Source organism: Mesorhizobium sp. WSM4989, from assembly GCF_029625795.1.
Lineage (GTDB): Bacteria > Pseudomonadota > Alphaproteobacteria > Rhizobiales > Rhizobiaceae > Mesorhizobium.
The window spans coordinates 353,810-410,112 of sequence record NZ_JARTVN010000002.1 but is presented as its reverse complement, the minus strand read 5'-3'; the positions used below and the strand labels follow the sequence as shown (position 1 = coordinate 410,112).

At 64.4% G+C, this 56,303-nt stretch carries 57 protein-coding genes and 1 tRNA gene (2 of these 58 running past the window's edge); 34 read left to right on the top strand and 24 right to left on the bottom strand.

Annotated elements, in window-relative coordinates; all coding sequences use genetic code 11:
* From fliP to P9217_RS14620, 18 genes are all read left to right on the top strand, one after another.
* Positions 1 to 390: the 3' portion of a flagellar type III secretion system pore protein FliP gene (gene fliP / locus P9217_RS14705; protein ID WP_095777164.1), read on the top strand. It extends 342 nt beyond the left edge of the window; only the last 390 of its 732 coding nucleotides appear in the window; its start codon lies off the left edge, out of view; the stop codon is at positions 388 to 390.
* A 228-nt stretch (positions 391 to 618) separates the two neighbouring features.
* A complete protein-coding gene (locus P9217_RS14700; protein ID WP_067002410.1) occupies positions 619 to 1,503 on the top strand; it encodes a flagellin in 885 nt (294 codons plus the stop codon).
* A 281-nt stretch (positions 1,504 to 1,784) separates the two neighbouring features.
* Entirely contained in the window at positions 1,785 to 2,669 is an 885-nt protein-coding gene (locus tag P9217_RS14695; protein ID WP_067002412.1) for a flagellin, read from the top strand.
* 187 nt (positions 2,670 to 2,856) lie between these two features.
* Positions 2,857 to 4,515 (top strand): flagellar basal-body MS-ring/collar protein FliF, encoded by a 1,659-nt coding sequence (gene fliF / locus P9217_RS14690; RefSeq protein WP_095823391.1) that lies wholly within the window; start codon positions 2,857 to 2,859, stop codon positions 4,513 to 4,515.
* 3 nt (positions 4,516 to 4,518) lie between these two features.
* Positions 4,519 to 5,145 carry a hypothetical protein gene (locus tag P9217_RS14685; protein ID WP_127241319.1) on the top strand — a complete coding sequence of 209 codons (627 nt, stop codon included), beginning with the start codon at positions 4,519 to 4,521 and terminating at the stop codon, positions 5,143 to 5,145.
* On the top strand, positions 5,142 to 6,587 hold the full coding sequence (locus tag P9217_RS14680; RefSeq protein ID WP_278087132.1) for a MotB family protein: 1,446 nt from the start codon (positions 5,142 to 5,144) through the stop codon (positions 6,585 to 6,587). Before P9217_RS14685 ends, P9217_RS14680 begins: the two co-directional genes overlap by 4 nt.
* Complete coding sequence (locus P9217_RS14675) at positions 6,584 to 8,014, top strand: chemotaxis protein MotC (RefSeq protein ID WP_278087131.1); 1,431 nt, start codon at positions 6,584 to 6,586, stop codon at positions 8,012 to 8,014. Before P9217_RS14680 ends, P9217_RS14675 begins: the two co-directional genes overlap by 4 nt.
* A complete protein-coding gene (locus tag P9217_RS14670; RefSeq protein WP_278087130.1) occupies positions 8,011 to 9,408 on the top strand; it encodes a flagellar hook-length control protein FliK in 1,398 nt (465 codons plus the stop codon). Before P9217_RS14675 ends, P9217_RS14670 begins: the two co-directional genes overlap by 4 nt.
* Complete coding sequence (locus P9217_RS14665) at positions 9,338 to 9,928, top strand: transglycosylase SLT domain-containing protein (protein WP_278087129.1); 591 nt, start codon at positions 9,338 to 9,340, stop codon at positions 9,926 to 9,928. Before P9217_RS14670 ends, P9217_RS14665 begins: the two co-directional genes overlap by 71 nt.
* A gap of 221 nt (positions 9,929 to 10,149) precedes the next feature.
* Entirely contained in the window at positions 10,150 to 10,818 is a 669-nt protein-coding gene (locus tag P9217_RS14660; protein ID WP_067002421.1) for a response regulator transcription factor, read from the top strand.
* Between the two features lie 91 nt (positions 10,819 to 10,909).
* Positions 10,910 to 12,166, top strand: a complete 1,257-nt coding sequence (locus P9217_RS14655) for a flagellar hook protein FlgE (protein ID WP_067002423.1) — start codon at positions 10,910 to 10,912, stop codon at positions 12,164 to 12,166.
* Positions 12,167 to 12,198: 32 nt separating this feature from the next.
* Complete coding sequence (gene flgK / locus P9217_RS14650; RefSeq protein WP_095823398.1) at positions 12,199 to 13,653, top strand: flagellar hook-associated protein FlgK; 1,455 nt, start codon at positions 12,199 to 12,201, stop codon at positions 13,651 to 13,653.
* Positions 13,654 to 13,656: 3 nt separating this feature from the next.
* The gene (locus tag P9217_RS14645; RefSeq protein ID WP_278087128.1) at positions 13,657 to 14,706 is read left to right on the top strand and encodes a flagellar hook-associated family protein; all 1,050 of its coding nucleotides are present in this window, start codon (positions 13,657 to 13,659) and stop codon (positions 14,704 to 14,706) included.
* A 30-nt stretch (positions 14,707 to 14,736) separates the two neighbouring features.
* Positions 14,737 to 15,084, top strand: a complete 348-nt coding sequence (flaF, locus tag P9217_RS14640; protein ID WP_067002429.1) for a flagellar biosynthesis regulator FlaF — start codon at positions 14,737 to 14,739, stop codon at positions 15,082 to 15,084.
* The gene (gene flbT / locus P9217_RS14635) at positions 15,081 to 15,518 is read left to right on the top strand and encodes a flagellar biosynthesis repressor FlbT (RefSeq protein WP_095800447.1); all 438 of its coding nucleotides are present in this window, start codon (positions 15,081 to 15,083) and stop codon (positions 15,516 to 15,518) included. Before flaF ends, flbT begins: the two co-directional genes overlap by 4 nt.
* A 2-nt stretch (positions 15,519 to 15,520) precedes the next feature.
* Positions 15,521 to 15,931: a flagellar hook assembly protein FlgD gene (flgD, locus tag P9217_RS14630; RefSeq protein ID WP_067326039.1), complete on the top strand. Its 411-nt coding sequence runs from the start codon at positions 15,521 to 15,523 to the stop codon at positions 15,929 to 15,931.
* 21 nt (positions 15,932 to 15,952) lie between these two features.
* Positions 15,953 to 16,219 carry a flagellar biosynthesis protein FliQ gene (gene fliQ, locus P9217_RS14625; protein ID WP_027165133.1) on the top strand — a complete coding sequence of 89 codons (267 nt, stop codon included), beginning with the start codon at positions 15,953 to 15,955 and terminating at the stop codon, positions 16,217 to 16,219.
* 197 nt (positions 16,220 to 16,416) lie between these two features.
* Positions 16,417 to 18,060 (top strand): MFS transporter, encoded by a 1,644-nt coding sequence (locus P9217_RS14620; protein ID WP_278087127.1) that lies wholly within the window; start codon positions 16,417 to 16,419, stop codon positions 18,058 to 18,060.
* A gap of 34 nt (positions 18,061 to 18,094) precedes the next feature.
* Here P9217_RS14620 and P9217_RS14615 read toward each other — a convergent pair whose 3' ends face one another.
* From P9217_RS14615 to P9217_RS14585, 7 genes are all read right to left on the bottom strand, one after another.
* Positions 18,095 to 18,451, bottom strand: a complete 357-nt coding sequence (locus tag P9217_RS14615) for a cupin domain-containing protein (RefSeq protein ID WP_067326033.1) — start codon at positions 18,449 to 18,451, stop codon at positions 18,095 to 18,097.
* A gap of 107 nt (positions 18,452 to 18,558) precedes the next feature.
* Positions 18,559 to 19,944 carry an FAD-binding oxidoreductase gene (locus P9217_RS14610; protein ID WP_278087126.1) on the bottom strand — a complete coding sequence of 462 codons (1,386 nt, stop codon included), beginning with the start codon at positions 19,942 to 19,944 and terminating at the stop codon, positions 18,559 to 18,561.
* Between the two features lie 31 nt (positions 19,945 to 19,975).
* Complete coding sequence (locus P9217_RS14605; protein WP_095800450.1) at positions 19,976 to 21,085, bottom strand: ABC transporter ATP-binding protein; 1,110 nt, start codon at positions 21,083 to 21,085, stop codon at positions 19,976 to 19,978.
* The gene (locus tag P9217_RS14600; RefSeq protein ID WP_095800451.1) at positions 21,082 to 21,879 is read right to left on the bottom strand and encodes an ABC transporter permease; all 798 of its coding nucleotides are present in this window, start codon (positions 21,877 to 21,879) and stop codon (positions 21,082 to 21,084) included. The genes P9217_RS14605 and P9217_RS14600 overlap by 4 nt, the downstream gene beginning before the upstream one ends.
* The gene (locus P9217_RS14595; RefSeq protein ID WP_095800452.1) at positions 21,879 to 22,748 is read right to left on the bottom strand and encodes an ABC transporter permease; all 870 of its coding nucleotides are present in this window, start codon (positions 22,746 to 22,748) and stop codon (positions 21,879 to 21,881) included. Before P9217_RS14595 ends, P9217_RS14600 begins: the two co-directional genes overlap by 1 nt.
* A 19-nt stretch (positions 22,749 to 22,767) precedes the next feature.
* On the bottom strand, positions 22,768 to 23,844 hold the full coding sequence (locus P9217_RS14590) for an extracellular solute-binding protein (protein WP_095781142.1): 1,077 nt from the start codon (positions 23,842 to 23,844) through the stop codon (positions 22,768 to 22,770).
* A 37-nt stretch (positions 23,845 to 23,881) separates the two neighbouring features.
* Positions 23,882 to 24,547 carry an XRE family transcriptional regulator gene (locus P9217_RS14585; protein ID WP_095777362.1) on the bottom strand — a complete coding sequence of 222 codons (666 nt, stop codon included), beginning with the start codon at positions 24,545 to 24,547 and terminating at the stop codon, positions 23,882 to 23,884.
* Between the two features lie 231 nt (positions 24,548 to 24,778).
* Between P9217_RS14585 and P9217_RS14580 the strand changes: the two genes are divergently transcribed.
* Together P9217_RS14580 and P9217_RS14575 are read left to right on the top strand one after the other, a co-directional pair.
* On the top strand, positions 24,779 to 25,279 hold the full coding sequence (locus tag P9217_RS14580; RefSeq protein ID WP_164750432.1) for a molybdopterin-dependent oxidoreductase: 501 nt from the start codon (positions 24,779 to 24,781) through the stop codon (positions 25,277 to 25,279).
* Positions 25,280 to 25,296: 17 nt separating this feature from the next.
* A complete protein-coding gene (locus tag P9217_RS14575) occupies positions 25,297 to 27,321 on the top strand; it encodes a bifunctional diguanylate cyclase/phosphodiesterase (RefSeq protein ID WP_278087125.1) in 2,025 nt (674 codons plus the stop codon).
* Between the two features lie 8 nt (positions 27,322 to 27,329).
* Here P9217_RS14575 and P9217_RS14570 read toward each other — a convergent pair whose 3' ends face one another.
* Both P9217_RS14570 and P9217_RS14565 read right to left on the bottom strand, forming a co-directional pair.
* The gene (locus tag P9217_RS14570) at positions 27,330 to 29,111 is read right to left on the bottom strand and encodes a chloride channel protein (protein WP_067326009.1); all 1,782 of its coding nucleotides are present in this window, start codon (positions 29,109 to 29,111) and stop codon (positions 27,330 to 27,332) included.
* 321 nt (positions 29,112 to 29,432) lie between these two features.
* Positions 29,433 to 30,158 carry an NAD(P)-dependent oxidoreductase gene (locus P9217_RS14565; RefSeq protein WP_127215265.1) on the bottom strand — a complete coding sequence of 242 codons (726 nt, stop codon included), beginning with the start codon at positions 30,156 to 30,158 and terminating at the stop codon, positions 29,433 to 29,435.
* Positions 30,159 to 30,220: 62 nt separating this feature from the next.
* Between P9217_RS14565 and P9217_RS14560 the strand changes: the two genes are divergently transcribed.
* Positions 30,221 to 30,691, top strand: coding sequence for a MarR family transcriptional regulator (locus P9217_RS14560; protein ID WP_095823405.1), 471 nt, complete (start codon positions 30,221 to 30,223; stop codon positions 30,689 to 30,691).
* Here P9217_RS14560 and P9217_RS14555 read toward each other — a convergent pair.
* Positions 30,688 to 30,987 (bottom strand): putative quinol monooxygenase, encoded by a 300-nt coding sequence (locus tag P9217_RS14555; protein WP_067002458.1) that lies wholly within the window; start codon positions 30,985 to 30,987, stop codon positions 30,688 to 30,690. The two genes, P9217_RS14560 and P9217_RS14555, sit on opposite strands and share 4 nt — an antisense overlap.
* Before the next feature lie 122 nt (positions 30,988 to 31,109).
* On the opposite strand from P9217_RS14555, the gene flhA reads away from it, so the two are divergent.
* The 3 genes from flhA to P9217_RS14540 are packed head-to-tail and all read left to right on the top strand — an operon-like array spanning position 31,110 to position 34,335.
* Positions 31,110 to 33,197, top strand: coding sequence for a flagellar biosynthesis protein FlhA (gene flhA, locus P9217_RS14550; protein ID WP_278087124.1), 2,088 nt, complete (start codon positions 31,110 to 31,112; stop codon positions 33,195 to 33,197).
* On the top strand, positions 33,194 to 33,946 hold the full coding sequence (gene fliR / locus P9217_RS14545; protein ID WP_278087123.1) for a flagellar biosynthetic protein FliR: 753 nt from the start codon (positions 33,194 to 33,196) through the stop codon (positions 33,944 to 33,946). Before flhA ends, fliR begins: the two co-directional genes overlap by 4 nt.
* A 5-nt stretch (positions 33,947 to 33,951) precedes the next feature.
* A complete protein-coding gene (locus tag P9217_RS14540; protein WP_127246068.1) occupies positions 33,952 to 34,335 on the top strand; it encodes a hypothetical protein in 384 nt (127 codons plus the stop codon).
* 119 nt (positions 34,336 to 34,454) lie between these two features.
* On the opposite strand, the gene P9217_RS14535 is transcribed toward P9217_RS14540, so the two are convergent.
* Positions 34,455 to 35,042, bottom strand: a complete 588-nt coding sequence (locus P9217_RS14535) for a transglutaminase-like cysteine peptidase (RefSeq protein ID WP_067327052.1) — start codon at positions 35,040 to 35,042, stop codon at positions 34,455 to 34,457.
* Between the two features lie 352 nt (positions 35,043 to 35,394).
* Here P9217_RS14535 and P9217_RS14530 point away from each other — a divergent pair, with 352 nt between their 5' ends.
* The 4 genes from P9217_RS14530 to P9217_RS14515 all read left to right on the top strand — a co-directional run bounded on the left by P9217_RS14530 (position 35,395) and on the right by P9217_RS14515 (position 37,433).
* On the top strand, positions 35,395 to 35,964 hold the full coding sequence (locus P9217_RS14530; RefSeq protein ID WP_278087122.1) for a rod-binding protein: 570 nt from the start codon (positions 35,395 to 35,397) through the stop codon (positions 35,962 to 35,964).
* Positions 35,965 to 35,972: 8 nt separating this feature from the next.
* Complete coding sequence (locus tag P9217_RS14525; protein WP_095800460.1) at positions 35,973 to 36,395, top strand: hypothetical protein; 423 nt, start codon at positions 35,973 to 35,975, stop codon at positions 36,393 to 36,395.
* A gap of 31 nt (positions 36,396 to 36,426) precedes the next feature.
* Positions 36,427 to 36,951, top strand: a complete 525-nt coding sequence (locus P9217_RS14520; RefSeq protein ID WP_067002470.1) for a hypothetical protein — start codon at positions 36,427 to 36,429, stop codon at positions 36,949 to 36,951.
* A gap of 197 nt (positions 36,952 to 37,148) precedes the next feature.
* Entirely contained in the window at positions 37,149 to 37,433 is a 285-nt protein-coding gene (locus P9217_RS14515) for an SCP2 sterol-binding domain-containing protein (RefSeq protein ID WP_067002744.1), read from the top strand.
* 81 nt (positions 37,434 to 37,514) lie between these two features.
* Here P9217_RS14515 and P9217_RS14510 read toward each other — a convergent pair whose 3' ends face one another.
* Together P9217_RS14510 and odc2 are read right to left on the bottom strand one after the other, a co-directional pair.
* Positions 37,515 to 38,009, bottom strand: coding sequence for an N-acetyltransferase (locus P9217_RS14510; RefSeq protein ID WP_127324524.1), 495 nt, complete (start codon positions 38,007 to 38,009; stop codon positions 37,515 to 37,517).
* A 331-nt stretch (positions 38,010 to 38,340) separates the two neighbouring features.
* A complete protein-coding gene (gene odc2 / locus P9217_RS14505) occupies positions 38,341 to 39,474 on the bottom strand; it encodes an ornithine/lysine decarboxylase (RefSeq protein WP_278087121.1) in 1,134 nt (377 codons plus the stop codon).
* A gap of 539 nt (positions 39,475 to 40,013) precedes the next feature.
* Between odc2 and P9217_RS14500 the strand changes: the two genes are divergently transcribed.
* From P9217_RS14500 to P9217_RS14485, 4 genes are all read left to right on the top strand, one after another.
* Complete coding sequence (locus P9217_RS14500; RefSeq protein WP_095830751.1) at positions 40,014 to 41,213, top strand: amidase; 1,200 nt, start codon at positions 40,014 to 40,016, stop codon at positions 41,211 to 41,213.
* Between the two features lie 2 nt (positions 41,214 to 41,215).
* Positions 41,216 to 42,115 (top strand): LysR family transcriptional regulator, encoded by a 900-nt coding sequence (locus tag P9217_RS14495; protein ID WP_067002475.1) that lies wholly within the window; start codon positions 41,216 to 41,218, stop codon positions 42,113 to 42,115.
* Between the two features lie 180 nt (positions 42,116 to 42,295).
* Entirely contained in the window at positions 42,296 to 42,964 is a 669-nt protein-coding gene (locus P9217_RS14490; RefSeq protein ID WP_278087120.1) for a DUF1007 family protein, read from the top strand.
* Between the two features lie 6 nt (positions 42,965 to 42,970).
* Positions 42,971 to 44,188 carry a nickel/cobalt transporter gene (locus P9217_RS14485; protein ID WP_278087119.1) on the top strand — a complete coding sequence of 406 codons (1,218 nt, stop codon included), beginning with the start codon at positions 42,971 to 42,973 and terminating at the stop codon, positions 44,186 to 44,188.
* A gap of 15 nt (positions 44,189 to 44,203) precedes the next feature.
* Here the strand turns inward: P9217_RS14485 and denD are convergent, their stop codons facing one another.
* The 4 genes from denD to P9217_RS14465 are packed head-to-tail and all read right to left on the bottom strand — an operon-like array spanning position 44,204 to position 47,103.
* The gene (gene denD, locus P9217_RS14480) at positions 44,204 to 45,178 is read right to left on the bottom strand and encodes a D-erythronate dehydrogenase (protein ID WP_278087118.1); all 975 of its coding nucleotides are present in this window, start codon (positions 45,176 to 45,178) and stop codon (positions 44,204 to 44,206) included.
* Position 45,179: 1 nt separating this feature from the next.
* Positions 45,180 to 45,386 carry a hypothetical protein gene (locus P9217_RS14475; protein ID WP_067325974.1) on the bottom strand — a complete coding sequence of 69 codons (207 nt, stop codon included), beginning with the start codon at positions 45,384 to 45,386 and terminating at the stop codon, positions 45,180 to 45,182.
* 36 nt (positions 45,387 to 45,422) lie between these two features.
* On the bottom strand, positions 45,423 to 46,403 hold the full coding sequence (locus tag P9217_RS14470; RefSeq protein WP_278087117.1) for a cation diffusion facilitator family transporter: 981 nt from the start codon (positions 46,401 to 46,403) through the stop codon (positions 45,423 to 45,425).
* 13 nt (positions 46,404 to 46,416) lie between these two features.
* The gene (locus P9217_RS14465) at positions 46,417 to 47,103 is read right to left on the bottom strand and encodes a GNAT family protein (protein WP_095800642.1); all 687 of its coding nucleotides are present in this window, start codon (positions 47,101 to 47,103) and stop codon (positions 46,417 to 46,419) included.
* An 83-nt stretch (positions 47,104 to 47,186) separates the two neighbouring features.
* Here P9217_RS14465 and P9217_RS14460 point away from each other — a divergent pair, with 83 nt between their 5' ends.
* Complete coding sequence (locus P9217_RS14460; protein WP_278053853.1) at positions 47,187 to 48,371, top strand: pyridoxal phosphate-dependent aminotransferase; 1,185 nt, start codon at positions 47,187 to 47,189, stop codon at positions 48,369 to 48,371.
* 13 nt (positions 48,372 to 48,384) lie between these two features.
* Here P9217_RS14460 and P9217_RS14455 read toward each other — a convergent pair whose 3' ends face one another.
* The 3 genes from P9217_RS14455 to P9217_RS14445 form a co-directional block, all read right to left on the bottom strand.
* Positions 48,385 to 49,137: an SDR family oxidoreductase gene (locus P9217_RS14455; protein ID WP_082953977.1), complete on the bottom strand. Its 753-nt coding sequence runs from the start codon at positions 49,135 to 49,137 to the stop codon at positions 48,385 to 48,387.
* A gap of 279 nt (positions 49,138 to 49,416) precedes the next feature.
* Positions 49,417 to 50,124 (bottom strand): tellurite resistance TerB family protein, encoded by a 708-nt coding sequence (locus P9217_RS14450; RefSeq protein WP_067002750.1) that lies wholly within the window; start codon positions 50,122 to 50,124, stop codon positions 49,417 to 49,419.
* Positions 50,125 to 50,245: 121 nt separating this feature from the next.
* Positions 50,246 to 51,175 (bottom strand): rhodanese-related sulfurtransferase, encoded by a 930-nt coding sequence (locus P9217_RS14445; protein WP_278087396.1) that lies wholly within the window; start codon positions 51,173 to 51,175, stop codon positions 50,246 to 50,248.
* Positions 51,176 to 51,317: 142 nt separating this feature from the next.
* Between P9217_RS14445 and P9217_RS14440 the strand changes: the two genes are divergently transcribed.
* Positions 51,318 to 51,953 carry a 2-dehydro-3-deoxy-phosphogluconate aldolase gene (locus P9217_RS14440; RefSeq protein WP_278087116.1) on the top strand — a complete coding sequence of 212 codons (636 nt, stop codon included), beginning with the start codon at positions 51,318 to 51,320 and terminating at the stop codon, positions 51,951 to 51,953.
* A gap of 112 nt (positions 51,954 to 52,065) precedes the next feature.
* Here the strand turns inward: P9217_RS14440 and P9217_RS14435 are convergent, their stop codons facing one another.
* The 4 genes from P9217_RS14435 to P9217_RS14420 all read right to left on the bottom strand — a co-directional run.
* Entirely contained in the window at positions 52,066 to 52,242 is a 177-nt protein-coding gene (locus P9217_RS14435; protein WP_082980697.1) for a hypothetical protein, read from the bottom strand.
* A 121-nt stretch (positions 52,243 to 52,363) separates the two neighbouring features.
* Positions 52,364 to 52,437 (bottom strand) — tRNA-Gln (locus P9217_RS14430).
* Between the two features lie 103 nt (positions 52,438 to 52,540).
* Positions 52,541 to 54,385 carry a DUF882 domain-containing protein gene (locus tag P9217_RS14425; protein WP_095777134.1) on the bottom strand — a complete coding sequence of 615 codons (1,845 nt, stop codon included), beginning with the start codon at positions 54,383 to 54,385 and terminating at the stop codon, positions 52,541 to 52,543.
* 378 nt (positions 54,386 to 54,763) lie between these two features.
* Positions 54,764 to 56,303 carry the 3' portion of a sigma-54 dependent transcriptional regulator gene (locus tag P9217_RS14420; RefSeq protein ID WP_278087115.1) on the bottom strand. The gene runs 2 nt beyond the window's last position, so 1,540 of the gene's 1,542 nt are visible here — the last part of the coding sequence; only part of the start codon is in view: it crosses the right edge, with 1 base visible at position 56,303; its stop codon occupies positions 54,764 to 54,766.

The following is a 56,303-nucleotide window of genomic DNA, read 5'->3' as shown; positions in this document are numbered from 1 at the left end:
ATGGACAACCAGATCACCCAGGCCGAGGCCTTCGAGAAGATCTCGGATCCGTTCCGCAGCTTCATGCTGCACAATGTGCGCGACAAGGATTTCGATCTTTTTGCCGATCTCGCCCGCGAGCGCGGCCAGACTGTCTCGCGCGACACCGTGGACCTGCGCATTCTGGTGCCCGCCTTCATGATCTCGGAAATCAGGCGCGGCTTCGAGATCGGTTTTCTGATCGTGCTGCCGTTCCTGGTGATCGATCTCATCGTCGCCACCGTGACCATGGCGATGGGCATGATGATGCTGCCGCCGACGGTGGTTTCCCTGCCGTTCAAGATCCTGTTTTTCGTGCTGATCGACGGCTGGAACCTTCTGGTCGGCAGCCTGGTGCGATCGTTTACCTGATCGCCCCGCCGGGCTCCAGGACGACACTTAAGGCTTCGCCTGCTAAGGCCCGCGCGAATTATTTTGGATTAACCGTCCAGTTTAGCCGTTTGGTAGGAAGTTGCCCGCATAGTCCGCTCCAGATGGCGGGTGATCGGGTCTCAGCGATCATGGGCATGATGCCGCACCGTCATACCGGACAAGCCGGTATGTCAAAAAAATCCGTGTAAAAACCAAGGTACGAGTATCATGTCCAGTATCATGACCAATTCCGCTGCGCTGACCGCGCTGCAGAGCTTGAACAACACCAACAAGCAGCTCGAGACCACCCAGTCCCGCATTTCGACCGGTTACCGTGTCGCCACCGCCAGCGACAACGCCGCTTACTGGTCGATCGCCACCTCGATGAAGTCGGACAACAAGGCGCTCTCGGCCGTTCAGGACTCGCTCGGCCTCGGCGCCGGCAAGGTCGATACCGCCTACACCGCCATCAACGACGTCAAGGATCAGGTCGACCTGATCAAGACCAAGCTGGTTACCGCCCGCGGCGCCAGCCAGGAAGACCAGCAGAAGATCGCGACCGAAATCAAGGCCATCCAGGATCAGATCAAGTCGTCGGTCACCAACGCCAACTTCGCCGGCTCGAACCTGCTGCAGAACGACGGCACGGCTGCTTCCGATCTGAACATCGTTGCTTCGTACAACCGCACCGGCTCGACCGTCACCATCGACACCATCAAGGTGGCCTCTGCCGACACGCAGGTCCTCGACACGGCGGGCACCGGCGGCATCGTCGGCGGTCTGCTTGCGACGACCTTCTTCGATCCGAGCTCCGCCGCCGTCGCCGACACCGCTATCGACACCGCGCTCGGCACCGTTGAAACGGCGCTCGGCAAGCTGTCCACCGGCGCCGCCTCGCTCGGTGCCGCAAAGTCGCGCATCGATACCCAGCAGAGCTTCCTGTCGAACCTGTCGGACTCGATCGACAAGGGCGTCGGCGCTCTGGTCGACGCCGACATGAACAAGGAATCGACCCGCCTGCAGGCCCTCCAGGTGCAGCAGCAGCTCGGCATCCAGGCGCTGTCGATCGCCAACGGCAACTCTCAGCAGATCCTGTCGCTCTTCCGCGGCTGATCGCCCAGCGAACTTCAGGCATCTTTGTCGGGTCGCGCCACCAGCGCGGCTCGATTTTCATTTTTGATGCTGCTGCCCCTCCGAGGCGCGCCTCTTCCCTCGAGAAATATTACCGCACCGCGGTTTCAAGGCTGGCTTTTAACGCGCCGTTAACTGTGACGCGCTAGCTATGGTTAACCAATCGCTATGACGGGCCGACCGACGGTCGACAGGCATGACCGCCCCCGCCAGAGAGTTGACCGGCATGCGCGAGGCATGCCTGCTTTGAGAAGGGGTGTATCTTGGCAAGCATCATGACCAACGCCGCCGCGCTCACCGCGCTGCAGAGCCTCAACGCCACCAACAAGGCGCTTGAGACGACGCAGGGCCGCATCTCGACCGGCTACCGTGTCGCCACCGCTTCCGACAACGCCGCCTACTGGTCGATCGCCACCTCGATGCGGTCCGACAACAAGGCGCTCTCGGCCGTCCAGGACGCGCTCGGCCTCGGCGCCGGCAAGGTCGACACAGCTTACACCGCCATCACCGACATCAAGGACCAGGTCGACGCGATCAAGGCCAAGCTGGTCACCGCGCGCGGCGCCAGTCAGGACAACCAGCAGAAGATCGCGACCGAAATCAAGGCCATCCAGGACCAGATCAGGTCGTCGGTCACCAATGCCAGCTATGCCGGTTCGAACCTGCTGCAGAATGACGGCACGGCCGCCTCGGATCTGCATGTCGTGGCTTCGTACAACCGCACCGGCACGACCGTCTCCATCGACACCATCGACGTGGCAGCGACCGACACGCAGGTTCTCGACACCGCCGGCACGGGCGGCATCGTCGGCGGGCTGCTTGCGACGACCTTCTTCGATCCAAGTGCCGCGGCCGTTTCCGACACCGCCGTCGACACCGCGCTCGACAGCGTTGAAACGGCGCTTGCCAAGCTCTCCACCGGCGCTGCCTACCTTGGCGCCGCCAAGTCGCGCATCGACACCCAGCAGAGCTTCCTGTCGAACCTGTCCGATTCGATCGACAAGGGCGTCGGTGCCCTCGTCGATGCCGACATGAACAAGGAATCGACCCGCCTGCAAGCGCTCCAGGTGCAACAGCAGCTCGGCATCCAGGCGCTGTCGATCGCCAACGGCAACTCGCAGTCGATACTGGCCCTGTTCAAGAGCTGATATTTCCGCTGAGGCAACCCTTCCATCGCAAGGCCGCGTCTCGGGCGCGGCCTTTTTCTTGCGCGTCAGACTGCTGCCTCCGGGCCGTTCGGGCCTCGTATAGCCCCTGGCCGCGCGCACTATCATCCTCGCACAAGCTTCGCGGTCTAGTCTTCCGGCGGAAAGTCATGCTGGGAGCGGTTGAATCGTGCCGGAACAGATCCAGAGCCTCATCGCGAACCTCCGCGGCTTCGGCGTCAGGCGTCTCGCTCTCATGGGCGGCATCGCCGCGCTGGTCATGGCCGTCATCGGCGTCGGCTCGGTCTATCTCAACCGTCCGGCCTACGAGACGCTCTATGTCGGGCTCGACCGCAGCGACGTGAACCAGATCGGCCTGGTGCTGGGCGAGGCCGGCATCGGCTTCGATGTCGGCGCCGACGGAACATCGGTGCTGGTGCCGGCCGGCACCACCGCGCAGGCGCGCATGCTGCTGGCCGAAAAGGGCCTGCCGACCAGCGCCAACGCTGGCTACGAGCTGTTCGACAATGTCGGCTCGCTCGGCCTCACCTCGTTCATGCAGCAGATCACCCGCGTGCGTGCGCTGGAAGGCGAGATCGCGCGCACCATCCAGTCGATCGCCGGCGTCAAGGCGGCGCGCGTACACATCGTCATGTCCGAGCGCGCCAATTTCCGCCGCGACGAGCAGCAGCCCTCGGCCTCGGTGGTCATCCGTTATGCCGGCGTCGATGCCGAAAAGAGCGCCCAGTCGATCCGCCACCTCGTCGCCGCAGCGGTTCCCGGCCTGTCGGCCGACAAGGTGACCGTGCTCGATTCCAACGGCAATCTGCTCGCCGCCGGCGACGACACTTCCAACACAAGCGCGGCCCGCACGCTCGGCGTCGAGCAGACGGTCGAGGCGCAGATCGGCGACAACATCCGCCGCGCGCTGACGCCCTATCTCGGCCCCGACAATTTCCGCGCCAGCGTCAAGGCCGACGTCAATACCGACACCCGCCAGACCGAAGAAACGATCTTCGATCCCGAATCCCGCGTCGAGCGTTCGGTGCAGTCGGTGCGCACCAACGAGGCCAGCAACCAGAAGCAGGCCTCGAACCCGACGAGCGTCGAGCAGAACCTGCCCGAGACGCAGACGACCACGACTGAAGGGCCGCAGTCCTCCTCGCAGAACGACCGCAAGGAGGAGATCACCAACTACGAGATCAACTCCAAGAAGATCGCTACCGTTTCCAACGGCTACTCGGTGACCAAGATGTCGATCGCCGTCGTCGTCAACCAGGATCGGCTGAAGACCATCCTCGGCAAGGACGCCACCCCCGAGCAGATTGCCAAGCGCGTCGCCGATATCCAGAAGATGGTGGCCTCCGCCACTGGCTTTGAGGAGAAGCGCGGCGACGTCATCGATGTATCGGCGGTCGAGTTCATCGACGGGCTGGACGGTGAGCCGATCGACCAGCCGGGCATCCTCGCCTCGATCGGCACATACACCGGCACGCTGATCAATGCCGGCGCCTTCATCGTCGTCGTGTTCCTGGTCGCCTTCTTCGGCCTGCGGCCGATGGCGGCCGCGCTGACGGCGTCGGCCAAGCCCGCGGCCCTCGCCGGCCCGAGCTTCGACGATGTCCAGCGCTCGCTGCCGACCCCCGACGCGCCGGTGGCCGCAATCGCAGCCGACACGGCCGTCGGCGCGCTGCCGGGCGCCCGGCCGGGCGCCACTCCGCTCGACGACCTGCGCCAGAAGATCAGGCCTGCGCCGCAGGAACGGCTAGCACGCATGGTCGACCTCAACGAGGAACGCACGGCCCAGATCTTGCGCAAATGGGCGGCCGCCCCGGAAGCCGCGGGTTAAGCCATGGCTTCGGCGGCCCTTTTCGATCTCCTGCCCGATTTCGGTTCGCGCGCCCCGCGCGCCGGCCAGGCACCGTCAGCGCCTGACATCGAGCGCAAGCCAGACATATCGCCACCGCAGGCCGACATCGGCGCGCTGATCGCCGAGGCGGTGGCCGATGCGGAAGCAGCACTCGGGGCGCGGCTCGCGGCCGCCCACGAGGCGGCCCTCGAGGCCGAACGCCAGGCCAATGACGATGCGGCAAAGGCGTTCCTCAAAAGCTTCGGCGGCGATCTGGGGGCGGCGGTCGCGACACGGATCGATGCCATGGAAGCGCGCGTGGCCGAGCTCACCGCCGCCACCGTCGCCCGCATCATCGGCGGCGTGGTCAGCGATGATCTGCAGGAGCGCTCGATCGAAGCTCTTGCCCGTACCGTAAGCGCCGCGATTGCCGACAGTGAGGCGGTGCGTATCGGCGTGCGCGGGCCGCTGTCGCTGTTCGAGCCGCTGAAGGCGTCGCTCGGAGATCGCGCGGCCAATCTCGATTTCACCGAGGCCGCCGGCTTCGACCTGACCGTGACCATCGATGAAACCGTCTTCGAGACGCGCATCGCCGAATGGTCGGCTTCCCTGTCGGAGGTCCTATCATGAGCGCCATCGACCACGGCGAGGCCAGGCACGAGATCATCATCGTCAAGCGGAACCACGACGGTCATGACGACGGCCATCATGGCGGCGTCTGGAAGATCGCCTTTGCCGACTTCATGACCGCCATGATGTGCTTCTTTCTCGTCATGTGGCTGATCAACGCCGCCAACGAGCAGACCAAGGCGGCGGTCGCCAGCTATTTCAACCCGGTCGAGCTGATCGATCGCAATTCCAGCCGCAAGGGCCTGGAAGACCTTGGCGACGGCCCGAGCAAGGTTGGCCTCACCGCCGACAATCCGCAGGATGGCGCGAGCAAGGCCGGCGAGGACGGCAAGGGCGGCGCCGGCTCCTCCGACCGCAGGCAGACGAAGGAGGCCTCGCAGAAATCCGATCTCTCCGACGAGCATCTGTTTGCCGATCCCTATGCCGTGCTGTCGGAGATCGCCACCGATACCGGCGTGATGCAGAATGTCAGCGCCAAGGGTGAAGGCGGCGCTCAGAACGCCGGTCCGGCGACCGGCGCTTCCGGCGGCGAATCCTATCGCGATCCTTTCGCGCCGGACTTCTGGTCGCAGCAGGTTGCGACACCCGGCGCCGAGGCCAGCGCCGAACGCAGGAGGATCGAAGGCGATCCGGCCAGGCCCGGCGAGAAGGTCGCCGAGACCGATGTTCCGAAAGTCAAGGCCGCTCCGCCGGCACCGCCGCAGTTGGATGCGCCGCTCGAGCCGTTGGCCACGCCGGAAAAACCCGGTGCCAAGGTGGTCGCCGGATCGAACGGTGACACGAAAGTCGGGAAGTCCGAAGGCAAGGCGGTCAAGGGCGAGAAAGCCCAAGCTGAAAAGGCAGAAGCCGAAAAGGCGGAGGCCGCTGCTACCGATGCTGCGATGCCGGGAGCCGCAGGGGCCGAAGCGGCGACGGCCGAGCCGGCAAAGGCGGAGCCGAAGCAAGCCTCCGAAAAGGGAGAGAATGTCCCGAGCAGCGCCGCCCTCAAGGCGGCCGCCGAAATCAAGCAGGAACTGGCCAAGGCTTTTGCGCCCGGTGAAAAGCTGGCCGAGGGCGTCTCCGTCGAGGCAACCGGCAAGGGCGTCGTCATCTCGATCACCGATCAGCTCGACTTCGGCATGTTCGAGATCGGCTCGGCCGTGCCGCGCCGCGAGATGGTGCTGGCGATGGAGAAGATCGGCCGCATCGTCAACGAGAAGAAGGGCACCATCACCATCGGCGGCCATACCGATGCGCGGCCGTTCCGCAGCGACGCCTACGACAACTGGCGGCTGTCCACCGCCCGCGCCCACTCCGCCTATTACATGCTGGTGCGCGGCGGCGTCGACGAAAGCCGCATCACCGAGGTCGCGGGCTTCGCCGACCGCCAGCCCAAGATCGCGTCCGATCCGCTGGCCGCCGCCAACCGCCGCATCGAGATCCTGATGGCGACCGGCGGATGAGGGTCAGAACCGCCATCGGCCGCGCAGTCGGGCTGCTGCTGCTCGCCGCAGGATCGCCCGCTGCCGCTTTTGCACAGGATGACGGCCTGCAGCCTTACCAGCTGGTGCGCTCGCTGCAGTTGGTCCAGGACCGCATCGCCGGAGGCGATCATGCGGCGCTGCCGATGCAGGCCAAGCTGCTGGAAATGACCGATGCGAGGCTTCGCGCCGCCGATGCCGGCGATTTCAAGGACCCGAAGAATTTCCGCGCTCTGCTCGTCTATGGCATGAGCGGCGGCAATCCCGTCACTGTCAAGGCGGCAGCTTCGCGCGCGGCGACCGACCCGCAAAGCCTCGCCATCGCCAAAGGGGTCGTCGCCTATCTCAACGGCAGGCCGGCCGCGGCAATCGAAATCCTGAAGCCGATCGACCCGATGAGCGTGCCCGCCGACCTCGGCGCCCTCCTGGCGTTGGTCAAGGGCTCGCTGCTTGCGACCGATGAACCCGCAACGGCGCTGACCCTGCTGGACGAGGCCCGCCTGCTCAGCCCCGGCACACTGGTCGAGGAGGCAGCGCTTCGCCGCTCGGTCGGCCTCGCAGCGACACAAGGCGACGCCGCGCGCTTCGCGCTTGCCTCGACGCAATATGTCGCCGGCTATCTCTATTCCCCCTATGCCAGCCAGTTCGCCGATTCCTTCGTCTCCGGTGTGATTGCGCTGCACATGTCGATCAGCCAAGACAAGCTCGCAGACATCACCTCGATGATGGACCCCGAGCGCGAGAAGGTGATTTATCTGCGCATCGCGCGCCGCGCCGCGATCGACGGGCTGAGCGACCTCTCCGCCTTCGCCTCGGCCCGGGTCGAGCAGGGCCGCAACGGCAAAGGCAATCAGGACGACCCGCGCGCAGTGCTCTATTCGAGTCTCTCCACGGTGACATCGGCCACGATCGACGATGTGCGCGCGAGGCTCGGCACGATTGATCGCGGCAAGCTTTCGGAGAGCGACCGCGCTTTGCTCGATGCGGCACAGGCCATTGCCGGCGAGGTCGTCGCTCCCGTGCGTGCGGCCGTCATGAATGAGACGGAGGCCGCGGGTCCGGCAAAGAGCGATGCCGCGAAACCCGCTGAAACCGAGGCTGCGAGCCAGGCCGACTCCGAAGGGTTGCCGCCGGTGGAGGGCGCGATGGCCGAGCAGCCGGCCCCGGTGAAGCCGGCGGACGCGCCGGCCGCAGCGTCCGCGCCGCCGGCTCCGCCGACGACGGCTCAGGCCGCGGCCGAGGCTCAAGCCTCCGCTCCTGCGCAGCCCGAAACGCCATCCGTGCCGCCTGCATCCACGCCGGCGGCCGCAGCAAGCCTCGATCCGCACGATCCCACCGATGCCGCGATGCTCAAAGCGCGCCGCCAGCTCGACCAGATCGACCAGCTACTCGGAGCCGCTCCCAAATGACCAGCGCCCAAATGAACAGCGTGAGCCAGGCCACGCCGGGACTTGCATCCGCCCACGTCCAATCGCGGCAGCATCCTGCCGACGGCAAGGAACCTGGCTCGAATTTTGGCGAGATGGTGCATGACGCCGAAAAATCGGCCCGGCAGGGCAAGCAGCCGGCCGAACCTGTGTCTTCCGATGGCGATCCGACGCGGCGCGCCCTCGCCGGTTCGCCCAAGCCACGACCCGATCAGGATGGCCAGAACAAGACTGCCGCCCCGAAGCCAGCGGCCGCAAAGGCCGCGAAGAATGGCGCCGAGACTGACCACTCAAAGGCCACGGACGATGTCGATGCGGCGGCGCAATCGTCAGATAGCGCTCCGCTTAAGGACGGTTTGCCCCTGCTAATCGCGCTGGGCGACATCCGCCACTTCGCAACGTCGACAAATGCCGAGCGCGGTGGATCTTCTGTCGAGGGAGAGGCAGGAACCCAGCCCTCGATCGGCCAGGCCGCGTCTTCGCAGCTGGCGATCCGTCAAGGCAAACGCATGTTGGCCGACGCTTCCGAAGGCAGCGAGCCGTTGCCGCGATCCGGTCGCGCGACGATGGCGACCGAGAAGCCCGGGCCCGATTTCGGACAGAAACCGGCCGGCGCTGGTCCGGGCCCGGACATGTCAATCCGCAAGGACGACATCCTGTCTGGAACGCAAGGAGCCGCAACCGACGCAACGACGCCGCAAGGCTGGCGTCCGGCGGCCGCCCAGAAGACCGCGCAAACGGCGCAAGCCCTCGCATCGAACAATCAAGCCAAGCCATCCTCCGCCGCCGGCCGCCTGGATGTGGTCAGCCAGCAGAGCTTCCCCGCGCCGGCCCAAAACGCCTTCGGCCAGACGGTATCGGCGCTGGCCGAGGCGATCGCCTCGGACAGCGGCGTTCAGCAGGCCTACTCGAGCGGCCCGATCGGCTCGCACGCGACCAACTCTGTTGCCGTTTCGACACATGTCCTGAAGATCGAACTCCACCCGGCTGACCTCGGCACGGTCACCGCCAGCCTGCGTCTTTCCGGAGAGCAACTTTCGATCGAGATGAAGCCGGAAACGCACGAGGCGTACCGCCGGCTGACCGCCGACAGCGACGCCATCGTCAAGTCGCTCCGCAGTCTTGGTTTCGACGTCGATCACGTCACCATCATGCAACCCTCGATAGCGGTCCATTCGGCCGGTCGCGTCGAAGCGAGCGGCGCGCCGCCGATGTCCACGGGCCGCGAACAGCCTTCGTTCCAGCCCGGGAACTCGGGCGGCAACAGCGCCGGCGGCGATCGGCAACCGGGAAGGAACAACGGCAATGGCGCACAGGAATTCGGCCGCGCTGCTTCGCCTCTTCGCGAGCGCGCTGGCGACGATATCTATATCTAGTCTGGCCGCGACCGTCGCCAAAGCCGCGCCCAATCCTTGCGAGCCGGAAATCCTGCGCGCCGCCGATCGCTATGGCGTGCCGGCCGGTATCCTTTACGCGGTCGGCCTGACCGAAACGGGAAAGAAGGGCAGCCTTCAGCCCAATGCTTTGAATGTAGAAGGAAAGGCTGTTTTTCCGCGCAGCAGGGGCGAAGCGCTGGCGACGTTCGAGAATGCCCGCCGCGAGGGCAAGACGCTGATCGATCTCGGCTGCATGCAGATCAATCATCGCTATCATGGCGCGCAGTTCCGCAGCGTCGAGGACATGCTAGACCCGCACCAGAACGTCGACTACGCCGCGCGCTTCCTGGCGAGCCTCCACGCGCGCCACATGACTTGGTCGATGGCCGTCGCCCGCTATCATGCCGGCCCCGACAACGACCCGGCGCAGAAGGTCTATGTCTGCCGCGTCATCGCCAACATGGTCGCCACCGGCTTCGGCAAATGGACGCCGAACGCCAGCGCGTTCTGCAACCAATAGTTGCACAAGATATGCCCTTTAGTCCGCCGCGAGGGGGTTCACAGCGGCAGCCGGCAGCCCTCTATCCAGTGCCGCGAATTGACCCTTCACGGCCGGCTTTATTACGGCTCCCAAAAAAACTCCCAAGAAAATAGCTACAAGAAATGACGGTTTTTCAGGATTCACCGCACCGGATACCGCTTTCCGCACGGGGCAAGTGAGATGATTCGGAGGGCGGGCCGATGATCGTGATCGTTGATGAGCGCGAGCTCGTAACTGAGGGCTACAGCTCACTTTTCGATCGCGAGGGCGTCGCCACCGCCGGCTTCGCGCCAGGCGAGTTCGGCGAGTGGGTGAACTCTGCCGCCGACACGGATTTAAGATCGGTCAGGGCTTTCCTTATCGGCGACTGCCGCGAGGGCGCCATCTCGCCGCGCCAGATCCGCGACCGCACCGGGGCGCCGGTGATCGCGCTCAGTGAACAGCACTCGCTGGAACACACGCTCAGGCTCTTCGAGAGCGGCGTCGACGACGTCGTCCGCAAGCCCGTGCACATCCGCGAGATCCTCGCCCGCATCACCGCCATCCGCCGCCGCGCCCGCGAAGAGGCCGCCTACACCGAGGTCGGCTCGATGCGCATCTTCATGGATGGGCGCGACCCGGAGATCGACGGCGAGCCGCTGCCGCTGCCGCGTCGCGAGCGGCGCATCCTGGAGTATTTGGCCAGCAATCGCGGCCGGCGCGTGACCAAGACGCAGGTGTTCAACGCCATCTACGGCATCTTCGACGAGGAGGTCGAGGAGAACGTGGTGGAGAGCCACATCTCGAAGCTGCGCAAGAAATTGCGTGAGAAGCTCGGCCACGACCCGATCGATTCCAAGAGGTTCCTCGGCTACCGGCTAGTGTTTTGATGGTCGTCGCCGGCACATCCCGCGCCAGCCTCGCGCAAGACACGAGGCTTAGTTTTGTAGCCTCTCAGAAAGGCACCGAGGAGATGTATCGATGAGCCTCTACGGAATGATGCGCACCGGCGTCTCCGGTATGAACGCCCAGGCCAACCGCTTGTCCACGGTGGCCGACAACATCGCGAATTCCGACACCACCGGCTACAAGCGCTCCTCCGCCGAATTCTCGACGCTGATCATGCCCAGCACCGGCGGCGCCTATAATTCGGGTGGCGTCACGACGACGATCCGCTCGGCCGTCAGCTCGCAGGGTGTTCTGCAATACACCACTTCGGTCTCCGACCTCGCCGTCAACGGCGACGGCTTCTTCGTCGTGCAGGACCCGAGCGGAACGCCCTATCTCACCCGCGCCGGCGCCTTCGTTCCGGACGCTCAAGGACGCCTCGTCAACGCCGCCGGCTACCAGCTGATGGCCTACAGCTACGCCAACGGCGATCCGGCCGCGACCGCCAACGGCTTCGAAGGCCTCGTGCCGGTGCAGATTTCCGATCAGGAGATGACGGCGACGCCGAGCACGGAAGGGACATTCACCGGCAACCTGCCGGCTGGCGCCACCGCTGTCACCGCCGGCAACCTACCCACCGACAACAGCACCTCGTCACAATACACGTCGAAATCGTCGCTGGTCGCCTACGACAATCTCGGCAACAAGGTGTTGCTCGACGTCTATTTCACCAACACCGGCACCGGCACCTGGCAGGTCTCGGTGTTCGATCAGTCGAAGGCCACGGCCGGCACGTCGTTCCCCTATGCGGGCGGCGCGCTGGGTTCGGCCAATCTCACCTTCGACACCACCACCGGCAAGCTCACCGGCGCGACTACCGGCGTGTCCTTCACGGTGCCGAACGGGTCGACTCTCAACCTCGACCTCTCCAAGCTGACGCAACTCGGAACCGGCTTCACGGTCTCCGACGCCAACGTCAACGGCAATGCGCCGAGCACGATCGAAAAGATCCAGATCAGCCAGGACGGCGTCATCTACGCCCAATTCGAGGATGGCTCCACCAAGCCGCTCTACAAGATCCCGCTGGCCGACGTTCAGAGCCCCGACAACCTCACCGCGATGCCGGGCAACGTCTATGTGCAGAGCGCGGACTCAGGCGCTGTTCGCATCGGCTTTGCCAATGAAGGAAAGCTTGGCTCGGTTGTCTCGGGCGCGCTCGAAAATTCCAATGTCGATATCGCCGAGGAACTGACCAACATGATTGCGGCGCAGCGCAGCTACACCGCCAACTCGAAGGTCTTCCAGACCGGTTCCGACCTGATGGACGTCCTGGTCAACCTGAAGAGATAACCCCATCGGGCGCCAGCCCGTGAAAGACCCGCATGTCGCTTTCCACCGCATTAAGCATCGCCCAGTCGGCGCTCCTGGCCACATCCAAGCAAACCAGCGTCGTGTCGCGCAATGTGGCCGACGCGTCCAACCCGGACTATGCCCGTCGCGTCGCCGTCGTCACCAGCACGGCGCCCGGCGCGCGATCGGTGGAGATACAGCGCGCCGCCAATGATCTTCTGTTCCGGCAGAACCTTTCCGCGCTGTCGGCATGGAGCGGCCAGAGCGCGCTTTACAGCGGCATGGATCAGCTCGACCTATCGGTTAATGGTGTCGACAATGCATCGTCTGCGTCGACCGCGATCGGCAATCTGCAGCAGGCGCTGCAGCTCTACGCCACCACGCCGTCGAACCAGAATCTCGGCGCCAGCGTCATCGACGCGGCCAAGCAGGTGGTGAGCTCGCTGAACGACGGCACCACGGCGATCCAGGATTTCCGCACCCAGACGGACGGCCAGATCGCCACCGCCGTCGACGACCTCAACTCGCTGCTCAGCCAGTTCCAGGACGCCAACAAGGCCGTCATCGCCGGCACGCGCTCCGGCACGGATGTGTCGGACGCGCTCGACCAGCGGGACGCGCTTCTCAAGAAGATCGCCGAATATGTCCCGGTCTCGACCTTCACGCGCGGCGACAACGACATGGTCATCACCACCAAGGACGGCACGACGCTGTTCGAGACGGTGCCGCGGTCGGTGACCTTCACGCCCTCGGCCGGCTACACCGCCGGCACGCCCGGCAACACGATCTATATCGACAATGTGCCGCTTTCTGCAGGCACCGGCGACAATACCAGCGCCGACGGCAAGCTTGCCGGCATGCTGAAGCTGCGCGACGGCGTTGCCGCGACCATGCAGAGCCAGCTCGACGAGATCGCGCGCGGCCTGATCACGGCATTTGCCGAGACCGCGCCGTCTCAGCCCAACGCCGCAGGCCTGTTCACCTGGTCCGGCGCGCCGGCTATTCCCGCTGCCGGCACCCTGGTCGACGGCCTCGCCGGCTCGATCAGCGTCAACGCCGCGTTTGACCCGAGCGCCGGCGGCAGCGCGACGCTGCTGCGCGACGGCGGCGCCAACGGCGCGGCCTATGTTTCCAACACCGGCGGCGGCGCCTCCTATTCTGACCTGCTGATCGCCTACGGCAACAGGCTCGACCAGCCGATGGCCTTCGACACCTCCGCCGGCATCACGGTCAGCTCCGGCGTCTCGGATTACGCGGCCAACACCATCGGCTGGTTCGAAGGCGTGCGCCAGCAGGCGTCGACCAACGCCGACGCGAAGGAAGCGCTGTCCACTCGCACCGCCGAAGCGCTGTCGAACGATACCGGCGTCAATGTCGACCAGGAAATGTCCCTGCTTCTCGACCTCGAGCATACCTATCAGGCGTCGGCGCGCATGATGAAGACCGTCGACGACATGCTGGACGCCTTGTTGGGCGCGGTGGGGTAGTCCATGAAAGCGACAGCCGTCTCCTCAGCCGCCATCTCCAACGCCCTGCGCTATCAGCAGATGCGCATGCAGGCCGATCTCGTCAAGGCGACCACCGAATCCCAGACCGGCAAGGTAGCGGATGTCGGCCTGGCGCTCGGCGGGCGCACGACACAGGCCGTCACCTTCCAGCGCGATCTCGACCGGTTGAACGGCATCGTCGATTCGAACTCGCTGGTCGCCGCGCGTCTGACTTCGACACAGGATTCGCTGGGTCAGCTCTCCGATGTCGCGCAGGATCTGCTGACGGCGCTGACCAGCGCCGTATCGGGCGACTCCTCGACCAGCATCACCCAGACCGCCGGCGCCACGGCGCTGCAGCAGATGACGGGCATCCTCAACACCAGCGTCAACGGCGAATACCTGTTTGCCGGGACCAACACCGACGTCAAGCCGATCGACGACTTCAGCGCCGCCGGCTCGCCCGCCAAGGCGGCGTTCGACGCCGCCTTCACCAGCTATTTCGGCTTCACCCAGAACGACCCCGCGGCCGCCAACATCACCGCCGCCCAGATGGACGACTTCATCACCACCGCGGTCGAGCCGCAGTTCCTGGGCTCCGGCTGGCAGGCCAACTGGTCGAACGCCACCGACGACCAGATCACCAGCCGCATTTCATTGAACGAGACCACGCAGACATCGGTCAGCGCCAACGAGCAAGGCATCCGCAAGCTCGCCATGGCGGCCACCATGGTCGGCACGCTCTTTGCCGGCAACATCAGCGAGGCCGGGCAGAATACGATCGTCAGTCGCGCGCAAAAGCTGGTCGGCGAGGCCATCGGCGGCATCGTTCAGGTGCAGTCCGAAGCCGGCCTCGCCCAGAAGCGCGTGTCCGACGCCAGCGATCGCATGAAGACCCAGGTCGATCTGTTCGAGAAGCACATCATCGACCTCGAAGGCGTCGATCCCTCGGAGGCCGCCACCCGCGTGGCCGACCTGACGCAGCATATCGAAACGTCCTTCGCCTTGACCGCGCGACTGCAGCAACTGAGCCTGTTGAACTATCTCACCTGACACTCTCACCGGAACGCCAGAGCTCCGACGATGTATCAATTCTCCTACGCCGACATCCAGACCGACTCCGTCGCCGACGCCAAGGACCGGGAGCGGCAGTTGCTCACCCGATCGATCGACATGTTGTCCACGGCTGCTTCCGTTGGGCCGGAGTCGATTGAGGCGGTCGAGGCGCTGCACTTCACCAACCGCATCTGGACCACCTTCGTCGAGGATCTCGGCTCCAGCGACAATGCGCTGCCCAAGGAACTGCGCGCCAATCTGATCTCGATCGGCCTGTGGCTGCTGCGCGAAACGGAAGACATCCGGCAGGGCCGCACCAACAATTTCGAAGGATTGATCGAGGTCTCCCAGATCATCCGAGACGGCATCCAATGAGCAACACGCTGAAGATCTCGCTGAAGCCGAACGAGAAGATCTACATCAACGGCGCCGTCATCCGGGTCGACCGCAAGGTCACGATCGAGCTGATGAACGACGTTCAGTTCCTGCTCGAAAGCCACGTCATCCAGGCCGAGCAGGCCTCGACGCCGCTCAGGCAGCTCTATTTCATCGTGCAGATCATGCTGATCAACCCGCCGGGCGCCTCCGAGGCCCGCGACATGTTCCGCCGCTCGCTGCCGATGCTGATCGCAAGCTTCGACAATCAGGAAATCTGCAGCGCGCTGAAGCAGATCGACCGCATGGTCGGCGAGGATCATATCTACGAGGCGCTGAAGGCGATCCGCGCGCTCTATCCGCTCGAGCGCCAAGCGCTTGGCGGCAATGACGACATTCCGGAAGCGCCGCGCGCGCTGGCTGTGGGAGCATAAAGATGGCCGTGGACATGACAACGACGATCCCGGTTGGCGCCACCCAGGCCAGCAGCCAGCAGACCTCGAAGACGGCGGTCGACTACCAGTCGTTCCTGAAGCTTCTGATCGCCGAGATGAAGAACCAGGATCCGACCAAGCCGATGGATTCGACGGAATATGTCGCGCAGCTCGCGACCTTCTCGCAGGTCGAGCAATCGGTGCAGACCAACAGCAAGCTCGACCAGATCATGCAATCCTCGGCGCTGTCGCAGGCGGACGCGCTGATCGGCCGTTCGATCACCGCCGCCGACGGCAAGACAACAGGGACCGTGGCTTCGGTGAAGCTCGCAAGCAGCGGCCTGATCGCGGTGCTGCAGGACGGCACCGAGGTCCCTGTCGGCGCGGGCGTATCGATCAAGCCGGCCGCCTAGAGTTTCGCATAGGGTCTGCCCATGAACGAGGCCGACGCCCTCGATATCGTGCAATATGCGGTGTGGACGGTGCTTACCGCCTCCGCGCCGGTGGTGCTCGTGGCTATGGCCGTCGGTATCGGCATCGCGCTTATCCAGGCGCTGACGCAGATTCAGGAAATCACCCTCACTTTCGTGCCCAAGATCGTCGCCATCATGCTGGTCGTGGCGCTGACCGGCCCGTTCATCGGCAGCCAGATCTCGGCCTTCACCAACGTCATCTTCGAACGCATCGAGCACGGCTTCTGACCTGGGGCTGCGGGCATCCCGCCCGCGCGGACCGGCAAAAGTTTGGTCCACACCGGCAAGATGCTTGGCCTAAAGCTTCGCCGACGCATTTTCGCCTTTGCCTTCCTGTTGTTGGACCGGGATGCTTTGGCGAGTCGCCCGCGCGATGATGGCGCCGGGCGAGCGCAAGACAGCAAGATGAAGGCGGGACAGCGACCATGATCGACGACGAGCCGGAAAGCGAACGCGTCTCGGCGCTGGCGCCGTTCCGGCACGGCATCTTCCGTGCCGTCTGGTCGGCGAGCCTTGTGTCGAATTTCGGCGGCTTGATCCAGGGCGTGGGCGCCGCCTGGATGATGACGACGATCGCCACCTCATCCTACCAAGTGGCGCTGGTGCAGGCCTCGACCACCTTGCCGATCATGCTGTTCGCGCTTGTTGCCGGCGCCATTGCCGACAGCTTCAACCGCCGCAAGGTCATGCTGGTGGCGCAGAGTTTCATGCTGGTGGTCTCGGCACTGCTCACCGTATTCACCTGGTTCGGCTGGATGACGCCGTGGACGCTGCTTGCCTTCACCTTCCTGATCGACAGCGGCACGGCGCTGAACAGCCCGTCATGGCAGGCGTCGGTTGGCGACATGGTGCCGCGCGCCAAGGTGCCGGCGGCGATCGCGCTCAACTCGATGGGCTTCAACATCACGCGCAGCGTCGGCCCGGCGATCGGCGGCATCATCGTCGCCGCCGCGGGGGCGGCGGCGGCCTTCGCCGCCAACGCCATCAGCTATATCGGCCTGATCGTCGTGCTTTTCCGCTGGAAGCCGGAAGTGCCCGCGCCGACCCTGCCGCGGGAATCGCTCGGCGCCGCGATGGGAGCCGGCCTGCGCTATGTCGCCATGTCGCCGAACATCGGCAAGGTGCTGGCGAGAGGCTTCGCCTTCGGCTTCAGCGCCGGCGCGGTGCTGGCGCTGCTGCCCCTGGTGGCGCGCGATGTCGTCAAGGGCGACGCGCTGACCTACGGCATCATGCTTGGCGCCTTCGGTATCGGCGCGGTCGGCGGTGCGCTGATCAGCGTGAGGCTCAGACAATTGCTCTCCAGCGAAACGATGGTGCGCGCCGCCTTCGCCGGTTTCGCGCTTTGCGCCTTCAACGCCGCCGTCAGCGACAATGCCTGGCAGACGTCGGCGGGCCTGCTCATCGGCGGTGCCTGCTGGGTGATCGCGCTCTCGCATTTCAACGTCACGGTGCAGATGTCGACGCCGCGCTGGGTGGTCGGGCGCGTGCTGTCGATCTACCAGACAGCAACCTTCGGCGGCATTGCGCTGGGCAGCTGGATCTGGGGCGTCGTCGCCGACGCCCATGGCGCGGAGACTGCATTGATGGTTGCCGCTGTCACCATGCTCGTCGGTGGCGGCATCGGCCTGATCCTGCCGCTGCCGCAGCACACCGCTCTCAACCTCGATCCGCTCAACCGGTTCAAGGAGCCTATGCTGGCGCTCGATTTGAAGCCGCGCAGCGGCCCGATCGCCATCATGATCGAATACATCATTCGCGAGGAGAACGTGCCGGAATTCCTCGCAACCATGGCCGAGCGTGGCCGCATCCGCCGCCGCGACGGCGCCCGCAACTGGACGCTCGCCCGCGATCTCGAAAATCCGGGCATCTGGATCGAGCACTACCACACGCCGACCTGGGTCGAGTATATCCGCCACAACCGGCGTGCCACCCATGCCGACGCCGTTGTCGGCGAGCGCATCCGCGCGCTGCACAGCGGCGAGAACCCGCCGCGTGTGCGCCGCATGATCGAACGCCCGACCACCGCCGGCACGGCGCTGGTCTCGCCCAAGGGGCCGATCGATCACTAACCCGCGTCTTGTGGCCCGGAATATCTAGTTCCGATCAGCCAGCGCTGTGGATCATATATAGTTTGCGCGTCGTCTCATGAATCAGCCACTCGCCCTTCCAGCCCTTCGGCAGGACGAGCAGATCGCCAGGCCCCAGCTCACGCATCTCGCCGTCGGCACGGCTCACTTCCACGCGACCGGAGATGATGTGGCAGATCTCGGATGAACCCGAGCGGTCGGCGGTGAAGCGGCCGGGCGTGCATTCCCAGATGCCGATATCGACGGTCCCATCCGGCGATTGGAAGAACGAGCGCACCGCTTCGACCTGATCGCCTTCGATCGAGGTCGGCTTGGGTGAAAAGGCGCCGATATCGGCCGTGGCGAGGTCGCGGAAGGTCGAAAGGTCGATCAAGATAGGCTCCAGTGTCAAAAGCAATTTCAGGAAAGTGTGCAATGGTTTTCCGTCCGGAATTGCGCGAAAACAAAGAGTTAGAGCGGTTCGGCGAACGCCGAACCGCCTCAGTGGCCTGTGATGCTGTCGGCCAGGGCGGCCAATTTCGAGGTGACATTGAGCCCGGCGGCCTCGCGTTGGTCGGCGATGCGGTAGAGCTGGTACATCGAGTGGACGCCGAGCCAGCGGAACGGTTCCGGCTCCCAGGGTCTGACCTTGCGGTTGACCCACGGCAGGCGCGTAAGCTCCGTGTCCTGGCCGAGGATCAGATCGGCAAGCGTGCGCCCCGAGAGGTTTGAGCTCGACACGCCCAGCCCGACATAACCGCCGGCCCAGCCGATGCGCGTCCTGGGGTCGAGGCCGACCGTCGTGCACCAGTCGCGCGGCACGCCGAGCACGCCGCACCAGGCGTGGTCGATGCGGCACCCGGCCGTCTGCGGCAACAGCGTCGTCAGCATCGTGTGCAGCTGGTCGATCGTCGCCTGCTGCGTCCGACCGTTGACGTCGGTGCGCGAGCCATAGCGGTAGGGCACGCCGCGTCCGCCCATGGTGATACGGCCCTCGCGCGTACGCTGGGCGTAGCAATAGGCGTGCGCCGCATTGCCGAGCAGCTCATGCCCCTCCCAGCCGATCTCGCGCCAGAGTTCTTGTGGCAGCGGCTCGGTGACGATCTGCGCGCTGTTCAGCGCCAGCCATGTCCGCTCTTCCCCGGGAATGCCGGCCGTGAACCCCTCCGTCGCGCGAATTATCGTTTCCGCCCGCACCGTGCCGCGGTCGGTGGCCACCCTGCCCTTGGCGATCGACGTCACGGTCGTCTTTTCGTAGATCGGCACGCCGAGCCGCTCGACCGCTTCCGCCAGCCCGCGCACCAGCTTGGCCGGCTGCACCCGCGCCTGGCCGTGGATGACGAAGCTGCCCATGACATTCGCGATATTGATGCGCGCGCGTGTGGCTGCAGCGTCGAGCAATTCGATGCGCTCGGGGTCGGCGTCCCAGGAGCGGATCGTCTCGCACGCCTCGCGCACACGTTGGAGCTGTGCGGCATTGGTGGCGACCGTCAGATTGTCGGCACGGCGGATGTCGGCGTCGATGTCTTCGGCCGTCGCCACCCGGATCACCTCGTCGACACAGCCCGCCATCGCTGCCTGCATGGCGCTGACAGCTTGCCGGGTCGAGGTCTTTAGATATTTTTCGCGCGACCAGCCGAAGCCGCCCGAAAGCCAGCCGCCATTGCGCCCCGAGGCACCGAAGCCGGCGAATTCGCGTTCGAGCAGGACTATGCGAAGCGAGGGCTTCGCCTTCTTCAGATAATAGGCGGTCCAGAGCCCGGTGTAGCCGGCGCCGACGATCGCAACATCGGCTTCGATGTCGCCGGGCAAGGGCGGACGCGGGCTTGGGACCGCGCCCAGATCCGCATACCAGAACGAGATGTCGCCGTTGCGCTTGACTTGCATGGGATGGCTTCCAGGAGACCGGAGAGAGGGATCAGGTGAGCGTCGTGTCTGCCGTGCTGTCGTCGGGCAGAAGCTTGGCGTCGGCGCCGTCAAAGCAGAGTTCCACGTTCTCGCCGAGGGCGAAATTCTCGCCCGTCAGCGGCGACCGCACGATCGCGGTCGAGCCGTCGCCGAGCTTCACTTCGTATTTCGATCCCGAGCCAAGATAGATCGCCTCGGCGATCGTTCCCGCCAGGCGGTTCTTGCCGTCGGCTTGCCCCGGCCGGCGAATGGCAAGTTTCTCGGGCCGCAGCAGCATCACCGGGCTGACTTCTCCGGCAAGCCGTCGCGGCGCGGCGACCGTCTCGCCGGCAATGGTCAGCGCAGTGCCGGTGCCGTCACTTCTGGCTTCGCCGCGCAGCACCGTGGAGTCGCCGATGAAGCGGCCGACGAACAGCGTTGCCGGCTCGTCATAGAGCTGCCGTCCGGTGCCCACCTGCTCGATCCGGCCACGGTTGAATACGGCGATGCGATCCGACAGCACCAGCGCCTCCTCCTGGTCGTGCGTGACATAGACGAAGGTGGTGCCGAGCTCGCGATGGATGCGCTTGATCTCGAGCTGCAGCCATTCGCGCAGCTTCTTGTCGAGCGCGCCGAGCGGCTCGTCCATGAGGAGCAGCGGCGGGTCGAAGACGATGGCCCGCGCCAGCGCCACGCGCTGCTGCTGGCCGCCCGACAATTCGCTCGGATAGCGATGCGCGAAGTCGCCCATCTTGACCATGTCGAGCGCCTTGGCCACGCGCCGCTTCCGATCGTCCTGCCCAACGCCGCGCAGCGTCAGCGGATAGGCGACGTTGCGGCCAACCGTCATATGCGGGAACAATGCGTAGTGCTGAAAGACGACGCCGATGTTGCGCTTGTGCGCCGGCACGCCGACGACGCTTTGTCCTCCGACCAGCAGCTTGCCGCTCGACACATCCGTGAAACCGGCGATCACATTGAGCGTCGTCGTCTTGCCGGAGCCGCTCGGCCCAAGCAGCGTCATGAACTCGCCGGGCTCGATCCTGAGCGACACGCCGTCCAGCGCCTTGAACGCGCCATAGGCCTTGGTGACGAATTCGAGGTCGATCGCCGCGCCGCGATTGTCCGGTCTTGGGTTCATAGGCGTCCCTTCCGCTCGCGGCCAAGAAGAAGCATGCCGCCGCCGATCAGGATCGTCGTGGCGCACAAAAGGATCGTACCGACGGCAGCGACGGTCGGGTCGGCGTCGCGCGTGATCGAGGAGAAGATCTGCACCGGCAGCGTCTTCAGATAGGGGTTGGTGATGAACAGCGAGACGATGATCTCGTCGAAGGACGTCGCGAAGGCGAACAGCAGGCCCGACAGGATGCCGGGCAGGATCAGCGGCAGCGTCACCGTCCGGAACGTGGTGAGCGCGCCGGCGCCGAGGCTCGCCGCAGCCGTCTCCAGCCGCCTGTCGAACACTTCGAGATTGGCCGACACGGCGATCAGCACGAAGGGCAGCGCCAGGATGGTGTGGGCGAGCACGAAGCCGGGCAGCGTGCCGACGAGTCGCGCATCGAGATAGACGGCATAGATGCCGATGGCCAGCACCACGCCCGGCACAACCATCGGCGTCAGCATCAGCATCCGCAGCAGATTGGCAGGCCGCGCCTTCATACGGTCGAGGCCGAAGGCGGCCAGCGTGCCGAGCACCGTTGCCAGCACCGCCACGATCGAGGCGACCTTCAGGGAATTGAGGAAGCTGGTCGACCATTCTGGATTCGTGACGAAATTCTCGTACCACTGCCAGGAGAAGCCTTGCGGTGGGAAGGAGAGCGACTTGTTGCCGTTGAACGACATCGGCACGACGACCAGCGTCGGCGCCACCAGCCAGATCGCCACCAGCAGGCAGACAAGGCCAAGAACGACACGGGTGAGCGGCTTCATTTCCATCAGCGCCGCCCCGCTTCCCGGTGCCGCGACCGCATCACCGGCGCTGCAAGCGCCAGCAACAGGAAGGTCGTGACCAGCAGCACCACGCCCATCGCGCCGCCGCGTCCCCATTGCAGCAGGCTGAGCACCTGGGTCTGCACCAGTGTCGACAGCATCGTCGAGCGCGGCCCGCCGAGCAGTGCCGGCGTGATGTAGAAGCCCAGCGCCAGGATGAAGACGATGATTGCGCCGGCATAGACGCCCGGCAGCGACAGCGGCAGGTAGACTGTGAAGAAAGCGCGGGACGGCCGGGCGCCAAGGCTTCGCGCCGCCTGCACCAGCCTGAGGTCGATGCCTTTCATCACCGAATAAAGCGGCAGGATCATGAAGGGCAAAAGCACCTGCGCCATGCCGATCACCACGCCCGTCTGGGTGCGGATCAGCCGGATGCCCGCGAAGCCGGCTGATCTCAGCAACGAGTTGATGACGCCGGAATCCTGCAGCAGGATCACCCAGGAGAGTGTGCGCACCACGCCGCTCACCCAGAAGGGGATGAGTACGCAAAGCACCAGGACGAGCCGCACGCGCGGACCGACCGCGGTCATGAGGTAAGCATAAGGATAAGCGCAAACCACGCAGACCAGAGTGACCCATGCCGAGATGGTGAAGGTGCGCTGGAGCACCGCGAGATTGACGGGCGCGCCGAAGAACCAGGCATAGTTCTGCACGCCCCATTCCGGCTCCGAGAGGCTGCGCAGCACGATGGTGAGCAGCGGATAGCCGATCACCGCGGCGAGCAGGATCATGGCCGGCAGCGTGAGCGCGAACGGTCGCCAGGCCCATCCTGCCCGCTTTTCGGCAGTCTGGATCGTCGGTTCGAGCGCGCTCACGGATCTTGCCTCCGTCAGCTCAGTTGCCGGCCATCAGCGCGGACCACTTCTCCTGCGCGACCGGGAAGTTCTCGACCCAGAACTTGATGTTCTGCTTGTAGCCTTGCTTCTGGCGCTCGGGCGTGTTGGTCAGGAAAGCTGCGACCGACTCGTCAACCTTCGGCTTCGCATCGTTGTTGATCGGCGTGTAGGAGGTCTGCTGCGTGAGAATCTCCTGCGCCTGCTTGCCGAGATAGGCATTCAGCAGCGCATAGGCGGCATCCGTATCCTTGACACCGACGGGGATCGTCATCTGGTCCATCACCACCAGCCAGTCCTGCCAGGCGGGCGCGTATTTGGCACCATTCTTGACCGCCGTCATGGCGCGGCCGGTCCACATCATCAGCATGTCGGCTTCACCGGACTCCGCGAGCTGCTGCGATTCAGCGCCCGTCTTCCAGTAGATCGTGTCCGGGCCGAGCTTGCGAATCACGTCGAGGGCCTTGTCGATATCGGCAGCGGTCATCGCCTTCGGATCGCCGCCCGCCACCTTGAAGGCCTGTTCGAGCAGGCCACCGGTCGGATCGCCGGATCCGTCCAGGGCACGCACGCCGGGGAACTTTTCGGTGTCGAAGAAGTCAGCCCAGTTCTTGGGCGGGTTATCTTTGTACTTCTCCTTATTGTACATCAGCACGACGCCGTAGTTCATCGCCGGAACCGAGCACTCGCCGACCTGTCCTTCGGGTATCTTCGAGACGTCGAGCTTCGAGAGATCGAGCTTCTGGAACAGCTTTCCGCAATGGACGTAAGGCGGCAGATCGCCGGTATCGACCACGTCCCAGGTGACGTTGCCGGATTCGACCTGGGCCTGCAGCTTGGCGATCTCGGTCGGCCCGTCATTGAGCAGCTTGACGCCGGACTTCTCGACGAACTCCTTCAGCGCCGCCACCTGGCCATCCTGATAGATGCCGCCATAGGAGACGAAGGTCAGGGTCTTGCCCTTGAGCGAGCCTTCCTTCACCTCGCCCGCGACAGGCTTTTCCTGTGCGAAGGCGGTGGTTGTCAGCATTCCGAGCGCCAGCACGGCGCCAAGACCTGCAAGTTTCGACTTCAACATAACTCTGACTCTCCCATTATGCCCGCGTTTAATCGGACTACCTGGCCGCGAGCGGTTTCCAGGGCTTGTATTGATCGAGCTCGGCGCGTGCCGAGGTCGGCGGTGCGATGATCCACATCACCTCGGCCCGACCACTGCCGATGTTCTCGCTGCGATGTGGTGTCGATGTCGCGTATTCGATGCTGTCGCCTTCTTCGAGGACGTGGCGGGCGTCGCCAAGAGAGACCTCGACGACACCGCGAAGGACGATCAGCATCTCCTGCGCGTCGCCATGCGTGTAAAGCGCGGAGCCGGTCGAGCCGCCGATATCGAACTCGCCGACATAGACCTCCATGTCGCTCAGCGGCGGGCGGGAAAGCAGCATCTTACGGCAGCCGTTGCTGGGCGGAAGGCTTGGCCGCTCGCTGCGCCGGAGCACGCCATGGTTCTGTGTCGCGCTTTCCTCGAACAGCATCGCGACGCTCACGCCCAACGCCGAAGCCATCTGGTTGAGCGAGGCAGTACTGGCGCCGGTCAGCCCGCGTTCAAGCTGGCTGATGAAGCTGGCGCTCGTCCCGGTCGCTTCCGCGAGGTCGCGCAATGACAGGCGGCGAGCGAGGCGCAGGGCCTTGAGCCGCACGCCCAGCACCTGCTGCGCATGAGCTGCAGCCGTGCCGGCACCGTTCGCCGCCGGAGCCTGGCCGTCCTCCGAAGCCTCGCGCATCCCGTTTTCCTCCACTTAACACCTTGTACAGTACCACTGTACAGCTGGCAATAGGGGGCGGATGCCATTTCCACGGTCCCATCGCGGGGAACGGAAGCCGATCAAAAAATTAAGCATTCAACGGCAGTATCGAATGTCGGCCGGCAAGATGTCGTACAGCAAGGACCATTGTCGGTCAGCTGAGCGGGAAGGGATCGCGATATGTCATCCTGGCTAAGAAAAGGACCGTTGATGCTCATGCGCAGCCTGCTGATGCTGGCTGTCTTGGCGATCGGCACTCTGACTGCAGGGGCGTTGGAACCGGCCAGCTATCCGGAGCCGCCAGACTCCGTAGCTTTCACCGTTCAGAAGGACGGCAAGCAGATCCCGCTCACGCTGCGGCAGTTGGAAAAGCTCGGCCTCTATAAGGTCATCACCACAAGTCCTTTCGAGCAAGGGCAATTGACGTTTGAAGGCGTCCTGTTCCGAGACGTGCTCAAGTCCGTGGGATTGGCGGATAGGGATTCCGTCACTCTAAGGGCCGCGGACGATTACGTGCAGGTGATTCCGCACGAGGATTGGACGGAAGGTCCTCTGCTTCTCGCGACGCGCCAGGACGGGGAGTTGCTCACCCGACGAACACAAGGTCCGACCCGCTTGGTCTATCCTCTCAAGGACTTCCCCGCCTTCGACACGCCGATCCGCAAACCGCGATGGATTTGGCTGATCAAGACGATCGAGTCCGACAACTGACCGGCTGGTAGGCCTCCATGGTGGGATCTCGACTGAGAGGCTGGCGAATTCCGCTTACCTATGGCAGTGCCATAGGGCTGGCGGCGATCGGTTCCGCAATCCTCATCGTCATGCTGTTTGTCAGTATCAGCAAGATCGAGTCTTCGCTGCCCCGGTTCGGATTCTTCGCCATCCGCGAATTCCATATTGCCATACGCGACGTGACCCACCTGAGGGATATGATCTCGCTCGCTGAGGTCGCGCCCAACTCTCAGGCGAGCCTCGATCATCTGGCCGCTGCAAACGACCTGGTCTACATCCGCTTCACGCGGATCGACGGCGGCGAAACGATCAGCGCAATTCCCGCATATGCAGGCATCGTGCCGCGCGTGAACGACGCGGTAACGCGGCTCGACGCCGTAATCGCGGCGGGACTCCCGTTCGGTCAGCAGCGCTTGAAGGAACTGGGTCTGGAACTCGAGCAGATCGTCGGCCGGATGAACGACGAGTACTACAAATACGGCGAGGGCGTTAACGCCGATCTCTATGCGTCGGAAGTCAGCCTGAATCGGTTCAACTATCAGATAGCCTTTGCTTTGACGATCCTGTCGCTGCTGGCAATCGGGACGGCGGTTCTGTTCATCGGGCGCCGGGAAACGATAAAGAAGCTGGAATTTCTCGCCTGGCGCGATGCGACCACCGGACTGAAGAATCGTGCCTGGATGGCAGCCAACAGGGACGCCATGCTGGACCGGGCGAGGGAGACCGGTAGGCAGCTTCAGCTGCTCCTGATCGATCTCGACCATTTCAAGAGCGTGAACGACACCTTCGGCCATCACGTCGGCGATCTGCTGCTGAAGGCGGTTGCCGAGGTCCTTCAGTCGGTCGAGCGGCCCGGCGACGTAGCCGCCGTGCGATTGGGCGGCGACGAATTCGCCATCATGGCTATTGCCGATCGGAATGATCATGACAATTTGGGGCAACGTCTGCGCGAACGGCTGAACAGGTTCGCAGAGTTGGAGGGCCATCAGGTGCGCATTGGCGCCAGCATCGGCATGGCATGTTTCCCTCAGCACGGTTCCGACATTTCCACGTTGCTGCACAGTGCCGATAACGCTCTCTACACGGCAAAGGCTGAAGGGCGGTCCGGTTTCGTGACGTTTTCGCCCGCGATCCTCAGTCAGATCGACATGCAGCTCGGTGAAGAAGCGGCCATCAAGCGGGCCCTCAATTGCGACGAGTTCTTCCTGGTCTGGCAATCCCAGTTCGAGCTGGCGACCGGCCGCATGATCGGGGCCGAGGCGCTGGTCCGCTGGCACGACCCGGTCTCGGGAGCGGTTCGTGCGCCGGCATCGTTCATTCCGATCGCGGAACGAAGTGAGCTGATACTGGAACTCGACAAGATGGTTCTGGGCAAGGCTTGCGAGCAAGCCGCCCGATGGATGCCTATTTCCACCGAAGAGTTCATCTGCTCGGTCAACGTCTCCGGAAGAAGCCTCCAGACCGATGCCTATCTGACGCATCTCACCGAGACGCTGCGGCAAACGGGGTTGCTTCCATCGCGTCTGCAGTTGGAGATCACTGAAGGGATATTCATGCAGAACAGCCGCAATGCCCTGGAGAGTATCGGCAAGATTAGAAACCTCGGAGTGAGCCTGGCACTCGACGATTTTGGGTCAGGTTATGCGAGCTTCGGATACCTTGCCGATTTCGACTTGAACCAATTGAAGATCGATCGCTCGTTCCTCAGCGATCTGGCTTCCTCCACGAAGAAACAGAACGTGGTCCGAGGCATCATCGCGCTGGCCAATTCGCTAGGCCTGACCGTTGTTGCGGAAGGGGTGGAGAACGAAGCCCAACTCGACTTCCTGATCCACGAACACTGTCACGGCGCACAAGGGTTCTTTATGTCGGAGCCTGTTGAGGCAAGGTTGATGACCAACTATCTCGTCGCAAGGCAGGGTGGCGCCAAAACAGATGGAAAAGCTCGAGCCGAGTCTCTTCGCTTGGGCCCATCCATGCTGCGGAAAGTCGCCAAGCAGGGCCGCAAGACCGCCGATTAAATCAGGGCTCAGCCCTCGCCGGAAAGATCCCTCCGCGCCTTGTCCAGCTCCTCGGCGTAGCGCCGCATCAGATGGCTTTCAGTGAGCAGGCCAAGCACGATGCGGTCGTCGAAATCCTCAACGACCGCTAGCTCTTCAGCGCCGGCGCGCTGAAAGGTCTCGGCGGCGGACTGGACGTTCATCGACGGCACCAGCACCGCATCCTTGAACTGCGCGAGCGCCTGCACCGGAGTCTCGCCGTCTGAGAGGTCGCTGTGCAGTTCGGCCACGAGCAGCACGCCGACATAGTGCCGGCCCCCTTCGACGGCGATGACGCGCTGCGCCGAGCCGAGCGGGATCTCCTTGCGGAACTCGGCCAAGGTAATCGAAGCATCGATAGTACGGACGTCCTTGCGCATCATCGACCCGACATTGAGGCTGCGCATCCAGCCGACGTCGTGGGCGCTGCGGATCGTCTCGCCGCGCAGATGGAAGCGCCAGGTCGAGAAGGAGTAGCCGAAGGTCTCGCGGACCAGGATGGCCGACATGATCGACGCTGCCAGCACCACGCCGGTGAGCGTCAGGTCCCGCGTCGATTCCAGCGCGAGGAAAGTCATGGTCAGCGGGCCGCCGACGACACCTACGGCAAGCGAGGTCATGCCGACGACAGCGGCGACCGCCGGATCGAGCGCGGTTGAGGGCGCGGCCATCGCCATGACGCCGGCAAAGACCTTGCCGAGCAGCGCCCCCAGGAACAGCGAGGCGAAGAACAGACCGCCGCGGAAACCGGAGCCGAGCGAGATCGCCGAGGCAGCAAGCTTCAGCACGAAGACGCTAGCCACCACGGGAAGCGCGTAGTTCATGGCGAACTCGCGGTGCAGCGCGCCGTGTCCGCTGGACAGCACCTGCGGCGTGACCAGCCCGAGCAGCCCGACAACGATGCCGCCGATGAAGGGTCTGACGGAAGCGTCGATCGCCAGCCGCACAAAGACGCGCTCGATAAGGCTCACCAGATGCATGATCGCGATGGACGCCGCCCCGCCGAGCAGTCCCAGCAGCAGGAACGGCACATACTGGCTGGCGGTCAGCGTCGGCAGGCCGGAAAGTTCGAGCGGAAACGGCACGCCGCCGAACATCTCAGCCGTCAGCGAGGCGGCGATCGCCGCCGTCATGACCGGCGCCACATTGGCCACCGAGTAGATGCCGATGACCAGTTCGAAGCCGTAGAAGGCACCCGTCAACGGCGCGTCGAAGGCGGCAGCGATCGCGCCGGCGGCGCCGCAGCCGACCAGGATGCGGACGTCGTTGCGGCGCAGCCGGAAGGCGCGCGCCAGCCGCGAGGCGATGCCGGAACCAACCTGCGTATAACCGGCTTCCAGACCGACCGAGGCGCCGAAGCCGCTGGAGATCATGGTCTGGCCGACAATGATGAACGTATCGGTGAGCGACATGCGCCCACCGTAGAGCGCGTTGGCTTCGATCGGGTCGACAGGCGTTCTGAACTTCCGCCTTCTCAGCCAGATCACCGAAAGGCCGAGCAGCAGTCCCCCGATCGCCGGAAACATCGCCTGCACCGGACTGGCCAGCGAAAACATCGCTGAAAGACGCCCGCCCGGCTGCACGTCAAAGAGCAGGAAGTGCATGGCTTGCACCAGCGCGCTCATGCCGGTGACCAGGGCGCCCGCGATCATGCCGACCATCCCCGCCATCAGCACAATGACGATGCCGCGCGCCTCGAGCACGGGAATGGAATTGATCAGCACCGCCCGAAGCCGGCGGGCGTAGACTTGCGGTTCGTTTATGGCAGGCAACGGAGCGGCTCGCCGGCATGCGGAGGATGGATGCTGCCGCGCCTGATACGCCCGACGGCATGGAGTGGCAACCGCAATGCCGACCCCTTGTGGCGCCATTTTGGCGTTGCGTCGATTAGCGACGGTTGGGCCGGCTACCCTCGCTGCGAGAACGGGAAAATGTCACTGATCGAAGATGGTCAGCGGCCCGCAATCGTCCCTCGCGACGAAGGTCGCCAGCAGCTCCGCCGGCTCCATTGCGCTCGCCTTCTCCGCGAACGATGCACCGTGCCCGGCGGCTCGAACCAGGTCTGTCCTTTGGCGGCAATTCCTCCGTCTGCCTCACACAGCCAGACGGAAGTCGGGCCGCCAGCCGAGTTCGCTGACCGCCTTGTCGGTCGCGACATGGCCGTTCGGCTCGGCGATGTTGAAGGCGCCCGGCGCACCGCGCTCGACGGCAAGCAGCACCGCATAAGCGGCGGCATCTACATGCAGCGCCGGGTCGGCGGCAGCGTCGGCTCCGGTACCAGGCCCGTAGAGATGCCCATAGCGCAGCACGATGCCCGTCATGGGCTCCTCGAGAACCTGGCGTTCGAGCGCGATCACGCCGCCGACGCTGATGCCGCGGCCGCCTTCGGCGCCGCTGTCGAGCGGATCGGTTTCGGCATGCGGCTCGGGTCCGGGCGCATAGGCCCAGGCGATGCTCTGCGCGATCAGGCGACGGGCGCCGGCCGACGCCGCGGCCTCGACCAGATTGCGGGTCCCCTCGTCGCGGACGCGCGCGTTTCCGATGATGGCCTCGCCCATCTTGTTGGGATCGAGTCCGGCCGGCAGATCGGTAAGCTGATGGATCACGACCTCCGGCTTCACCTCGGCGACCGCCGCAAGCAGGTCGCCGGCATCGAACACATCGATCACCACCGGGCTGGCCCCGATCGCGCGGAGCTCCTCGGCCTTCTCGGCCCGGCGCGTTGTCGCAGCTACCTGATGGCCGGCAGCGACCAGTTGCGGGATCAGGCGGCGGCCGATCGCGCCGGAACCACCAGCAAGAAAGATGCGATAGCCCATCGTCTTCCATTCCATCTTGCGATAATATCAGAGTTCGAACAACATATAAGAGCTCTTACATCGTGCGCAAGCAGAAACCGGAAATTCCGGCCCCTGGCAAAGGCAAGCGCGGCGAGGAAGGTTATCTCGGCTACCTGCTGCGCCAGGCCGCCGGCGCCTACAGGCTGCGGGTCGAGCGGGCGCTGGATGAGTTCGGCGTCACGCAGCCGCAATTCGCGACGCTGACCATGCTGTCGGCCTATCCAGGCATCTCCAATGCCGACCTCGCCCGGCTCGCGGTGCTGACGCCGCAGACGGTGAGCGTGATCGTCGGCAATCTGGAAAAGGCCGGTTCCGTGGTCCGCAAGCCGCATGCGGTGCACGGGCGCATCCAGCACCTTGATCTTAGCGACAGCGGCCGTGCCTTGCTGAAGAAATGTCGCGAGCGGGTGCAGCGGCTTGAACGCGAGCTGACCGCCGCACTTTCGGCCAACGAAGAGCGCGCCGTCCGGCGCTGGCTGGTCGCCGTCTCGATCGCGGACACGGCCGGTTAGATCGCAGTACCCTCGCCCGCTTCATAGAGCGCCAGCTTCCGATCCCCAATGCCGAGTTCCGCCCAGCTCGCGCGCCATTCGGCTATATGCGCTGACTTGAAATGCGCCTCGAGCGCCGCACGATCCCGCCAGGCTTCCGAGACATGGATCAGGCCGGGATCGAGAACATCCTGCGCATAGGAATATGCGAGGCAGCCGGCTTCGGCGCGACTCGCTGAAATCATTCGTCCCATCGCCGGCCTTGCCTGCTCGAGCCTGTCGGGTGGCAGCCGAATCGTGCCGATGATGAGGAGCATGCGCCTTTCCTTTCGCCAGCCGGCTCAAATCCCGTAGCCCCTCTCCCACCTTCGCGCAAGCTTGACCGGTTAACGGTCGGGAGCCTGCCTTTGCACTGGGCAAGTCTGGATTCGAGGACGATATGGCGATCAGCGAAACAATCCCGTCCGGCCTGGTGGCCAAGAACGGCCGCGACGTTTTCTTCGCGCTCGGCATCGTCGTCATCCTGGCGGTGCTGTTCCTGCCGATCCCGGCCTTTCTCATCGATATCGGCCTTGCCTTCTCGATCGCGCTCTCGGTGCTGATCCTGATGGTGGCGCTCTGGATCCAGCGGCCGCTGGATTTCTCCTCCTTCCCGACCGTGCTGCTCATCGCCACGATGCTGAGGCTCTCGCTCAACATCGCCACCACGCGCATGATCCTGTCGCATGGCAATGAGGGTACGCATGCCGCCGGTTACGTCATCTCGGGTTTCTCGAAGCTGGTGATGTCGAGCGACTTCGTCATCGGCCTCATCGTCTTCATGATCCTGATCGTGGTGAACTTCATCGTCATCACCAAGGGCGCCACCCGCATCGCCGAAGTCGGTGCGCGCTTCACCCTCGACGCCATCCCCGGCAAGCAGATGTCGATTGACGCCGACCTTTCCGCCGGAATGATCGACGAGAAGACGGCGCAGCTTCGCCGCCGCGAATTGGAAGAAGAATCCTCCTTCTTCGGCTCGATGGACGGCGCGTCGAAATTCGTGCGCGGCGACGCCATCGCCGGCCTCATCATCACCGCCATCAACATCGTCGGCGGCATCGCCATCGGCTATCTGCGCCACGGCATGGGCCTCGGCCAGGCGGCCGACGTCTTCATCAAGCTGTCGGTCGGCGACGGCCTCGTCACCCAGATCCCGGCCCTCATCGTCTCGCTCGCCGCCGGCATGCTCGTCTCCAAGGGCGGCACGCGGGGCTCCGCCAATCAGGCGGTGTTCGGCCAGCTCGGCGCGCATCCGCGCGCGCTCTATGTCGCGGCCTCGCTGCTCGTCATCCTCGGCCTTATGCCCGGTCTGCCGCTATTCCCGTTCTTTGCCCTTGCCGGCGCCATGGCCGGCCTCGGCTACGTCATCCCGCTGCGCCACAACCGCGCGCTGGCGACAGCCGAAGCGCAGAAGAACAAGGAGAAGGCCGACAAGGTCGAGGAGGAGAAGAATTCGGTCAAGGCCTCGCTTGCGACTGCCGAGATCGAGCTGCTGATCGGCAAGCAGCTCTCGACCAGGCTGCTGGTCGCACATCAGGAGCTGGTGTTCCGCATGTCGAAGATGCGCAAGAAATTCGCCCAGCAATATGGGTTCGTGGTGCCGGAGGTGCGCGTCGCCGACGACTTCGCCATCCCGCCGAAGAGCTATCAGATCAAGGTCCACGGCACCGTCGTTGCCGAATACCAGATGCGCGTCGGCGAAATCATGGTGCTGCTTGGCACCCGCGGCGTGCCCGAAATCCCCGGTGAGGAAATCCGCGAGCCGGCTTTCGGCATGCGCGCCTATTCGGTGCTGGAAACCTTCGCCGAAGATCTGAAGCGCGAGAACTACACCTTTGCCGACAACATGTCGGTGCTGCTCACCCACCTCTCCGAGGTGATCCGCAACAACCTGCCGCAGCTTCTGTCGTACAAGGACATGAAGGCGCTGCTCGAGCGGCTGGACCCCGAGTACCGCAAGCTCGCCGACGAGATCTGCACCTCGCACATCTCCTATCCCGGCCTGCAGGCGGTGCTGAAGCTTCTGCTTGCCGAGCGTGTCTCAATCCGCAACCTGCACCTGATCATCGAGGCCATCGCCGAGATCGCGCCGCATGTGCGCCGCACCGAGCAGATCGTCGAGCATGTCCGCATCCGCATGGCGCAGCAGATCTGCGGCGATCTCTCCGAGGGCGGCATGCTCAAGGTGCTGCGCCTCGGCAACCGCTGGGACCTCGCCTTTCACCAGAGCCTCAAGCGCGATGCCAAGGGCGAGGTGCGCGAGTTCGACATCGATCCGCGCCAGCTCGAGGAATTCGGCCAGGACGCCACCAAGGCGATCCGCAAGCATCTCGAAGCCGGCGAGCGCTTCGTGCTGGTCACCGCGCCGGACGCGCGGCCTTATGTGCGCATGATCATCGAGCGGCTGTTCACCACGCTGCCCGTGCTCAGCCACGTCGAGATCGCCAAGGGCGTCGAAATCAAGGTGCTCGGAACGATCTCGTGAACGCGCTCTCGCAAGGCGTCGTCATCGCCGCCTTCCTCGCCTTCTGCCGCATCGGCGCCTGTTTCATGCTGATGCCCGGCCTGTCGAGCGCCCGCGTGCCTCTCCAGGTCCGGCTGTTCGTGTCGATCGCCGCCACCGGCGGCCTGCTCGCCTTCCTCTGGGACCGCATCTATCCCTATGTCGACCCGCGCCCGCAGGTTCTGGTGCCGATGATCGTTTCCGAGCTTCTGGTCGGCGGGCTGATCGGTGCCATGACCAGGCTCTATATGGAAGCGCTGCGCTTCATGGGCTCGGCCATCGCCATGATGATCGGCTATGGCGGCTCAGGCGGCCCGGCGATCGAGGAGCCGGAGCCGCAGGCTGCGCTCGCCGCCATCATCTCGTTCTCGGCGCTGCTCCTGCTTTTCGTCTTCGACTTCGACCACGAGATCGTGCGCGCGCTGGTCGCCTCCTACACGGTTGCTCCGGTCAATGTATTCTTCAACCCGCAGGCGGCGCTGGTCGACGTCACCGACACGGTGTCGGACGCCTTCTTCCTGGTCATCCGGCTCGGCAGTCCCTTCGTCGCCTACGCCATTCTGGTCAATTTGACGATCGGCTTCGTCAACAAGCTGACGCCGCAGATCCCGGTGTATTTCATCTCGCTGCCCTTCGTCATCGCCGGCGGGCTGATCATCTTCTACTTTGCCATCGGCACCTTGCTGTCGTTGTTCGTCAACGGCTTTGTCGACCTGACGCTAGCGAGGTAGCCGCGATGGCCTCGCGCAAGGACAGACTGAAGAAGTTGGTCAAGGTGCAGGAGCAGTTGAAGGCGGTGCACGAAAGCCGTCATGCCAGCTTCCTCTCCGCGGCCGCGGCGGCCGAATCGGAAGCAAAGGAACTCATCGGGCATTTCGACGCTGACAGCTCGCTGGCCGGCCTGTTCCCGGAACTTTACCACCGCCGGATTGCGAACGCGCTCGGCCAACAAAAACAGAATCTTGAAAGCGCCCGGGAGGAGGCGACGTTGATCGCCGCCGCGACCGCGCGGACCAACATGGTCGAGCGCGCCTATAGGGACGCTCGCCGCCGCGACGAGCGCGAACGCTCAGACCGCGAGCGGTTGGACCTCATTGCCCAGAAGCGGGGACATGACTAGGGCAATCAGGAAAAGCATGAAACGGTTGGGCTCGGCGACGTCGCCGTGGCCTCCCGTCCGGACTTGCGTCCAAACCAAGGAGATAGAGCGGTGGATCCGGCGCGCGGCGAACGAGGCTGTCAGATGCCGGTCGCCGTCGTGCCGACCGACTTGGCCGCCCCGATCCGCTCCCAGCGCCTGCCATTGCCCTGCGCCTGCCGGGCGAAATAGTTGTAGGGCGTGCTGGACCAATCACGGACCGCGCTGGTCAGGTTGTCGAGCACCAGGTCGCCCTCGTTGGTGCGCACCGTCAGCACCGTGTGTCCCTCGCCGTGATAGCTTGCCACGGTCAACAGCAGCGCCGAGGCCGGCCAGCCGCGCTTCATCAGTTCGAGCTTCTTCAGTATCGCGATATCCTCGCAATCGCCGGACACGGTCGGCACGCGCCAGTCGTCGTTCTTGCCGACAACGGCTCGATCACTGACCTCGGTAATGCGTGAATTGACCGAAAGGTTGATCTCGTTCAATTGCGCGCTGAGCTGAGGCCGCAGGGCGACGACCTTTGTTCCGCCGGCCGTGCTGCAGAGGCTGGGTTGGCGGCTGCAGAACGAATAGAAGGCCGGCGGTGGGAACGCCTTGCCTTTGGTTTGCATCGCCGTTCCGGCCTGGGCGGCAAATGGGCTGGCAACCGACAGCAGAAATGCGATCAGCACGACATCGCTTTTCACGATCAACGTCTCCAAGGCGTGGTCTCGAGGATGAGGGGGCGGGGTTAATTAGTCGTTTTCAAACCCCGAATTGCGCCGGCGGCGGGGCAACGCCGTTAAAATATTAATACCTGCTAAAATAAGATTTGAGCTTGTACGAAGCTACGGACGGGTTCGGATATTTGCTGAAGAGGAACCGCGCAGACCGAACGTCCGCAAACTCGGCCGAACGATCGATCGATGAGGTGACTCCCTGGCGGCGGGCGCGCCGCCGCTTGAAGCGGGCTGCACTGCACCTGGCCATCCCGCAAGCCTGCCACAAGCTTGTTGCGTCATTGTGCAACGGACAAAACCGGCAAAAGGCAGTGCTTTCTTGGCGATTTCACCTCCCAGCGACATCGTGATGGACGTCGCCCGTGCGGCGGAGCCGGCCGACGTCGAGGCCGCGCGGGCAGCACTCGTGAGGCGGGCCGGCGGTGCCGGGGAGACCTTCTCGATCGACCAGACTGCCTCGGTCAATGCGGGCTCGGTGCTCTCGCGCGCCCCTGCCGACAAGGCCGAAGCGGCAAATCCGGCTAAAAAGTTCCAGCGCTTCGAGGCGATGGTGCTGACCACTTTTATCCAGAACATGATGCCTAAGGACACCGAGGGCGTTTACGGCAAGGGTCTGGCCGGCGACATGTGGAAATCGCAGCTTGCCGAAAAGGTAGCCGATGTCATGGCCGCGCATGGCGGGATCGGCATCGCGAGATCGATGCTTGCCGACCATTATCTGGACGGCAAACACAAGGTGCCGGTCGGGTCCGTTGGGGGCGGACCGGAGAAAGCCGAGATCGACCAGCAGACCAGGCTTTCGACCTCCCTGGTCGACGAGCTCGAGCGCAAGGCCGCCCGGTCTATGACCGGTGACGACACAACCATAAAAACGGACATCAAGATCTAGGGACCTACATGGCCGACCAAACGGACCTTTCCAACCTGCCTGCACGAACCACCGCCGCGGAAGCACCGATGGCATCTGCACGGCCTGGCAACCTCGCCGCCATCATTGGCCGGATCGAGGAGGCGGTGGACGAGGAGACGGCGGGTATCCGCAGCGGCACCAGCTACGACCTTAAGGCCTCGAATGCCCGCAAGAGCCGCTATCTCTACGAACTGACCCGCGCGCTGAAGGGCGCCAATGAGATCGAGTTCCTCGAGCAGCATCGCGAAGGGCTGGCGCGGCTGCGCCAGAAGCTGGCAAAGAACGAGGCGGCTATTCTTGCCCATCTCAATGCCGTCAACGAGGTCGCCACGCTGTTGAAGAACGCCATCCAGCGCGCCGATGCCGACGGCACCTACTCGGCAGGCGAATTCGGATATGCCCGGGCTTGAATGAGATGACTGCGGAGCAAGGTAGGATTCGGTGATCAAATTCCTCGCCGCAGCGCTTTGGATCTGCGCCGTAACCCTCGGCGCGGTGTTTTATTCGTTCCAGGCGGCGGGCGAGCGCGGCGTCGGTGAGCCGCCGAAGCCGATGCTGGGCGGTCTCGACTACGTCAAGACCGACATCATTTCGGTACCGCTCGTCCGCGATGCCAAAATCGACGGCTATTTTCTCACCAAACTCGTCTACACGGTGGAGCCGGATCAGATAAAGAAACTGTCGATCCCGGCGCCGGCGATCATTACCGATCAGGTCTATTCCTACCTCTATTCCAATCCGCAGATCGATTTCACCAAGAAGGACACGATCGATCTCGATGCTTTCCGCAAAGCGATCCGCGAGACCGTCAACGCCCGCGTCGGCGTCGAGCTGGTGCATGACGTGCTGATCGACCAGGTCAACTTCCTGTCCAAGGACGAAATCCGCGACAACGCCATCCGCCGCCGCAAGACTGCCGGCGAGACCGCGCAAGCGATGACCAAGCCGTTCCAGCCGGAGCATTGATCGGCTCTCGGCGATCGACTGGCGGGTTCACACCCTCGTCTGGTGATGCGACATGCCGCATGGCAGCCACGTTGACGTAAACGTCAACCCGAAGCTATATGCGCCGATGGCTGTCGTCACGCTGCCGCGCGACGCGGCGCTTCGCCCAGCGGCCAAGGCCGATGCGCGTCAAACGCAACCAAACGAGGAGAACCGCCATGGGCGTTCAGGAGATTGCCGACAAGATCAGGTCGCGCGTGGCAAGCGCCGGCTTCGAGCATTCGGTCAAGTTCGACACTGGCAGCGACGGCGTCATCGTGATCGACGGCGCGACCGTCTCGACCGCCGACGCCCCGACCGACTGCACGATCAAGCTCTCGCTCGACGATCTCGATTCGCTGATCGCCGGCGACCTCAACCCGACCATGGCCTTCATGGCCGGCAAGCTGAAGGTCGAGGGCGACATGACGGTCGCCATGGCGCTCAGCCAGTTGCTCGGCTGACCGCCAGCCAACTATTTTAGAAGAGCGATGTGGCGCCGCGTTTTTGAACGCGCGGCGCCGCATCGGTAATGCCTCCGACAGTCAGGCGACGAAATCCAGCGCCTTGACCTTGCGGCCGGCGGCCTTGATCGTGCCCGCGGTCCCGTCGAGCGAGCCCTCCTTCAGCTCGAGCGCCAGCAGGCGGTGCCGCTCATAGGGCCCAGGCATGGCGAGCGAGCCGGTGCGGTCGGCCGAAAAACCGAACCGCCCATAATAGGGTGCATCGCCGACGAGCAGGATCGCGCCGTGACCGAGCCGCGCAGCCTCGGCGATCGCGTGCCGCATCAGCGCCGAGCCGATGCCGCCGCTCCTCAGGCCCGGCTCGACTGCCAGCGGCCCAAGCAGGAGCGCTGCCGGACCACCCTCGCCCAGCGTCACGTCCCACAGCCGAACCGTACCGACGAGCGCGCCCGACGGGTCGCGCGCGACAAAGGCCAGGCCTTCCGACGGCCGGCGGCCACGCCGCAGTTTCTCGGACGACTTCTTCCTGCGCTTCGGCCCCATGGCGCGGTCGAGCAGCGCTTCGCGCGCCTGCATATCACCGATGCCTTCGGCAACGATGACGAAGGCCGGCGCAATCTCCCCCCTCGAGCGGGAGATGTCGCCAAAGGCGACAGAGGGGGTCGTTGCGCATCTAATACCGGCGCCCAGCGTGACGAGAAGCGGCGCTGGCGCTCCACGCGCGACGCCCCCCTCTGACCGCTGCGCGGCCATCTCCCCCTCGAGGGGGGAGACCCGGCGCGCGGCGCCCTCGATGATGAAATCTGCAAAGTCCATTTCCGCGATCCTTCACGAGCGGAGATCTGTTCCACAAGCGAGCCCCGGCGGGCGATGTCGCCCACGCCGGTTGATCTGAAGGCTCGCGCCTTCAGATCACGTAGGATCGGAGAGGCTCGAAGCCGTTGAAGGCGACCGACGAATAGGTGGTCGTGTAGGCGCCGGTACCTTCGATCAGCACCTCGTCGCCGATGGTGAGCGACAGAGGCAGGGGATAAGGCGTCTTCTCGTAGAGCACATCGGCCGAATCGCAGGTCGGGCCGGCGAGCACGCAGGGTGCGGTCTCCGATCCGTCGCGCGGCGTCACGATCGGATAGCGGATCGCCTCGTCCATGGTTTCCGCTAGGCCGCCGAACTTGCCGATGTCGAGGAACACCCAGCGCACATTGTCATTGTCGGCCTTCTTCGAGATCAGCACGACTTCCGACTTGATGACGCCGGCATTGCCGACCATGCCGCGGCCCGGCTCGATGATCGTCTCGGGCAGCGCGTTGCCGAAATGCCTGCGCAGCGCCGAGAAGATCGCCTGGCCATAGGCCTGCGCCGCCGGCACGTCCTTCAGGTAACGGGTCGGGAAACCGCCGCCCATGTTGACCATCTTCAAGACGATGCCTTCCTCGGCGAGCGTGGCGAACACCTTCTTGGCATCGCCCAGCGCGCGGTCCCAGGCCGAGAGATCGGTCTGCTGCGAGCCGACATGGAACGACACGCCATAGGCATCGAGACCGAGCGCCTTGGCATGCCGCAGCACATTCACCGCCATTGCCGGCACGCAGCCGAACTTGCGCGACAGCGGCCATTCGGCGCCCTCGCCGTCGGTGAGCACGCGGCAGAACACGCGCGAGCCCGGGGCGGCACGGGCGATCTTCTCGACCTCCTCGACGCAATCCACGGCATAGAGGCGGATGCCGAGCTGGTAGGCGCGCGCAATGTCGCGCTCCTTCTTGATGGTGTTGCCGAAGGAAATGCGATCCGCCGGCGCGCCGGCATCCATCGCCATCTCGACCTCGGCAACCGACGCGGTGTCGAAGGACGAGCCCATCGCAGCAAGCAGACGCAGGATCTCCGGCGCCGGGTTTGCTTTCACCGCATAGTAGATCTTGGAATCGGGCAACGCCTTCTCGAAGGCGCGGAAATTGTCGCGCACGACATCGAGGTCGACGACGAGGCAGGGACCGTTCGGACGTCGGGTGGCGAGAAAGTCAAGGATGCGCTGGGTGGCCATCGAGGTCTCTCCATCTGCGCCTTTCGGCGCGCACAAAGGCTGCGGGACGCGGGCGCTCGGCCTCGCGAACTCGCGGTGGACAAAGGCGGGACGGAAAATCCATGGAACCAGCCGGTGGAGACCCCGGAACCACGGATCGCCGTCTCGCGGCGGTGAACCTGGCCTTGCCCGGCCTCGGTTCGCTTTGTCTGCCTTGGCTTGGATGGGAGGACCCGTCCGCACTGCCGGCAATGAAGGTGTGCCTCTTCAGTAACCCCGGTCTTTGGACGACCGGCAGACACCAGAAAGGCCCGCACCGTCGTTGCTTCAAGGTGTCCTCGGTCTTGTGGTTGGCCACTGACCGACTGGAGGGGTTGGCTCCAGTTACCTTACCGATTGCCCTCACCATTCGAGGATCGGCGGACACCCACAGGCACGTGCGACTTTGGGCAAGCGCGATATAAGAGCGAAGGGTTTCACAATCAATAAAAATCGTCAGCGCCGGTTGTAAAAATTGCGGCATCGAACAATGTTTGTGGACCGTATTCGGAAATCGAACAATGCCAGGCACCCACGGCCCTCTCAACGCCTTCCTCGATCTGCGCCAAATGCCCGTGGCCAATGCGGAATTTGGCCCGTTGGCCGGCCTGCGCCTAGCCGTGAAGGACATCTATGACGTCGCCGGCTATCGCACCGGCTGCGGCAACCCGCGCAAGTTCGAACAGGCTCACGCCGCCTCGCGGACGGCCGAGGCTGTGCAGTTGATTCTCGATGCCGGTGCGCGATTCGTCGGCAAGACGCAAACCGACGAGCTCGCCTTCTCGCTGTTCGGCCAGAATTCGCATTTCCCGTTTCCGGTGAACGCAGCCGCTCCGGATCGCGTGACCGGCGGCTCCTCGTCAGGTTCGGCGGCAGCGGTCGCCGGCGGCCTTGCCGACATCGCCGTCGGCTCCGACACCGGCGGCTCGATCCGCGCGCCGGCGAGCTTCTGCGGGTTGATCGGGCTGCGCACCAGTCACGGCCGGGTATCGCTCGAGGGCGCCATGAAGCTCGCGCCGAGCTTCGACACCTTCGGCTGGTTCGCCGGCGACATAGAAGCTTACGAAATGGCCGGCAAGCTTCTGCTCGGACGCGATCCACACCAGCATCCGCTCAACCGCCCGCTGTCGATCGGCTGGCTCGATGCCTTTGTTTCCGGGCCGACGGAAGCCGCCGAATATGCGCGGATGAAGGCACAGGCAGCAGCCGTCCTCGGCGAGCCGACCGAAACCGAACACGCCTTCGCCTCCTCCCCGGATGATCTCTACTGGTGCTTTCGTCGACTGCAGGCCTTCGAGGCCTGGCAGGTGCATGGCGGCTGGATTTCGGCAGGCGATCACGGACTCGGTCCGGGTGTCGACGAGCGTTTCGGCTTCGGCCGCACGATCGATGCAAAGACGGTCGAAGCCGAAACGGCGCGTCGGGCAGCCTTCCGTTCCGAGTTCGGCAAGCTGCTCGGCAACGACGGCTTTCTTGTTCTGCCGACGGTGCCGGGCGCAGCGCCACTGAAGACCAGCACGCCGGAGCAGTTCCAGGCCTATCGCGAAAGGGCGCTGCATCTTTTGTGCCTGGCCGGGTTGTCGGGCTTCCCGCAGATCACCTTGCCGCTCGGTTCCGTCGACGGCGCGCCCTTCGGCCTGTCGCTGCTCGGCCCTTTCGGCAGCGACGTCGCCCTGATAGGGCTCGGCCGCACGATTCTCGATGCGGCCCGAAAGGTCTGATCATGGATACATTGACCCGCATGCGCGCCTTCATCGACGTGGTCGAGGCCGAAGGCTTCTCGGCCGCCGCGCGCAAGATCGGCCGTTCCAAGGCGCTGCTGTCGAAATATGTGCGCGAGCTGGAGGACGAACTCGGCGCGCTGTTGTTGAACCGTACCACGCGGCAGTTCTCGCTGACCGAAGCCGGCCACACCTATTATCAGCGCGCCTCCGAAATCGTGCGCGAGGTCGACAGCCTGGCCGATGCCGTGCGCGAATCTTCCGGCGACGTGCGCGGCCGCATCAAGCTCTCGGCGGCGCGCACCTTTGCCGACGCGCCGATTGGCCAGTCGCTGATCGACTTTGCCAAGCAACATCCGGATATCGTTCTCGACATCCATCTCGACGACCGCTTCGTCGATCTGGTCGAGGAAGGCTTCGATGTCGCCGTACGCATCTCGCGGCTGGAGAACTCGTCGCTGATCGCGCGGCGCCTCGGGCCGTTTTCGATCAAGCTCTGCGCTTCGCCGGACCTGCTTGCAAAGCATGGCACCCCGACGCGCCCGCAGGATCTTTCCAACATGCCCTGCATCGTCGACACCAACGGCCGCTCTTTAGCCAACTGGCGCTTCAAGGGAGACGGCGAGGACTCGGTGAGCGTCACCGTGTCGGGGCCGATCGAGGTCAACAGTCCGATGGCGGCGAGAGCAGCCGCCGTGTCGGGCCTGGGCTTCACCATCCTGCCGGATTTCATCGCTGCGCCCGAAGTCGCGTCGGGCAAGCTGGTGACGGTGCTCGACGACCGCATCCTCTCGGGCAGCGGCATCTTCGCGGTCTATCCGCATCGCCGCTATTTGCCCGCCAAGGTCCGTGTCTTCGTCGATTTCCTGGTGCACTGGTTCAGGACGCGCGACGCTGCGTGAAGCACGTCCCCCGAAGGTGGGAACCGTTTCGGCACAAGGACATGCGCAGAATCAGAGCCTAAAAGCGCATCGAGCGAATCTGGAAAGAGCGCAACGCTCTCCGAGAGCGCGTCCCATTTTCGCCCCCTTTCTGTTAACTCTCGGAGCCCACTCCCAAAGTCGATGGAATCGCGGCCCGGAATGCACCTGAAACGGCAAGCAATCGTACTGGCTTCGGCAATTGCGGCCACCTTTGCCGCGGTAGAGCCCGCCGAGGTGCACCCGCACGTCTTCGCCGAGGCTCGCCTCGACGTCATCCTCAGCGCGGATCACCAAAGTGTGACGGCGCTGCGCCACCTTTGGCGCTTCGACGATCTGTTTTCGAGTACAGTGATGATGGAGTTCGACAAGAACTCCGATCTGAAGCTTGACGACAAAGAGCTCAAGGAAGTGGCCGACACCGTCCATTCCTCGCTGGCCGAGTTCAACTATTTCCAGCTGGTCACGCAGGACGGCAAGGACGTGCCCATGGTCCCTCCGCCGCATCTGATGGCGAGCTTCGACAACGACCAGCTGATCATTCTGTTCGAGTCGCAGCCGAAGACGCCGATCAAGCTCGCCGGCAAGATCGACATCGGCGTCTACGATCCGACCTTCTACACGGCGATCGACTTCACCGACGACGCCAACCTCACCGTTGAGGGATTGCCCGCGAATTGCACCAAGAAGGTGATCCGTCCCGATCCGGACGAAGCGATCAAGGAAAACCAGAAGACCCTGACGGAAGCCTTCTTCAACGATCCGACGGGCACCGACATGAGCAAGATCTTCGCCACCAAGCTCGAACTGAACTGTCCGCCGGAAGGATAATCGGTGATGAAACCGTCGCTGCGCCTGGCGCTCGGCCTCGCGGCCGCCACCTTGGTCATGACGCATTTACCTGGCGTCGCCCATGCCCAGAGCTCGCTCGGCATCGGCACCAATGACGGCATGGCGCCGAGCACGACCGGTCCGTTCGCCCATATCCTGATGTGGATCAATCTCAGGCAGCAGGAATTCTACCATTCGCTGGCGGCCGCGATGAAAGCCATGCGCCAGGACGGCAGCAAGCTCTGGCTCCTGGTCGGCCTGTCCTTCGCCTACGGCATTTTCCACGCCGCCGGGCCCGGCCACGGCAAGGCGGTGATTTCGTCCTACATGGTCGCCAACGAAGTGGCGCTGAAGCGCGGGATCATGCTGTCCTTCGTCTCGGCGCTGCTGCAGGGGCTGACCGCGATCGTCGTCATGATGCTTGCCTATTTCGTGCTGCGCGGCACGGCGGTGTCGATGACCGACGCGGCATGGTTTCTTGAGATCTCGAGTTATGTGCTGGTGACGCTGTTCGGCGCCTGGCTACTGTGGCGCAAGGCGGGCCCGGCCATTCTTCGGCGGTTCGGCGCCGGTCCGGCCTACAGTCTGTCGGCGGCCCATGCCGGCCACTCGCATGGCGGGCACTCGCATGCTCACGCGCATTCCCATGCCGGTCATTCCCACTCCCATTCGCATTCCGCGCATGCCCACTCGACACACTCGCACGCGCATCACGACCATGATCATGCCGCGCATTCGCATGCGCACAGCCATGAGGCGACTGATCACAAGGCGCATGATCACGACCACGCGGCGCACGACCATGCTCACGCTGGGCAACATCACCACGGCCCGGGCGAAGTCTGCGACACCTGCGGCCATTCGCACGCGCCGGATCCGGCGCTGCTTTCGGGCAATCGCTTCGACTGGAAGACCGCCTGGTCGGCGGTGGCCGCCGTCGGCATCCGCCCCTGCTCCGGCGCGCTGATCGTGCTGAGCTTCGCGCTCCTCAACGGCCTCTGGCTCGGCGGCCTGCTCTCGGTGCTCGCCATGTCGATCGGCACCGCGATCACCGTCTCAGCGCTGGCGATGATCGCGGTGACGGCCAAGAACTGGGCTGTCTATTTCGCCGGCGACGGACGCATCGGCAACCGCATCCATTCGATCGTCGAGATCGGCGGCGCCGCCTTCATCTTCCTCGTTGGCCTGCTGCTCTTGTCGGCCAGCCTGACGGGCGGCGTCTGAAGCCGACCGAAACTGTCACCCGATCTTTCCGTCGAGTTCGTCCTCGATATGGGCGCGGATGATCTCGTCAAAATTCTTCTCGGCGACAAAACCCAGTTCCCGCGAGCGGCGCGCCTCGAAGCGCGTCGGCCAGCCTCTGACGATCGCCCAGATCGTTTCGTCGGGCCGCTCGCGGATCCGTTTGACCACCTCGGCGCCGGCTATGCGCCCGAGCGCTTCGATCTGCTCGCCGACGGTGACCGCCACGCCGGGCATGGTGAGATTGCGCCGCGGCCCGACCTTATCGCCATCGATTTCGGCCGCATGGATCAGGAAATTCACCGCCGATCGCGGGCTGGCATGCGTGTGCAGCACCGAGCGCGGCACCGGCAGGATCGCCTCCTGGCCGCTAAGCGGCTCGCGGATGATCCCTGAGAAGAAGCTCGACGCCGCCTTGTTCGGCTTGCCCGGCCGCACGCAGATGGTGGGCAGCCGGATGCCGATGCCGTCGAAGACTCCGCGCCGCGAGTAGTCGGCAAGCAGCGCCTCACTGATCAGCTTCTGCGTGCCGTAGGAGGTGAGCGGCGTCGGATGGAACTCGTCCGGGATGACATCCGGGAACGGCGCGCCGAACACCGCGATCGACGAGGTGAAGACAAGGCGCGGCGCGAAGCCCGCCACCCGCACCGCGTCGAACAAAGCGCGCGTGCCGTCGAGATTGACGCGGTAGCCGAGGTCGAAATTGGCCTCCGCCTCGCCGGAAACGATGCCGGCGAGATGGAAAATCACGTCCGGGCGGGAAGCAACGAGCTTAGCCGTCGCGCCGGGCGTGGAAAGGTCGCCGGTGTGGATCGAGAGATCGACTCCCGCGAGCGTCGGCGCCTGCGGCGGCACGATATCGTGCAGATCGAGCGCTGCTATTTTGCGCCCGCGCAGCACACCGCGCTTGGCCAGCCTTGCGATCAGCTTGCGGCCAACCATGCCGGCGGCGCCGGTAATCAGAACTCTCATCTCATAGACCCTTCTTGCGTTGGCTGCGTCCGCGCAGCCACAGGACGGCGAACAGCCCCACCATGAAGAGCGCGGCGATGACGACCGCAAGGACCGTAGAGACCTTGCCGGCGGCCAGCATGATGGTCGGCAGGAAATAGGCGGCGAGCCCGAACAGGAGCAGTATCCAGGCCGCGGCGATCGCCGCGTTGCGTGTCTCGCGATCCATCAGGCGCCGTCCCTCGATCCGAAGCTCATCACCGGCTCAGTGATAGTGGCGGCGATCGCGAGGCGCATCATGCGCATGGTCGTGATCATGGTGATGATCGTGCTCGTCATGACTGTCGGCGCATAGCCCGAACTCGGGCTCCACCGTTGCATGATCGATCCCGTGCTTCGCCGCAAGCCGCTTCTTGATGGCGCTTACCGCAGCATGCGGATCGACGCCGTCATTCAGGCAGGCATGCAGCGTCGCCATGTTGCTGGTGCCGTCGAGCGACCAGACATGCATGTGATGCACCTCCCGCACGCCCTTGACCGCGGCTTCCAGATCCTTGGCGATGAGATCGCGGTCGAGGCTTGCCGGCACGCCTTCGAGCAGCACATGGGCGGCCTCGCGCATCAGCGACCACGCCGTCGACAGGATCAGCAGCGCCACCAGCACGGAGAGGATCGGATCGATCGGCGTCCAGCCGGTGGCGAGGATGATGAGGGCCGCAGCGATTGCCGCGGCCGAGCCAAGCAGGTCGCCCAGCACATGCAGTATGGCGCCGCGCATGTTGAGGCTCTCGCGGTCGCCGCCATGCAGCACGAAGAAGGAGGCGACGTTGACTAGCAGGCCGGCGACCGCCACCACCAGCATCGGCCCGCCCAGCACCGGCGCCGGGTGCATCAGCCGCCCCCAGGCCTCGTAGACGATCCACAGCGCGATGACGAAGATGGCGATGCCGTTGGTGTAGGCGACCAGCGTCTTCACGCGAGCGAAGCCGTAGGTGAGACGCCCGGTGGCCGGACGTCCGGTGAGATGGAAGGCATACCAGGCGAGGCCGAGCGCGATCGCGTCCGCCAGCATATGGCCGGCATCCGCGAGCAGCGCCAGCGAGCCGGTGAGCAAGCCGCCGAGCGCCTCCGCGATCATGAAGCCGGCTGTCAGGCAGCCCGCGACGAGAACGCGCTTCTTTTCGGTCGACCCGTGCACGTCATCGGCGCCGTGGCTGTGGGCGTGTGAGCCGTAATCATGCGCCATCGCGCAACTCCTGCTACGCGCCGGACTCGGCGCGGAAATCCTCGAGCCGTCGCTTTTGGCGGCCCTCGCCATCGAAATTCGCCGGATCGAGCCAGGCCTCATAGGCCTTGCGCAGCGCCGGCCACTCCTTGTCGATGATCGAATACCACGCCGTATCGCGGTTTTCGCCCTTCACCACAAGATGCTGGCGGAAAATGCCTTCGAACTTGAAGCCGAAACGTTCCGCCGCACGTTTCGACGGCTCGTTGCGGTTGTTGCATTTCCATTCGTAGCGGCGATAGCCGAGCTCGTCGAAGGCATATTTGGTAAACAGGAACTGTGCTTCCGTCGCCTGCGGCCTGCGCGAGATCAGCGGCCCCCAATAGATGTTGCCGATCTCGATGACGCCGTTGGCGGCATCAATGCGCATCAGCGTCTGACGTCCGGCGACCTTGCCGCTCGCCTTGTCGATGACGGCGAAGAACAGCGGATCCTCGCTCGCCTCGACTTTGTCCAGCCATGGCTGGAAGGCGGCGCGGTTCTCGGGCGGATAGTCCGGCAGCCAGGCGAAGCGGCCTCCGGCATCCGACACCGACGACGCTTCATAGAGCCCGTCGCCGTGCTTTGACGCGCTCAGCGGTTCGAGCCGGACATAGCGACCTTCCAGCGCCTTGCGTTCGGGGCGCGGGCGTGCCTGCCAATTCTTCAGATTTTCCGACACCGACCGCTCCAATCCGTTTGACTTTTCCTGGCGCACGCTCACAAAAACGCTCGCCCACAGAAAGAACCACAGGGACGGGAAAAATGCTCCACACCATCGCGGCCTTCGATCGTCTCGGCGAGGAAAATGCCTTTGCGGTGCTCGCGCGGGCAACGGCGCTTGCCCATCAGGGCCGCGACATCATCAACCTCGGCATCGGCCAGCCCGACTTCAAGACGCCGCAGCATATCGTCGAGGCGGCGATCAAGGCGCTGCGCGATGGCCACCACGGCTACACGCCTGCCAACGGCCTTTTAGCCACGCGCGAGGCGGTCGTGCGCCGAACGCTGACCACCACCGGGGTCGAAGTATCGCCCGAGAGCGTGATGATCCTGCCCGGCGGCAAGCCGACCATGTTCGCCGCGATCCTGATGTTCGGCGAGCCGGGGGCGGAGATTCTTTATCCCGATCCCGGCTTTCCGATTTATCGCTCGATGATCGAGTTCACGGGTGCGGCTCCAATCCCGGTGCCGATCCGCGAGGAGAACGGCTTTGCCTTCTCGGCGGAAGAGACGCTGGCGCTGATCACGCCGAAGACGAGGCTGCTGATCCTAAACTCGCCCGCCAATCCGACCGGCGGCGTGACCGCGCGGGACGAGATCGCCAAACTCGTGAAGGGGTTGGAGAAGCACCCTGAGGTCGCGATCCTCTCCGACGAAATCTACGATGTCATGACCTATGACGGCGAGACCCACTGCTCGCTGCTCAATTTTCCAGAACTCCGCGACAGGCTGATCGTGCTCAACGGCTGGTCCAAGACCTGGGCGATGACCGGCTGGCGCATGGGCTGGTCGATCTGGCCAAACGGCGAAAAGGGGGCCTATCTCTACGACAAGGTGCGCAAGCTGGCGGTCAACTGCTGGTCCTGCGTCAACGCGCCGAGCCAGTATGCCGGCATCGCCGCGATAGACGGCCCGCAGGACGATGTCGAAAAGATGATGCTCGCCTTCGACAACCGCAGGAAGATCGTGGTCGAAGGGCTGAACGCGCTCCCCGGCATTTCCTGCATCACGCCGAAGGGCGCCTTCTACGCCTTCCCCAATGTTTCGAAGACCGGCTGGAAGGCCAAGAAGCTTGCCTCGGCGCTGTTGGAGGATGCCGGCGTCGCGCTGATCGGCGGCCCCGATTTCGGCGTGCTCGGCGAAGGCTATGTCCGGCTTTCCTACGCCAATTCCGAGGAGAACATATTACGAGCGCTGGAGCGGATCGAAGTGTTCTTGACGAAATAGAGCCTCAGCCCCCTCACCCGCGGCCGACGAACGGCATCTTCGTCGCCATCACCGTCATGAACAGCACATTGGCGTCGAGCGGCAGGCTCGCCATGTGAAGCACCGCGTCGGCGACGCGCTGGACATCCATCACCGCTTCGGCGGCGATGGAGCCGTTGGCCTGCGGCACGCCGACGGTCATCGCCTGCGCCATCTCGGTCAGCGCATTGCCGATGTCGATCTGGCCGCAGGCAATGTCATAGGGCCGGCCGTCGAGCGCCAGGGTCTTGGTCAGGCCGGTGATGGCATGCTTGGTCGCCGTGTAGGGCGCTGAGCCCGGCCGCGGCGCATAGGCCGACACCGAGCCATTGTTGATGATGCGCCCACCCATCGGCTTTTGCCGGCGCATGACGCCGAAGGCGGCACGGGCGCATAGGAACGAGCCGGTCAGGTTGACGCCGACGACATCGTTCCAGACCTCGACCGGGATCTCGTCGATCAGCGTCGACTTGTAGCCCATGCCGGCATTGTTGAAGAGCAGGTCGACGCGCCCGAACGCCTCCACCACTGTCTCGAACATGTCGTCGACTTCGCCGGCCTTGCTGATGTCGCATGCAACGGCAAGCGCCCTGGCGCTGGTCTTCCCGGCCTCGGCGATCGCCTCCTCGAGCAGCGTCTTGCGGCGGCCGCAGAACACGGTGTTCCAGCCTGCCTTGAGCAGCGTGGTGGCGACGCTCTTGCCGATGCCGGTGCCGGCGCCGGTTACGATGGCTGTTTTCTCTGTCATGGCGGTCATCGTCCTCGCTCCCCGTCACTGCTGGAAGAAGACGTGGCATCGCAAATGACAGAGGGCGTGGCAAGCGGCTATTGTCGGCAAGAAAGCGGAGCCGACAAAAAGGGCGGTCATTGGCGACCGCCCCTCATCTGAACCGCGCTTGGGAGGAGGATAAGCCGGTCCGACTGGTTAGAATGATGCGCTTGCTGGGTTAACGAAAGATTAACGGCCAGCAGCACGTCCCATGCCCGTTTACCAACCGGCAATTTGCTGGCGCGGATCGGGCGCGGTTCAAGCCGGCGCCTTCGCCGCCGAGACCGTCGCCTCGACATGGTCGACCAGCGCGTCCGGCAGGCCGAGGCGGCCGGCTAGCAGGTCGAGATAGCCGCGCTCCGTGCGGGTGTCGGGATCGATGGTAAGGCGCGAGGCGGTGTAGAGCTCAACCTTCTGCGCATCGGTCTTGGCGCCGGTGATCAGGACGTCGAGATCGAGCGGGCGTTCAAGCTCATCCAGCAGAAATTTTTCCGCTTCGGCACCGATGCCGGCGAGCTTGAGCTTGTCGGCGATTTTCTGCCGCTCCTCGTCATCGACGTGACCGTCCGCCTTGGCTGCGGAGATCATCGCCCGCACCAGGGTCAGCGTGAATTCGGCCTCGCCCTGCGGCGCCTGCGAGGGATGGAAGGCGGTGTCCTTGGGCGGCGGCAGCAACTCGGGCTCGCCGGCCACGGGTTCTTGTGCCGGCACATTGCCGGCCTTGTAGTTCTGGTAGGCCTTATAGGCGAGGCCGCCAATGGCTGCCAGGCCGCCGAGCTTCATGGCAGCGCCCGTCACCTGTCGACCGGGGCCGGTGCCGAGCAGCACCGCCGCCAGCGCGCCGGCGGCGAGCGGATTGTCCTTCGCCATCTGCACCGCCTGCCCCGCCTTGTCGCGAACGGTCGATCCCGTGCCGGGAATTTGCGAGCCGAAAAGGTCGTCGAGCAGCTTCTTGGGGTCGAGCATCAATGCCTCCAGAATTGGCCCGGCCGAATGCGCCCGGGCGGGGTTTCGGATCGGCAAGACGTAGGCCCCGCGCATTGACATTACAATGAACGGGCGGATGATTTGACGAAACCTGGGCTGCTCAGCTTCCGATGTGGCGCTTGGCGCCCCGCGCATGCGCGAGTTCCACCTGGCGATGGCGCTCGGCGTAGCGCGCGCGGTCCTCGTCCGAGCGCGCTTCGAAGCAATGCGGGCATGAGACGCCGACCGTATATTTCGGCGAGAGCCGGTCCTCGACGGTGAGCGGATGGCGGCAGGCGCGGCAGAGTTCGGCTTCGCCCTCGGCCAGGCCATGCGACACCGATACCCGCTCGTCGAAGACGAAGCATTCGCCCTGCCACAGGCTCTCTTCGGCCGGCACCTCTTCGAGATATTTCAGGATGCCGCCCTTGAGATGGAAGACCTGCCTGAAGCCCAGCGACTTCACGTAAGCGGTCGCCTTCTCGCAGCGAATGCCGCCGGTGCAGAACATCGCCACCTTGCGGCCTTCGAGCTCCTCGCGGTGCTCTTCGACCCAGCCCGGGAACTCGCGAAAGCTGGCGGTCTTGGGATCGACCGCGCCCTTGAAGGTGCCGATCCAAACCTCGTAGGCGTTGCGCGTGTCGATGACCAACGTGTCGGCGTCCGAGATCAGCGCGTTCCAATCGGCCGGCGCGACATAGGTGCCGGCGCTGCTCGTCGGATCGAGATTGTCGACGCCCATCGTGACGATCTCGCGCTTCAGCCGCACCTTCATGCGGTGGAACGGCATCTCGGCGGCGGTGCTGTATTTCACTTCCAGGCCGGCAAGCGCTTCGATCGCCTCCAGGTGATCGATAAGCGCGGCGATCGCTGCCTCGCTGCCGGCGACCGTGCCGTTGATGCCCTCATGCGCCAAAAGCAGCGTGCCCTTGATGCCGCGTCCGCAGCAGAAGGCGGCAAGCGGCGCGCGCAGCGCTTGGTAATTGTCGAGCCACGCAAACTTGTAGAGCGCGGCAACGCGGACCGGCTGAATTTCCTTGGTTGTTGTCATGCCCATGCCACTAGACCGTGCTGAAAGCCGTTTCAAGGCGGAGCGGACGGGCCGCGTGACATTGCGACACGCCCGCCTTCGTGGACTCGGAATACCCCTTCTGCTAATCGGTTGAAATCGACCGAAACGGAGAGACAAGCTAATGACCAGCAAGACCGAAAAGCTTCTGTCGCTCCTCAACGGCCAGCCGGTCATCCCGGTGCTCAAGATCGCCAATGTCGCCGACGCCGTGCCGCTCGCTCGCGCTCTGTCGCGCGGCGGCTTGAGGGCGATCGAGATCACGCTGCGCACCGCCGATGCGCTGGAAGCGATCCGCCGCGTCGCGGCCGAAGTCGAGGATGCGGTTGTCGGTGCCGGCACCATTCTCGATGCCAAGCAGTTCGACGAGGCGGCACGCGCCGGCTCGAAATTCATCGTCAGCCCCGGCATTACGAGCCAGCTTCTCGACGCGGCCAAGGACAGCCCCGTGCCGCTGCTGCCCGGCGCCATCACCCCCGGGGAGATCATGGCTGCGCGCGAAGCCGGCCTGCGCTTCCTGAAATTCTTCCCGGCCGAACAGTCGGGCGGCATCGCATCGCTGAAGGCCTTCGCCTCGCCGCTCGCCGACGTGAAATTCTGCCCGACCGGCGGCATAACGGCCAAGAACGCCGCCGACTATCTGAGCCTCCCCAACGTCATCTGCGTCGGCGGCTCGTGGGTGGCGCCCGACGAATTCATCAAGGCCGGCAAATGGGATGAGATCGAAGCCCTGGCGCGCGAGGCGAGCAAGGTCGCCTAACGCAATTCCAGGAAGTGTGGGCACCGGTTCTTCCGTCCGGATCGCGTAAAAAACACCTGGAGCGGTTCAGCGGTCTATCAAACGCTGAACCGCTCCAGGGCTGGACATGCGGTCAGTGGCAGACCTTGACCTTCTCGACGACCTTGCGGTGGTGAACCCAATGGGTGACCACCTTGGTTCTGCAGTGATGCTTGCCGGTCTTGACGATAACGGTTTCGGCCTGCGTTGGAGCCACGGCAGCCGATGCCGCGGCCAGAGCGAGAACTGACGCCAATAGAATCTTCTTCATGAATATCCCCAGTTTGGAACGAACGCATCCTAACCCGAAAAAGCGCGGCCCGTTCCGGTCTCACGAGAAGTTTAAGCGTGCGTGATGGCATGCCGGTGCGGGCCGAAAACCAGCCGCCGGCTGGTTCCCGCTCATGGATTCGAACCACGATTCACGCCTTCAAAGGGCGCTGTCCTACCGTTAGACGAAGCGGGAAAAGACCACGCGGGAAACCCGCGCCGTTCAAACTATGCTGCCGTGATAAAAAGCAAAAGCCGCGCTGTTGTTCAACGCGGCTGTTGCGGCACTGGCAGGCTCGTTATTTGGTCTGAAAGCGGGCGACCGAAAGGAACTTCACCGCGTTGCCGGTGAACCGGCTGGCGTCCGGCAATTGCGCATCCGTCTGGAAGCCGGCCGTGTAGACCTCGCTCGGCGGCGTGTGCACGATATTATAGGCATAGCGCGGTGCCGTGGTCGGATCGGAAACGGTAGCGATGTTGTCGCCGCTGCCCAGCGCCCAGCGCGCTGCCTGCGGCGGCGTTGCCACCACCATTGCCTTCGGGCCGGGCTTCAGGTCGTTGGCGGACGCCCTGGCCTCCTTGCGCGTCGTCTTCACGCCGGCGCCGATCGCCTGCGCCGGATCGGTGCCGGCGGGGCGAGCGGCAATGGCTTGACGCGGCGAAGCTGCATCGAGACCCGACGGATCGTTGAATGCCGAGCGTGGCTCCGGCGCAGTCAGCGAAGCGACTTCGTATTCGGCCCCACTCGAGCCGGCCACGGTGGTCGCGCTGGCCTGCTCGAGCACCGCTTTGATCTCATCCGGCTTGCCCGTGTCGGGCCGCGCGGTCGGCAGCACCGAGAAGGCATCGGTCGCGCTCTTGTCCTGCGAGGCGGTTTCCGCCAGCGCCAGAAGCACGCCCTTGTCCTTGGGCGCAAGTTCCCTCGGCAGATCGGGCCGCCTCGTCGGCAGCGGAACATTGTTGAACGCCCCCTGCGCGGGATCGGCTGCGGCCTGCGCCGCGCCGGCGGCCATGCCGAACGGTACGTTGGCCGGAGCATGCGCCGTCGCCACCGCCTGCTCAGCCGTGGCCGAGGCGTCCGCCACGGCGAACGGCACGTTTTCAGCCGTCTGCTGGCCGACATCGGCCTTGGGCCTCGGCGCGAAGGCGGGCAGAGGAACCTCCTTCGGCGGCAGCGCGGCAATGATGGTTTCGGGCGTGTCCTGCTGCGGTTGCGAATCGTCCGAGCTGTCATCGGCGATCTGCGGGATGTTGGCGCGCTTGGCATCCTGCGGCGAGACGATCGCGATGCCCGGCAGGCTGCCGCTGTTGCCGCTCTTGGCGGCCGCCACCTGCTTCACAGCTTTCGGCTGGGGTGCGGGTTGGGCGCTCGCGACATCGGCGCTGTCGTCGGCCTCGTCGTCGCCGCCGCCGAACCAGGCCGCAAACAGTCCGCCGGACCGCTTGGTCGAGCCGCCGGCGCTGGCCAGCTCGATATTGGGGGTGCCGGCGCCCTTGCGCGCCTTGTAAGCGGCCAGAGCCTGCTCATAGCCAGGCAGCGGCCGGCCGTCGCTCGGCACGTGCAGCGTCTTGCCGTTCGGGAACAGGCTGACCAGTTCCTGACGGCTGATACCCGGCCAGTGGCGGACATTGCCGACATCCATGTGGACGAACGGAGAACCGGAATTCGGATAGTAGCCGACGCCGCCGCCCTGCATCTTCAGGCCGATGTTGCGCAACTTCTTCAGCGGCACGCCGGGGATGTAGAAGTCCATCGCCTTGCCGAGCATGTGCTGGCTTTTCTCGGCGACACCGCGGCTGCGGCTGCGCAGCATCGAATTGGTTGACGGCGAGCGATAGCCGCAGACGACCTGGATATAGTCGGTCGCTCCGCTCTGCCGGTAGGCCTCCCACACCAGATCGAGCAGCCGCGGATCCATCTTGGTCGGCTCGTTGCGGCGCCAGTCGCGCAGGATGATGTTGATCTTGCGCAGGCCTTCGGGAACGTAGCGGCCGTTACGCTTGTAGACGATCTCGGCCTTTTCGTGTGTGTGCAGGTGATAGAGCTTCAGCGAACGGACTTCGGCTTTCGCGCCGGAGGCGGCTGCCGAAAGGAACCCTACGGCCAAAATCACAAACGTCAGCCACCGTGGCCAGACGCTCATGTGAAAATGCCGCCCGTTCGTGTGTCGTTCGACTTGGTTCAAATCAAAAGGCCTTGCAGGCTGCCGTTTGTCCCCGGATTTGCCCAAACGGATGCGTGGTTCTCACATCCGAATATCGATCCTAATGGTTAATCATCGCTTATTGGAGCCGAAATGCGGTAACACCGTGGCGATATCCCGTCAAAAATGATGCACCGTGTTTCGTGGTAAATCGCTGGTTTAGATCGAGAATTCGGCTTTGGCCCAAACACAATCTGTTACCGATTGCGTTAAATGCGTGATCGCGAACACGCAAGCGACTGAAAAAGCGCCTTCAGAAACGAAAAAGCGACGATTTAAGTCGGAATATAAACCGGTAGGCTGGGCTGGGCTTGCGTCTCAAGAGGCAAGTCGATCAAGCCGACCCGCTTCGGGGTCAATGCCATATTCCTTCAACTTGCGGTAGAGCGTAGAGCGCCCGATGCCGAGGCGGCGCGCCACCTCGCTCATCTGGCCGTTATAGTGGTCGATCGCAAGCTTGATCATCTCGAACTCGACATCGGCCAGCGCCCGCACATTGCCGCGCTCGTCCAAGGCCCTCAGCGTGCCGAATCGCGGCTGCAGCCGCGCCGGCGCCTCGGCCTCGTGCGAGCCTGACGCCACTCCGCCGGAGGCGGCCTGATCGCCCGACTGCAGCTCGTCCGCGACCGGTGCCACGGCAGGCGCGGGCTCGGCATCGAGCTTCACCGTGCCTTCGACCTGCGCGCGGATTTGCGGGAATTCCTCTTCGGTCAGCAACTCGCCTTCGGCGAGCACCGACGCCCTGAACACCGCATTTTCGAGCTGGCGGATGTTGCCCGGCCAATCGTAGGCCTGCAGCATCGCCAGCGCTTTGGCCGATATGCCGGTGAGACGATGACGCGGATCGGCCGGCGCCACCTTCTCCATGAAATGCCTGACCAGATGGGGGATGTCCTCGCGCCGGTCGCGCAGCGGCGGCACGAAGATCGGATAGACGTTCAGGCGATAAAATAGGTCCTCGCGGAATTTGCCGTCCTTGACCTGCTGCAAAAGATTCCGATGCGTCGCCGAGATCAGCCGGATGTCGACCTTGACGGTCGAACGGCCGCCGACCGGGTCGACCTCGCCCTCCTGCACGGCGCGCAGCAGCTTGACCTGGACGTCGAGCGGCAGGTCGCCGATCTCGTCCAGGAACAGCGTGCCCGAATGCGCCTCGACGAATTTGCCGGTGTGCTTGTCCGTGGCGCCGGTGAAGGAACCCTTCTCATGGCCGAACAGGATCGATTCCACCAGATTGTCGGGGATGGCGCCGCAATTGACGGTGACGAAGGGTTTCGAGCGGCGGTCGCCGCTGCCCTGGATGGCGCGCGCCACCAACTCCTTGCCCACCCCCGATTCGCCCTCGATCAGGATCGGGATGTTGGAGGCCGCCGCCTTCTGGCCGAGCCGGATCACCCGGTCCATCGCCGGGCTGCGGGTGATCAGATCCTTGAAGGTGAGATGGCCGCCGCGACGCCGCGACGTGCGCTTCACCTCATCCTCGACCGCTTCGACCTTCAAAGCATTGGAAATCGAGGTCTGCAGCCGGTCGGGCGAGGCCGGCTTGACGACGAAATCGAAAGCGCCGTGGCGCATGGCCGAGACAACGGTTTCGATGCCGCCCTGCGCGGTCTGCACGATGACCGGGAGATTGATGGCGCGCTCGCGCATCGCCTTCAGCACGCCGATGCCGTCGAGACCGGGCATGACCAGGTCGAGGATGACGACCGACACATCGCGCGCCTTCGGTCCGTCCAGCACATCGAGACCCGCCTCGCCGCCGTCGGTGACGATGGCGCTGTGGCCGAATTTCGTGACCGCCGCCTCGAGCAGCCTGCGCTGCACGGGATCGTCATCGACTATGAGTACGGAACCTGTC

Coding starts and splice junctions, on each gene's coding strand:
- P9217_RS14555 (WP_067002458.1), bottom strand. CDS start 30,987: ATGCTCCTCATCATCGGCACGATTCGGCTGCCACCCGACAGGCTCGAG.
- P9217_RS14605 (WP_095800450.1), bottom strand. CDS start 21,085: ATGAACCCAAGACCGGACAATCGCGGCGCGGCGATCGACCTCGAATTC.
- P9217_RS14490 (WP_278087120.1), top strand. CDS start 42,296: ATGCACCTGAAACGGCAAGCAATCGTACTGGCTTCGGCAATTGCGGCC.
- P9217_RS14585 (WP_095777362.1), bottom strand. CDS start 24,547: ATGCGCGAGGCTTCGGAGGACGGCCAGGCTCCGGCGGCGAACGGTGCC.
- odc2 (WP_278087121.1), bottom strand. CDS start 39,474: ATGGCCACCCAGCGCATCCTTGACTTTCTCGCCACCCGACGTCCGAAC.
- flaF (WP_067002429.1), top strand. CDS start 14,737: ATGTATCAATTCTCCTACGCCGACATCCAGACCGACTCCGTCGCCGAC.
- P9217_RS14620 (WP_278087127.1), top strand. CDS start 16,417: ATGATCGACGACGAGCCGGAAAGCGAACGCGTCTCGGCGCTGGCGCCG.
- P9217_RS14500 (WP_095830751.1), top strand. CDS start 40,014: ATGCCAGGCACCCACGGCCCTCTCAACGCCTTCCTCGATCTGCGCCAA.
- flgK (WP_095823398.1), top strand. CDS start 12,199: ATGTCGCTTTCCACCGCATTAAGCATCGCCCAGTCGGCGCTCCTGGCC.
- P9217_RS14540 (WP_127246068.1), top strand. CDS start 33,952: ATGGCCTCGCGCAAGGACAGACTGAAGAAGTTGGTCAAGGTGCAGGAG.
- P9217_RS14485 (WP_278087119.1), top strand. CDS start 42,971: ATGAAACCGTCGCTGCGCCTGGCGCTCGGCCTCGCGGCCGCCACCTTG.
- P9217_RS14575 (WP_278087125.1), top strand. CDS start 25,297: ATGGTGGGATCTCGACTGAGAGGCTGGCGAATTCCGCTTACCTATGGC.
- P9217_RS14600 (WP_095800451.1), bottom strand. CDS start 21,879: ATGGAAATGAAGCCGCTCACCCGTGTCGTTCTTGGCCTTGTCTGCCTG.
- flbT (WP_095800447.1), top strand. CDS start 15,081: ATGAGCAACACGCTGAAGATCTCGCTGAAGCCGAACGAGAAGATCTAC.
- P9217_RS14565 (WP_127215265.1), bottom strand. CDS start 30,158: ATGGGCTATCGCATCTTTCTTGCTGGTGGTTCCGGCGCGATCGGCCGC.
- P9217_RS14455 (WP_082953977.1), bottom strand. CDS start 49,137: ATGACAGAGAAAACAGCCATCGTAACCGGCGCCGGCACCGGCATCGGC.
- denD (WP_278087118.1), bottom strand. CDS start 45,178: ATGAGAGTTCTGATTACCGGCGCCGCCGGCATGGTTGGCCGCAAGCTG.
- P9217_RS14525 (WP_095800460.1), top strand. CDS start 35,973: ATGGCCGACCAAACGGACCTTTCCAACCTGCCTGCACGAACCACCGCC.
- P9217_RS14510 (WP_127324524.1), bottom strand. CDS start 38,009: ATGCAGGCGCGCGAAGCGCTGCTCGACCGCGCCATGGGGCCGAAGCGC.
- P9217_RS14470 (WP_278087117.1), bottom strand. CDS start 46,403: ATGGCGCATGATTACGGCTCACACGCCCACAGCCACGGCGCCGATGAC.
- fliQ (WP_027165133.1), top strand. CDS start 15,953: ATGAACGAGGCCGACGCCCTCGATATCGTGCAATATGCGGTGTGGACG.
- P9217_RS14685 (WP_127241319.1), top strand. CDS start 4,519: ATGGCTTCGGCGGCCCTTTTCGATCTCCTGCCCGATTTCGGTTCGCGC.
- P9217_RS14665 (WP_278087129.1), top strand. CDS start 9,338: ATGGCGCACAGGAATTCGGCCGCGCTGCTTCGCCTCTTCGCGAGCGCG.
- P9217_RS14660 (WP_067002421.1), top strand. CDS start 10,150: ATGATCGTGATCGTTGATGAGCGCGAGCTCGTAACTGAGGGCTACAGC.
- P9217_RS14655 (WP_067002423.1), top strand. CDS start 10,910: ATGAGCCTCTACGGAATGATGCGCACCGGCGTCTCCGGTATGAACGCC.
- P9217_RS14460 (WP_278053853.1), top strand. CDS start 47,187: ATGCTCCACACCATCGCGGCCTTCGATCGTCTCGGCGAGGAAAATGCC.
- P9217_RS14440 (WP_278087116.1), top strand. CDS start 51,318: ATGACCAGCAAGACCGAAAAGCTTCTGTCGCTCCTCAACGGCCAGCCG.
- P9217_RS14445 (WP_278087396.1), bottom strand. CDS start 51,175: ATGACAACAACCAAGGAAATTCAGCCGGTCCGCGTTGCCGCGCTCTAC.
- P9217_RS14610 (WP_278087126.1), bottom strand. CDS start 19,944: ATGCAAGTCAAGCGCAACGGCGACATCTCGTTCTGGTATGCGGATCTG.
- flgD (WP_067326039.1), top strand. CDS start 15,521: ATGGCCGTGGACATGACAACGACGATCCCGGTTGGCGCCACCCAGGCC.
- P9217_RS14450 (WP_067002750.1), bottom strand. CDS start 50,124: ATGCTCGACCCCAAGAAGCTGCTCGACGACCTTTTCGGCTCGCAAATT.
- P9217_RS14590 (WP_095781142.1), bottom strand. CDS start 23,844: ATGTTGAAGTCGAAACTTGCAGGTCTTGGCGCCGTGCTGGCGCTCGGA.
- P9217_RS14425 (WP_095777134.1), bottom strand. CDS start 54,385: ATGAGCGTCTGGCCACGGTGGCTGACGTTTGTGATTTTGGCCGTAGGG.
- P9217_RS14435 (WP_082980697.1), bottom strand. CDS start 52,242: ATGAAGAAGATTCTATTGGCGTCAGTTCTCGCTCTGGCCGCGGCATCG.
- P9217_RS14475 (WP_067325974.1), bottom strand. CDS start 45,386: ATGGATCGCGAGACACGCAACGCGGCGATCGCCGCGGCCTGGATACTG.
- flhA (WP_278087124.1), top strand. CDS start 31,110: ATGGCGATCAGCGAAACAATCCCGTCCGGCCTGGTGGCCAAGAACGGC.
- P9217_RS14495 (WP_067002475.1), top strand. CDS start 41,216: ATGGATACATTGACCCGCATGCGCGCCTTCATCGACGTGGTCGAGGCC.
- P9217_RS14670 (WP_278087130.1), top strand. CDS start 8,011: ATGACCAGCGCCCAAATGAACAGCGTGAGCCAGGCCACGCCGGGACTT.
- P9217_RS14515 (WP_067002744.1), top strand. CDS start 37,149: ATGGGCGTTCAGGAGATTGCCGACAAGATCAGGTCGCGCGTGGCAAGC.
- P9217_RS14580 (WP_164750432.1), top strand. CDS start 24,779: ATGCTCATGCGCAGCCTGCTGATGCTGGCTGTCTTGGCGATCGGCACT.
- P9217_RS14675 (WP_278087131.1), top strand. CDS start 6,584: ATGAGGGTCAGAACCGCCATCGGCCGCGCAGTCGGGCTGCTGCTGCTC.
- P9217_RS14645 (WP_278087128.1), top strand. CDS start 13,657: ATGAAAGCGACAGCCGTCTCCTCAGCCGCCATCTCCAACGCCCTGCGC.
- P9217_RS14680 (WP_278087132.1), top strand. CDS start 5,142: ATGAGCGCCATCGACCACGGCGAGGCCAGGCACGAGATCATCATCGTC.
- P9217_RS14700 (WP_067002410.1), top strand. CDS start 619: ATGTCCAGTATCATGACCAATTCCGCTGCGCTGACCGCGCTGCAGAGC.